General features: G+C 40.1%; 60 protein-coding genes and 1 pseudogene (1 of these 61 cut by a window edge). 22 read left to right on the forward strand and 39 right to left on the reverse strand.

Annotated features, from left to right (window positions below):
* Positions 1–106: 106 nt before the first annotated feature.
* Genes G6Q00_RS02410 through G6Q00_RS02435 form a run of 6 tightly spaced genes read right to left on the reverse strand, consistent with a single transcriptional unit; the run spans position 107 to position 2,333 of the window.
* Positions 107–394 carry a hypothetical protein gene (locus tag G6Q00_RS02410; protein ID WP_163531861.1) on the reverse strand — a complete coding sequence of 96 codons (288 nt, stop codon included), beginning with the start codon at positions 392–394 and terminating at the stop codon, positions 107–109.
* Positions 387–494: a polymorphic toxin type 50 domain-containing protein gene (locus G6Q00_RS02415; RefSeq protein ID WP_163531862.1), complete on the reverse strand. Its 108-nt coding sequence runs from the start codon at positions 492–494 to the stop codon at positions 387–389. The genes G6Q00_RS02410 and G6Q00_RS02415 overlap by 8 nt, the downstream gene beginning before the upstream one ends.
* A gap of 58 nt (positions 495–552) precedes the next feature.
* Entirely contained in the window at positions 553–828 is a 276-nt protein-coding gene (locus tag G6Q00_RS02420) for a hypothetical protein (RefSeq protein WP_163531863.1), read from the reverse strand.
* Positions 821–970, reverse strand: coding sequence for a polymorphic toxin type 50 domain-containing protein (locus G6Q00_RS08805; RefSeq protein WP_430750784.1), 150 nt, complete (start codon positions 968–970; stop codon positions 821–823). The genes G6Q00_RS02420 and G6Q00_RS08805 overlap by 8 nt, the downstream gene beginning before the upstream one ends.
* A gap of 30 nt (positions 971–1,000) precedes the next feature.
* Positions 1,001–1,249 carry a hypothetical protein gene (locus G6Q00_RS02430; RefSeq protein ID WP_163531865.1) on the reverse strand — a complete coding sequence of 83 codons (249 nt, stop codon included), beginning with the start codon at positions 1,247–1,249 and terminating at the stop codon, positions 1,001–1,003.
* Entirely contained in the window at positions 1,230–2,333 is a 1,104-nt protein-coding gene (locus tag G6Q00_RS02435; RefSeq protein WP_163531866.1) for a polymorphic toxin type 50 domain-containing protein, read from the reverse strand. Before G6Q00_RS02435 ends, G6Q00_RS02430 begins: the two co-directional genes overlap by 20 nt.
* Positions 2,334–2,646: 313 nt before the next feature.
* Between G6Q00_RS02435 and G6Q00_RS08715 the strand changes: the two genes are divergently transcribed.
* Positions 2,647–2,775 carry a hypothetical protein gene (locus G6Q00_RS08715; RefSeq protein ID WP_275896760.1) on the forward strand — a complete coding sequence of 43 codons (129 nt, stop codon included), beginning with the start codon at positions 2,647–2,649 and terminating at the stop codon, positions 2,773–2,775.
* 98 nt (positions 2,776–2,873) lie between these two features.
* Here G6Q00_RS08715 and G6Q00_RS08430 read toward each other — a convergent pair whose 3' ends face one another.
* From G6Q00_RS08430 to G6Q00_RS02450, 3 genes are all read right to left on the reverse strand, one after another.
* Complete coding sequence (locus G6Q00_RS08430; RefSeq protein ID WP_205426463.1) at positions 2,874–3,548, reverse strand: hypothetical protein; 675 nt, start codon at positions 3,546–3,548, stop codon at positions 2,874–2,876.
* A 327-nt stretch (positions 3,549–3,875) separates the two neighbouring features.
* Positions 3,876–5,225 (reverse strand): MFS transporter, encoded by a 1,350-nt coding sequence (locus G6Q00_RS02445; RefSeq protein ID WP_163531867.1) that lies wholly within the window; start codon positions 5,223–5,225, stop codon positions 3,876–3,878.
* Between the two features lie 13 nt (positions 5,226–5,238).
* Positions 5,239–5,439: a hypothetical protein gene (locus tag G6Q00_RS02450; protein ID WP_163531860.1), complete on the reverse strand. Its 201-nt coding sequence runs from the start codon at positions 5,437–5,439 to the stop codon at positions 5,239–5,241.
* Positions 5,440–5,517: 78 nt separating this feature from the next.
* Here G6Q00_RS02450 and sppA point away from each other — a divergent pair, with 78 nt between their 5' ends.
* Entirely contained in the window at positions 5,518–6,378 is an 861-nt protein-coding gene (gene sppA, locus G6Q00_RS02455) for a signal peptide peptidase SppA (protein WP_205426464.1), read from the forward strand.
* A 24-nt stretch (positions 6,379–6,402) separates the two neighbouring features.
* Here sppA and G6Q00_RS02460 read toward each other — a convergent pair whose 3' ends face one another.
* The 4 genes from G6Q00_RS02460 to G6Q00_RS02475 form a co-directional block, all read right to left on the reverse strand.
* On the reverse strand, positions 6,403–6,789 hold the full coding sequence (locus G6Q00_RS02460; RefSeq protein ID WP_240330939.1) for a hypothetical protein: 387 nt from the start codon (positions 6,787–6,789) through the stop codon (positions 6,403–6,405).
* Positions 6,790–6,908: 119 nt separating this feature from the next.
* Positions 6,909–7,274 carry a hypothetical protein gene (locus tag G6Q00_RS02465; protein WP_163531868.1) on the reverse strand — a complete coding sequence of 122 codons (366 nt, stop codon included), beginning with the start codon at positions 7,272–7,274 and terminating at the stop codon, positions 6,909–6,911.
* A 186-nt stretch (positions 7,275–7,460) separates the two neighbouring features.
* Positions 7,461–8,570, reverse strand: a complete 1,110-nt coding sequence (gene yedE, locus G6Q00_RS02470) for a selenium metabolism membrane protein YedE/FdhT (protein ID WP_163531869.1) — start codon at positions 8,568–8,570, stop codon at positions 7,461–7,463.
* Between the two features lie 65 nt (positions 8,571–8,635).
* Entirely contained in the window at positions 8,636–9,847 is a 1,212-nt protein-coding gene (locus G6Q00_RS02475) for a saccharopine dehydrogenase family protein (protein WP_163531870.1), read from the reverse strand.
* Positions 9,848–9,926: 79 nt separating this feature from the next.
* On the opposite strand from G6Q00_RS02475, the gene gltS reads away from it, so the two are divergent.
* From gltS to G6Q00_RS02495, 4 genes are read left to right on the forward strand one after another with little or no spacing between them, the layout of a single operon-like run.
* The gene (gene gltS, locus G6Q00_RS02480; protein WP_163531871.1) at positions 9,927–11,168 is read left to right on the forward strand and encodes a sodium/glutamate symporter; all 1,242 of its coding nucleotides are present in this window, start codon (positions 9,927–9,929) and stop codon (positions 11,166–11,168) included.
* A gap of 17 nt (positions 11,169–11,185) precedes the next feature.
* Positions 11,186–12,202: a bifunctional diaminohydroxyphosphoribosylaminopyrimidine deaminase/5-amino-6-(5-phosphoribosylamino)uracil reductase RibD gene (ribD, locus tag G6Q00_RS02485; protein WP_240330940.1), complete on the forward strand. Its 1,017-nt coding sequence runs from the start codon at positions 11,186–11,188 to the stop codon at positions 12,200–12,202.
* On the forward strand, positions 12,172–12,897 hold the full coding sequence (locus G6Q00_RS02490) for a tRNA1(Val) (adenine(37)-N6)-methyltransferase (protein ID WP_240330941.1): 726 nt from the start codon (positions 12,172–12,174) through the stop codon (positions 12,895–12,897). The genes ribD and G6Q00_RS02490 overlap by 31 nt, the downstream gene beginning before the upstream one ends.
* On the forward strand, positions 12,878–15,274 hold the full coding sequence (locus tag G6Q00_RS02495) for a heavy metal translocating P-type ATPase (RefSeq protein ID WP_240330942.1): 2,397 nt from the start codon (positions 12,878–12,880) through the stop codon (positions 15,272–15,274). Before G6Q00_RS02490 ends, G6Q00_RS02495 begins: the two co-directional genes overlap by 20 nt.
* Here G6Q00_RS02495 and pseC read toward each other — a convergent pair.
* The 9 genes from pseC to G6Q00_RS02540 all read right to left on the reverse strand — a co-directional run bounded on the left by pseC (position 15,248) and on the right by G6Q00_RS02540 (position 22,683).
* Positions 15,248–16,363, reverse strand: a complete 1,116-nt coding sequence (gene pseC, locus G6Q00_RS02500; RefSeq protein ID WP_163531872.1) for a UDP-4-amino-4,6-dideoxy-N-acetyl-beta-L-altrosamine transaminase — start codon at positions 16,361–16,363, stop codon at positions 15,248–15,250. The genes G6Q00_RS02495 and pseC overlap by 27 nt on opposite strands.
* 339 nt (positions 16,364–16,702) lie before the next feature.
* Positions 16,703–17,974, reverse strand: coding sequence for an RNA-guided endonuclease InsQ/TnpB family protein (locus G6Q00_RS02505; protein ID WP_163531873.1), 1,272 nt, complete (start codon positions 17,972–17,974; stop codon positions 16,703–16,705).
* Positions 17,934–18,560, reverse strand: coding sequence for an IS607 family transposase (locus G6Q00_RS02510; protein ID WP_163531941.1), 627 nt, complete (start codon positions 18,558–18,560; stop codon positions 17,934–17,936). The genes G6Q00_RS02505 and G6Q00_RS02510 overlap by 41 nt, the downstream gene beginning before the upstream one ends.
* On the reverse strand, positions 18,554–19,264 hold the full coding sequence (locus G6Q00_RS02515) for a type I restriction-modification system subunit M (protein WP_240330943.1): 711 nt from the start codon (positions 19,262–19,264) through the stop codon (positions 18,554–18,556). The genes G6Q00_RS02510 and G6Q00_RS02515 overlap by 7 nt, the downstream gene beginning before the upstream one ends.
* A 3-nt stretch (positions 19,265–19,267) precedes the next feature.
* A complete protein-coding gene (locus G6Q00_RS02520; protein ID WP_163531874.1) occupies positions 19,268–19,726 on the reverse strand; it encodes an S-ribosylhomocysteine lyase in 459 nt (152 codons plus the stop codon).
* Positions 19,727–19,766: 40 nt separating this feature from the next.
* Positions 19,767–20,909 (reverse strand): cystathionine gamma-synthase, encoded by a 1,143-nt coding sequence (locus tag G6Q00_RS02525; RefSeq protein ID WP_163531875.1) that lies wholly within the window; start codon positions 20,907–20,909, stop codon positions 19,767–19,769.
* A 22-nt stretch (positions 20,910–20,931) separates the two neighbouring features.
* Positions 20,932–21,849 carry a PLP-dependent cysteine synthase family protein gene (locus tag G6Q00_RS02530; protein WP_163531876.1) on the reverse strand — a complete coding sequence of 306 codons (918 nt, stop codon included), beginning with the start codon at positions 21,847–21,849 and terminating at the stop codon, positions 20,932–20,934.
* A 104-nt stretch (positions 21,850–21,953) separates the two neighbouring features.
* Complete coding sequence (locus G6Q00_RS02535; protein WP_163531877.1) at positions 21,954–22,460, reverse strand: FkbM family methyltransferase; 507 nt, start codon at positions 22,458–22,460, stop codon at positions 21,954–21,956.
* Entirely contained in the window at positions 22,417–22,683 is a 267-nt protein-coding gene (locus tag G6Q00_RS02540) for a hypothetical protein (RefSeq protein WP_163531878.1), read from the reverse strand. Before G6Q00_RS02540 ends, G6Q00_RS02535 begins: the two co-directional genes overlap by 44 nt.
* A gap of 156 nt (positions 22,684–22,839) precedes the next feature.
* On the opposite strand from G6Q00_RS02540, the gene carB reads away from it, so the two are divergent.
* Positions 22,840–26,082: a carbamoyl-phosphate synthase large subunit gene (gene carB, locus G6Q00_RS02545; protein WP_163531879.1), complete on the forward strand. Its 3,243-nt coding sequence runs from the start codon at positions 22,840–22,842 to the stop codon at positions 26,080–26,082.
* 35 nt (positions 26,083–26,117) lie between these two features.
* Here the strand turns inward: carB and G6Q00_RS02550 are convergent, their stop codons facing one another.
* From G6Q00_RS02550 to G6Q00_RS02560, 3 genes and pseudogenes are all read right to left on the reverse strand, one after another.
* Positions 26,118–27,185, reverse strand: a complete 1,068-nt coding sequence (locus G6Q00_RS02550) for an aliphatic amidase (RefSeq protein ID WP_163531880.1) — start codon at positions 27,183–27,185, stop codon at positions 26,118–26,120.
* A 94-nt stretch (positions 27,186–27,279) separates the two neighbouring features.
* Positions 27,280–27,618 (reverse strand): hypothetical protein, encoded by a 339-nt coding sequence (locus G6Q00_RS02555; RefSeq protein ID WP_430750785.1) that lies wholly within the window; start codon positions 27,616–27,618, stop codon positions 27,280–27,282.
* Positions 27,582–27,818 (reverse strand): annotated as a pseudogene (locus G6Q00_RS02560) (hypothetical protein); the annotation flags it as partial. The pseudogene G6Q00_RS02560 and the gene G6Q00_RS02555, both read right to left, overlap by 37 nt.
* Positions 27,819–28,072: 254 nt before the next feature.
* On the opposite strand from G6Q00_RS02560, the gene G6Q00_RS02565 reads away from it, so the two are divergent.
* From G6Q00_RS02565 to G6Q00_RS02575, 3 genes are read left to right on the forward strand one after another with little or no spacing between them, the layout of a single operon-like run.
* Complete coding sequence (locus G6Q00_RS02565; protein WP_163531883.1) at positions 28,073–29,155, forward strand: aldo/keto reductase; 1,083 nt, start codon at positions 28,073–28,075, stop codon at positions 29,153–29,155.
* Positions 29,156–29,163: 8 nt separating this feature from the next.
* Positions 29,164–29,988, forward strand: coding sequence for a glycosyltransferase family 4 protein (locus G6Q00_RS02570; RefSeq protein ID WP_163531884.1), 825 nt, complete (start codon positions 29,164–29,166; stop codon positions 29,986–29,988).
* On the forward strand, positions 29,981–30,490 hold the full coding sequence (locus tag G6Q00_RS02575) for a glycosyltransferase (protein WP_163531885.1): 510 nt from the start codon (positions 29,981–29,983) through the stop codon (positions 30,488–30,490). Before G6Q00_RS02570 ends, G6Q00_RS02575 begins: the two co-directional genes overlap by 8 nt.
* Positions 30,491–30,496: 6 nt before the next feature.
* Here the strand turns inward: G6Q00_RS02575 and flgG are convergent, their stop codons facing one another.
* The 4 genes from flgG to G6Q00_RS02595 form a co-directional block, all read right to left on the reverse strand.
* Positions 30,497–31,285 carry a flagellar basal-body rod protein FlgG gene (gene flgG / locus G6Q00_RS02580; protein ID WP_040499053.1) on the reverse strand — a complete coding sequence of 263 codons (789 nt, stop codon included), beginning with the start codon at positions 31,283–31,285 and terminating at the stop codon, positions 30,497–30,499.
* A 55-nt stretch (positions 31,286–31,340) separates the two neighbouring features.
* Positions 31,341–33,863: a TonB-dependent receptor family protein gene (locus G6Q00_RS02585; protein ID WP_163531886.1), complete on the reverse strand. Its 2,523-nt coding sequence runs from the start codon at positions 33,861–33,863 to the stop codon at positions 31,341–31,343.
* Positions 33,864–34,019: 156 nt separating this feature from the next.
* Entirely contained in the window at positions 34,020–35,726 is a 1,707-nt protein-coding gene (locus G6Q00_RS02590; RefSeq protein ID WP_163531887.1) for a hypothetical protein, read from the reverse strand.
* A 9-nt stretch (positions 35,727–35,735) separates the two neighbouring features.
* Positions 35,736–38,360: a phosphoenolpyruvate carboxylase gene (locus G6Q00_RS02595; RefSeq protein WP_163531888.1), complete on the reverse strand. Its 2,625-nt coding sequence runs from the start codon at positions 38,358–38,360 to the stop codon at positions 35,736–35,738.
* Between the two features lie 96 nt (positions 38,361–38,456).
* Between G6Q00_RS02595 and ilvC the strand changes: the two genes are divergently transcribed.
* Genes ilvC through ruvX form a run of 5 tightly spaced genes read left to right on the forward strand, consistent with a single transcriptional unit; the run spans position 38,457 to position 41,695 of the window.
* Complete coding sequence (ilvC, locus tag G6Q00_RS02600; protein ID WP_163531942.1) at positions 38,457–39,443, forward strand: ketol-acid reductoisomerase; 987 nt, start codon at positions 38,457–38,459, stop codon at positions 39,441–39,443.
* Positions 39,444–39,451: 8 nt separating this feature from the next.
* Positions 39,452–40,252 carry a septum site-determining protein MinD gene (gene minD / locus G6Q00_RS02605; RefSeq protein ID WP_163531889.1) on the forward strand — a complete coding sequence of 267 codons (801 nt, stop codon included), beginning with the start codon at positions 39,452–39,454 and terminating at the stop codon, positions 40,250–40,252.
* Positions 40,249–40,506 (forward strand): cell division topological specificity factor MinE, encoded by a 258-nt coding sequence (gene minE / locus G6Q00_RS02610; RefSeq protein ID WP_163531890.1) that lies wholly within the window; start codon positions 40,249–40,251, stop codon positions 40,504–40,506. The genes minD and minE overlap by 4 nt, the downstream gene beginning before the upstream one ends.
* The gene (locus G6Q00_RS02615; protein WP_163531891.1) at positions 40,494–41,303 is read left to right on the forward strand and encodes a DNA-processing protein DprA; all 810 of its coding nucleotides are present in this window, start codon (positions 40,494–40,496) and stop codon (positions 41,301–41,303) included. The genes minE and G6Q00_RS02615 overlap by 13 nt, the downstream gene beginning before the upstream one ends.
* The gene (gene ruvX / locus G6Q00_RS02620) at positions 41,300–41,695 is read left to right on the forward strand and encodes a Holliday junction resolvase RuvX (protein WP_163531892.1); all 396 of its coding nucleotides are present in this window, start codon (positions 41,300–41,302) and stop codon (positions 41,693–41,695) included. Before G6Q00_RS02615 ends, ruvX begins: the two co-directional genes overlap by 4 nt.
* Here the strand turns inward: ruvX and G6Q00_RS02625 are convergent.
* The 7 genes from G6Q00_RS02625 to G6Q00_RS02655 all read right to left on the reverse strand — a co-directional run bounded on the left by G6Q00_RS02625 (position 41,677) and on the right by G6Q00_RS02655 (position 47,167).
* On the reverse strand, positions 41,677–42,399 hold the full coding sequence (locus G6Q00_RS02625; protein ID WP_163531893.1) for a YebC/PmpR family DNA-binding transcriptional regulator: 723 nt from the start codon (positions 42,397–42,399) through the stop codon (positions 41,677–41,679). The two genes, ruvX and G6Q00_RS02625, sit on opposite strands and share 19 nt — an antisense overlap.
* A complete protein-coding gene (gene hemB / locus G6Q00_RS02630) occupies positions 42,399–43,370 on the reverse strand; it encodes a porphobilinogen synthase (RefSeq protein WP_163531894.1) in 972 nt (323 codons plus the stop codon). Before hemB ends, G6Q00_RS02625 begins: the two co-directional genes overlap by 1 nt.
* Positions 43,363–44,544: an amidophosphoribosyltransferase gene (locus G6Q00_RS02635; RefSeq protein WP_163531895.1), complete on the reverse strand. Its 1,182-nt coding sequence runs from the start codon at positions 44,542–44,544 to the stop codon at positions 43,363–43,365. The genes hemB and G6Q00_RS02635 overlap by 8 nt, the downstream gene beginning before the upstream one ends.
* A complete protein-coding gene (locus G6Q00_RS02640) occupies positions 44,541–45,821 on the reverse strand; it encodes an ArsS family sensor histidine kinase (protein WP_163498631.1) in 1,281 nt (426 codons plus the stop codon). The genes G6Q00_RS02635 and G6Q00_RS02640 overlap by 4 nt, the downstream gene beginning before the upstream one ends.
* A 1-nt stretch (position 45,822) precedes the next feature.
* Positions 45,823–46,506 carry a response regulator transcription factor gene (locus G6Q00_RS02645; RefSeq protein WP_163498630.1) on the reverse strand — a complete coding sequence of 228 codons (684 nt, stop codon included), beginning with the start codon at positions 46,504–46,506 and terminating at the stop codon, positions 45,823–45,825.
* A 68-nt stretch (positions 46,507–46,574) separates the two neighbouring features.
* On the reverse strand, positions 46,575–46,859 hold the full coding sequence (locus G6Q00_RS02650) for a CiaD-like domain-containing protein (protein ID WP_163498629.1): 285 nt from the start codon (positions 46,857–46,859) through the stop codon (positions 46,575–46,577).
* Complete coding sequence (locus G6Q00_RS02655) at positions 46,850–47,167, reverse strand: hypothetical protein (RefSeq protein ID WP_163531896.1); 318 nt, start codon at positions 47,165–47,167, stop codon at positions 46,850–46,852. The genes G6Q00_RS02650 and G6Q00_RS02655 overlap by 10 nt, the downstream gene beginning before the upstream one ends.
* A 108-nt stretch (positions 47,168–47,275) precedes the next feature.
* Here G6Q00_RS02655 and G6Q00_RS02660 point away from each other — a divergent pair, with 108 nt between their 5' ends.
* From G6Q00_RS02660 to dapB, 6 genes are all read left to right on the forward strand, one after another.
* Positions 47,276–48,532 (forward strand): cation:proton antiporter, encoded by a 1,257-nt coding sequence (locus tag G6Q00_RS02660; RefSeq protein WP_163531897.1) that lies wholly within the window; start codon positions 47,276–47,278, stop codon positions 48,530–48,532.
* Positions 48,533–49,735, forward strand: a complete 1,203-nt coding sequence (locus G6Q00_RS02665; protein WP_163531898.1) for a homoserine dehydrogenase — start codon at positions 48,533–48,535, stop codon at positions 49,733–49,735. It abuts the gene before it with no gap.
* A complete protein-coding gene (locus G6Q00_RS02670; protein WP_163498625.1) occupies positions 49,722–50,060 on the forward strand; it encodes a YraN family protein in 339 nt (112 codons plus the stop codon). Before G6Q00_RS02665 ends, G6Q00_RS02670 begins: the two co-directional genes overlap by 14 nt.
* An 83-nt stretch (positions 50,061–50,143) precedes the next feature.
* Entirely contained in the window at positions 50,144–50,461 is a 318-nt protein-coding gene (trxA, locus tag G6Q00_RS02675; RefSeq protein ID WP_163531899.1) for a thioredoxin, read from the forward strand.
* Positions 50,445–51,410 (forward strand): thioredoxin-disulfide reductase, encoded by a 966-nt coding sequence (trxB, locus tag G6Q00_RS02680; protein WP_163531900.1) that lies wholly within the window; start codon positions 50,445–50,447, stop codon positions 51,408–51,410. Before trxA ends, trxB begins: the two co-directional genes overlap by 17 nt.
* Positions 51,410–52,174: a 4-hydroxy-tetrahydrodipicolinate reductase gene (gene dapB / locus G6Q00_RS02685; RefSeq protein ID WP_163531901.1), complete on the forward strand. Its 765-nt coding sequence runs from the start codon at positions 51,410–51,412 to the stop codon at positions 52,172–52,174. Before trxB ends, dapB begins: the two co-directional genes overlap by 1 nt.
* A gap of 379 nt (positions 52,175–52,553) precedes the next feature.
* Here the strand turns inward: dapB and coaE are convergent, their stop codons facing one another.
* The 3 genes from coaE to ggt are packed head-to-tail and all read right to left on the reverse strand — an operon-like array spanning position 52,554 to position 55,534.
* Entirely contained in the window at positions 52,554–53,135 is a 582-nt protein-coding gene (gene coaE, locus G6Q00_RS02690) for a dephospho-CoA kinase (RefSeq protein WP_163531902.1), read from the reverse strand.
* A complete protein-coding gene (locus G6Q00_RS02695) occupies positions 53,132–53,893 on the reverse strand; it encodes a spermidine synthase (protein WP_163531903.1) in 762 nt (253 codons plus the stop codon). Before G6Q00_RS02695 ends, coaE begins: the two co-directional genes overlap by 4 nt.
* The gene (gene ggt / locus G6Q00_RS02700; RefSeq protein WP_163531943.1) at positions 53,894–55,534 is read right to left on the reverse strand and encodes a gamma-glutamyltransferase; all 1,641 of its coding nucleotides are present in this window, start codon (positions 55,532–55,534) and stop codon (positions 53,894–53,896) included. It lies immediately after the preceding gene.
* A 117-nt stretch (positions 55,535–55,651) separates the two neighbouring features.
* Here ggt and dnaX point away from each other — a divergent pair, with 117 nt between their 5' ends.
* A protein-coding gene (gene dnaX, locus G6Q00_RS02705; protein ID WP_240330945.1) for a DNA polymerase III subunit gamma/tau crosses the window boundary here: on the forward strand, positions 55,652–56,728 show its 5' portion. 321 nt of this gene lie beyond the right edge of the window; the window shows 1,077 of its 1,398 coding nt (coding positions 1–1,077); its start codon is at positions 55,652–55,654; the stop codon falls past the right edge of the window.

The following is a 56,728-nucleotide window of genomic DNA, read 5'->3' on the forward strand; positions in this document are numbered from 1 at the left end:
TTGAGTGTTTAACCTTTTTTGGATTGATCAGAAATGTAGATATTAACTTTTTGAATCGTGATTATGTTAGCCTAGATTTGGAGTGTGAGGAGTTGACTTAATTTAATCAAGTGGCATGGGTAGGGTAGTTAAGTTTAAAATAGGCTTTAAGGGTTTCATTACTAGCCTTATAAAGTGGCTCTATTTTTTCAATATCAGAAACATAGAGATCATACCCCCAGCCGTACATGTCAATTGTTAAACTATCCCCACCTTCATCACCACTACACGCCGCAAAATCATAGCCATCAAAAAGACCTTCAATTACAGGGCCTTCGGGTATTGCTTGATCATCTATTAGGGTAACTCTAACAAACCAATTTAGGTATTTTGTATAATCCTCAAGTTTAATCATGTTCGCCCTTGACAAATGGCACAATATGCATGCCCTTTTTATTGAAGTGTACCTTACTATAATTTGTTTTTGTTTTTTCTTTGATCCCGCCAAAGGGCATAACTATGCCTTCAAAATCTGGGTGATAGATAATTAGTTTTTTAATCCCATGTGTGTTTTTATCCTATATAGCGAGTCAAAAGGTCTTGATATGCCTTATCATCAAGCTTGTACAGCGGTTCTATTTTTTGAATATAAGAAACATACATATCATACCCCCAGCCGCCCATGTTAATTGTTAAGCTATCGCCCCCCTCATCACCGCTACACACTGCATAATCATAACCATCAAAAACGCCTTCAATTACAGGACCTTCGGGTATTGCTTGATCATCTATTAGAGTAACCCTAACAAACCAGCCACAATATTTGGCGTAGTCTTTTAATTCAATCATGCTTACTCCTTAAAAAAGGCACAATATGCAAACCCTTTTTATTGAAGTGCACCTTACTATAATTTGTCTTAACCGCTTCTTGAATGTCTGTTTTTTCATGTGGTACAACCACGCCTTCAAAATCCGGGTGATGAATAATTATTTTTTTCTCGCCTTTGCTTAGCGCATGTAGTTATTCTGACTGGTTTTGTATTTTCTGAATTCTTGAGGCGCGTATTGAGTAGCCTATCCCTTGATAAGTTACTGTTAACTCATCTTCTAAATCTGCCTCGTCCTCTTGGAGGTCAACCGGGGCATAATCATAGCCATCTAGCTTAACATTTTCCCAAACGCGCCCGTCAACAAAGGTAATTTTTAATAATCGGGAGTAATTGTCCATATCGGGTAAGTTTTTCATGTTGTTATCCATTAAAGGGCACAATGTGAAAACCCTTTTTATTGAAGTGTAGTTTACTTTTGTATACCTTAACCGGAGCTTTTGACTTATCAAAGAACGGTACAACTACACCTTCAAAATCAGGGTGGCTAATAATGCCGCGCTTATCCCACTTATCTTGGCTATCTGTTAACTTAACTTCTAAGCTTTCTTTTATCCACCCCCTAACCTGCTCAATTGTGGGGGCTTTTGTGTAATAGCTACGCCCCTTAATATAGTTTGGGCTACCCAAAACATGGCGCTCTTGTTTCTCATCTAAGCTTAATAAAGATAGCGCGCTTTTAATTGTAGCTAGTACTCTTTGGGTAAAAGGGTAGGGCTTTTCAGCTGGGGCGCGTTTGGCTAGCTCATCAAAATCTAATTTCTTAATCTCAAACCCCTCTTTTAACGGAGGCGCCTCCGTGAAGTGCTCTAAACTGACTAACTCTGTGCCTTGAATTTCAAGTTCATAGAAACGCCCTAACTTTTGGCCTACTAGCTTTCTACTATCTTTATGAGTGGCTAGCAAGAGCGGAGAGTCTAAGACCTCCCTAGCTAAATAAAAATCAAAGAGATCATTAGCTGGGTTAGCTTTAAGGGTTTTAGCTTTTAGCTTAATTGGCATTGTTTCTAACACCCCAAAACGCAAACTACCCCCATTTTTAGAAAGCCTAATTAACTCTTTAAATCTTGCTTTTTTAGTGGCGATATTTTGTAACACCCCTTTAAGTAAGCTTGTAGCTTTAGGGTTGTTTGCATAAGTAGCTAGCTTGTTTTTAAAGAAGTTAGCTAAGAATTTATAATTATCCCTTTCAAATCCTCCCGCTTGAGTTCCCCCCTCTTGTGGGATATTTTTAGTAAGGCTTATGCCTTTGGCTTTGATCTGTCTTTCGCTCCACATTTGCAACTCACACCGACAACCCCAATCAAGCGGCGGGGTGTGGGTTTGCCAAAAGGGGTGTTTTCTTGGTAAACACACATTATCAAAGGCTAAATGACGGGCGGCGCTATCATGGCGACTATGGAATACATAGTACCACCCATCGCCATTACTACTATCAACAATTGGCGGGGCACTTTCATAACGCATTAACTTACCCCTAGCATTGGCATAAATTAAATTATATTTAAAGATTCGTTCAAGGCGCTTTTTATTGTACCAAGCACTGCAACCAGCCCCACACCAAACCAAATTAAGCGGGTTCACTGGTATTGTCAAGAGCTAGATTGGAACTTAAAGCAGTTAGAGGCCCTTTTCTGCATGTTTGCAAAAAGTCTACAAGCGCTATAAGTAAAGAAGATACAACTAAGTTAATTATTGGTTTGGGTAAGGCGTATAAGGCCGTAATTGGCAAAGATGACGCGATTAATAATCCAAACTATATCCCCAGCAGGCTACAATGATGCCCGCGCTAGACTTTGAGATTTTTAAGACTTTAAGCCTTGAGGAATTGCGCGCGCTCTATGGCGGGCAAAGGTTGCGTTTGATCTATAGCGCGAGAAAACGCACAAAACCCCGTACACGCCCATAACCTCAGCGTTAAAACCAATTAGCCACTAAGGTGGGTAAGCTGATGTTAGAGTAAATGGCTGTATTTTGCCCCGTTTCTAGCGCAAGAGTGCTAAAAAATTAATTTGGTGTCTTTAGCCACTCCACGCCTTTAGGGGCTAAACTAAAAAAGGGATTATGTTGTGCTTTAGGTGTGTCTAAATTTAGCCCATCATAATAGGCATTTCCTGCCATATGCCTATGGGCGCGGTTATTAATTCTTTCACCTAGCACATTAACAACTTTAGTACCTAGTATGCCCCTCATAGGATTAAAGCTTTCAATGCCCACATAGCTAACACTTCCCGGTGCTCCGTCTTTATAAATGCTGCCTTCTGCTAATACCTCATAAGGGTGATAAATTAGCGCATTGACTCGGGGGTTTGTAGTGTTATTTTGACTCTTAGCTATGTTAGTAGCAATTCCGATATTAGTTGTTGTGCCTTGATAGTATTTAAGCGCATTTTTAGCATTTGCATTTAGCACACCCATAGCAATACTGCCTACAATACCGGTTATTGCACTTGTTACCGCCGCTGTAGTGCTAACTATATGCTGTTGAGCTAGTCCCACTTTGACATGTTCGCGGCGATAGTTAATGAAGCGTTCAAAAGCCTTAAGCTCAACTTGGTTAAGTGCGGAGGTATCAAGGTTAAAGCTACTACTGGCTAAAGTCTGCACATTAGAGAGTTTAGCCACGATATAACTAGACTTGTTGGCTCTAGGGCGTTTAGAAAAAGCTCCTTTAGTGGGCATTGTAGATTTTAATGTTTGTTTAAGTTTAGCGCCGGAGCAAGAGAAGCGATCAGCAGTTGACATAGGATAACCGCTCGAAAATGCCGCGTTTTTAAGAGGGTGAACAAAGGCGACTATTCTTATCTGATTTCATCTAAATTAGATTAATTACACCCCTACAAACATACAAAATCCTATAAAACCCTACAAAATTCTATAAACAAGATGTTAACAGAAATTTTAGGGAATGAGATTTCTTGTCGTGTTTCTGTTTTTACCATACCGACTACTAACTGATAAGTGATAAATTTGCTTTATTTAATCTTAGCTAAATCTTAGATTTTCACCCTACACGGGCGATTTTCTAAAAGCCACTGAAGTTTCTATAATTTGCTCTCTACTAATTTGCAAAGCATCGTATTTGACAATAATGGTATTTTGGGTTTCATTCACATACCACTCTAAAATCCCCGGTGTGTTTTCTAGTGTGCTAAACTTTGCGCGTTCAAAGGCATCTAAGGGGAAATAGACATTTTTTTGTTGGTTGGGGTTACTTAAAAAACAAACCAAGCCAAACCACAACGCACACACACCCACCACAATGAGCGCTAGTTTTTCTACACCCAAGTAGTGATAGCCTATCCCTCCAAGCATGCCGCCTATAAACGATCCTACATAGCCATAGGTTACAAACATGCCAAGCACTAGCCCGCGCTGGTGTGCTTTACAAAACTTACTAGCTAAAGATTGCATAATAGGCTCAAGCGTACCAAATCCAGTAAAAAAGCACATAATCCCAGTGATAAAAAGCCAAGCAACTGGAGAATTAACATGGTAATCAGCAAAGGCTAGGCATAAATAGGCGATTAAAAATAATGTAATGCCCCCTAAAAGTACACCCTTAGCCTTATGGAATTTTTCAGCAATAATGGCTGCTGGTCCCATGCTTATCATTCCAAGCACCGCCCCAGAGGTATAAATTTTCCATAAAACACTTTTATCCATCTTAAATTCATGCACGATAGCCAAAGGTACAACCACAAAAATCAAAGTCATCAAACACTTTTCAAAAAAAGAGCAACTACTGATGATAAAAATATCCTTGTTTTTGAATACATCTTTAAGTTGGGGCTTTTCTTTGAGGCTGTAAAAAATCTTGGGGGGTTCTTGGACTTTAAAAGCCATTAAAAACATGGAAAAAAGGGTTAAAAGTGCGGTGAGAAAAAAAAGCCACTGCACCCCAAAGGCCATGCCAATACTAGGGCCTATTACCATAGCCGCCGTAAAACTCATAAAAATCCCTGCGCCCATAAAGGCCATAGCATGGGTGCGTTTTTCCTCTTCAACCACATCAGCCACCATAGCGCTAAGCACCCCCCCCACAGCTCCCATGCCTTGTACTAATCTACCTGCTACTAGACATGTAATATCATGGGCAAAAAAACAGAGTAAAGACCCTACAGTAAAAACCCCCAAGCACCCAATCACCACCTTTTTACGGCTATAACGATCGCTAAGCGCCCCTATGGGGGTTTGGAAAAGAATTTGGGTAAAATACGCACCCCCTACGGCTAAACCCACCATAGAAGCGCTTGCATGGAAACTAACCGCATAAAGAGAAATCACGGGTAGAACAATAAATAAACCCAAAAAACGCAAAGAAGACACAAATACTAAAGGTAAAATTTTTGCCACCATGTTAACCCCCTATTTAAGGCTCATTTAGATTTAAGGATTCTGGCATGTTTTGGTGTGAATCAGTCTTTTGGATTTTGTGTGGATTTTCTGTGTGTTTCTTTGTAGCTTCTAAGGCTGCTATTTGGTGCGTATAAACCCCATAAAAGGCCCCACCTGCGATCAATATAAACAACAAATCCGTAGATCTGATTTTAGGACAAAACTTACATGCCATGTCTATTTCTTTTTGTCGGTTATAACACACTTTCATTAAAGGTAGTATAATGCAGGCTTTATCATTCTAGGAGTTTTTATGCTTGATAAGTTAGCTAAAGTCATCACCCTTCCTTTAGAATTCATCACCCGTTATTTTAAAGCCCTTGTATTTTTATTAATTGTGGCTGTATTGCTCATTAGCACTAAAAGTACAGCAACACAAAAACCTAATTTAGCAAAACTCTATCTATATGGCCCTATTTTTGAAAGTGAGAGTTTTCAAGATCAAATCAATAAAATATTACAAAAACCCAGTATTAAAGGCGCTCTTTTAATGATTGATTCTCCGGGCGGGACGATTAGTGCGAGTGTAGAATTAGCTGACATGGTGGCTAGTTTGGCTAAAAAAATGCCTGTAGTGGCATATGTGCGCGGTGTAATGGCTAGTGGGAGCTATTATGCGGGCATGATGGCTAGTAAGGTTTATGCCAATAGGGGCGCACTCATTGGCTCTATTGGTGTGATTTTTAGTGGTGTGGATATTGCGCCTTTAATGGATAAATTAGGCATTAAGACACAAGGTATTGCTAAGGGTGCGTATAAAGAAGTGGGCACATTTATGCGGGAGTGGACACCGCAGGAAAAACAATATCTTAATGGCTTACTCAATGAGCAATATGGCATGTTTGTAAGCGATGTGGCTAAGGCTAGACATTTAGACCCCAAAGACGCTCCTGTATTTGCTGAGGGTAAAATTTTTAGCGCTAAGCAAGCCTTGTCTTTAAAGCTCATTGATCAGGTTGGTACTTATGATGAGGCGATTAAAGCGTTACAGCATTTGAGTGCGGTTAAAAATCCAATCTGGCTTCAAAAGGATAAATTAGAAATTTTCATGGATAAGTTTTTTAAATCCAGTAGCCAAGCACTCGCCCAAATCTTGAGTTATCAGATGCGCTAGCTTGTTTAAAGTCTTAAGCTTATTTTACCTCGCCCTAAAAGTAGCTGCTCTCCCTGTAACTTTGATCAAGGTTACACCATAACCACCGGGATGGATAATCTCATAACGGGGTAGAAGAAGGGTGTCGCACTTACATGCAGCAATAGCCTTATCAAGTAATAACTCTGTCATATTAGGATTCTTAGGGTTATAGGGCATTTCTGCACTCACCAAACCACCCACATTAAAATCGCTACTGCTAAATTGCACAAGATACTTTACATTGCGATCAAATTTTGCCGCTATCACCGCAGGATTGGAACAACCACCAAGTAGCAAAGAGAACAATAACCCCCCTAACAAAAACCCACCAATACTTTTACCAAGTAGAGTCATATCTTCCCCCCTTGCAAATCTAAAAAGACTAGACATGAAATGTCCTTATTAAAAAAATAACGGGTATCGTTGTAACATGCGGGTATTGTACCGCAAAAGTGGAAATGGGTAGTACCCATCTCATCAGCTAAAGACGAGTGGGATTTCTGTGATACTTAAATTCCTGTATCTGCAAGATCTAGCAGATCATGAGAAAGAGAAATCAACTCCTCAAATAATGCCCTAAAATCCTCCAGAAGTTCTATGTATATGCCCAATATACCATGGAATAGGGACGGATCTAAGTCTAACTCCAAAGGATACTCTTGTGAATCTGTACTCTCTTTGGTAAGCAGATAAAAATATGCAACGTCGGCTAAAAACTGCCGATGTTTCTCAGACACCCCTGCACCCGGTCGTAAATGCCTACCATCAGCAGGACTCACGCTTTTCAAACACTTTTTTAAGGTCTCTTTTTTAAAAGTTTCTAGTTGGATACGGCTAGAAGTACCCCCCCCCCCCCCCCCGTAGAACAGCGGCAATGGTAGGATTAAACATGAAAAACCTCCAAAAAAAAATTAACAAGAATTTAATAGTAGATTAAGGTAAATGAAAAACCAACAAATTTATCTTTTCCTGATACTCCAAACGGTGTTGTATTTACCTAGATATCCTTAGCTTCACTCCCCACCAGATTTTAGCGCGGGCATTAACTCCTTTAAAACCCTTCAAATACGGCTTCTTACCCTCCTAGCCACTCTTTGGATTATAAAATAGAGCACAAAGAGTAAGATTACCTGTAATACCAACCCCAAATTGCCCATGTCTAATAAGTTAATTTTAGGAAAGCTAGTAAAAAGCGGTGCATAAAAATCCCAGCTTAAGGCCACTAAACTAGCCCCTACAATATTGCCTAGCCCTATAAAAAGCGCGCGCCCCTCCCCTTGCATTGTGCGATACATCCAGCCACACTCACACCCCCCAGCCATGACAATCCCAAATCCAAAGAGTAATCCCCCCACAACAATACCCGGACTAGCCCACATAATCTTAGGCATAACCCCCAATCGGATATAAGTCATCACCCCGATACTCCCCACTAACATAGCCCAAACTAACGCACTAGCCTCTAAACCTTGCCCCCGAGTAAAAAGGCGCGCAAAGGCAGCTGTAAAACAAATCTGTCCTTTAGAGACAATAAAGCCAAAGACATAGCCAAAGAATAGCGCATAGGCTAATTTAGAGGAAAAATACCCACATAGAAGTAACCCCATAAAACCTACCAAAGCAAATAAACCTAAAAATTGGCTTATTTTAAGCGGAATGGATTTTCCTTTAGGCGGGATAAAACAGGTGGTAGGAAAGCATTTAAAGGCAAGATACATACCAAGAAGAGTAGCCAAAGTAAAAAACCACGCATGCAGGCTAAATTGGGGGATACCGGTTAAAAAGCTAGCTAAATTACAACCCAACCCTAAACGCGCCCCTAGTCCGGCTAAAATCCCCCCTAAAAACGCACGCCCTAACTCTTTGATTTTAGGCCAACTCAAACAAATAGAACCGCTTAAACTAGCCGCACAGAACATGCCAATAAACATGCCTAAAATCATCACCCCATCTATGCGCTCTAAGAAATTGCCATGTAGGCCGATGATTTTAAAATACCCTAAGTGATTTGTATTGACATGCAAGGCTTGTAATAAAGCCCCGCCCCAACGGGTAAACTCACCCGTAACCGCCCAATAAGTGCCCAAAAGACCAAAGTAATAAACAGAACCAACGCCTAAAGCTAAACAAGAAGGTACAAAGCCCCATTTGCGTGTTAAAAAGGAGTACATGGAAACTCCAAAGATTAGAGTCCATTCTAAAAAGAGAATGTGTGCCTTAACTAAGGCCTAAAAATCTACCGTTCGATCACTTCGTATTTAAGCCCCTGCTTAACTAGTTCTTCTAAAAAAGGATCGGGATTGAGTTGTTCTAAATTAAACACCCCTTTAGAATTTTCCCCGCCCCAAATGCCTTTACAAATTAAAATCGCCCCTACCACAGCGGGTACACCTGTTGTATAGCTAACAGCTTGGCTACCCACTTCTGCATAACATTTTTGGTGATCGCAGACATTATAGATATAAAGGTATTTTTCTTTCTTATTTTTAGTGCCATGGATATAACAACCAATATTAGTTTTGCCCCTCACTTTGCCGGCTAAACTGGCTGGATCGGGTAAAAGTTGCTTGAGTATTTGGATAGGCACGATTTTACCTATTTGGCCATCAGCTAGGGGTACATCTACAGCCTGAATGCCCAACATCCCCACATTAGCCAAACAGCGCATATGGTTAAGATAATCATCTGAAAAGGTCATGAAAAAGCGAATGCGCTTTAAACCCTGAATATACTTAGCTAGAGATTCTAATTCCTCATGGTAGAGTAAATAAGAAGTGCGCTCGCCAATTTCAGGATAAGCCCAAGTTTGCTTAATTTCTAAAGGTTTTGTTTTAATCCATGCCCCATTTTCATAATAACGCCCCGGGGCACTCACCTCACGCAAATTAATCTCAGGGTTAAAATTAGTCGCAAAAGGATAGGGGTGGGTGCCGGCGTTGCAATCTAAAATATCAATGTTATAGATTTCATCAAAATGGTGTTTTTGGGCATAAGCACAAAAGACATTGGTTACACCCGGATCAAACCCGCTACCTAGCAAAGCAAAAATCTGCGCATCTTTATAGGCTTTATCAAAAGCCCATTGCTCTTTATATTCAAACTTAGCTAAATCGGGGTGTTCATAATTAGCTGTGTCTAAATAATTGGTCTTGGTGAGTAAACATGCCTGCATGATTGCTAAATCTTGATAGGGCAGGGCGATATTAAGCACCACTTTAGGTTTGTATTTTTCAATTAAACTCACCACAGCCTCTATACAATCTGCATCCACTTGCTCACAAATTATCTCCCCTAACCCCTTAGCCTTAATGCTATTAGCAATACTTTGGCATTTACTTAAAGTGCGGCTAGCCAGTACCACCCTTTCAAACAAGTCGCGGTTTTGGCACAATTTGTGCGCCACCACGCTCCCCACGCCCCCGGCTCCAATTTGTAAAACTGTGAGCATTTATTCCCTTCTGTCAATCTTCACAACTATGCTATTATACAAGAGGTATATTACCTTTTGATTAAATGAAAGAGTCTTTATGATGATGATTAGCCTAGATATTTATGCGACTTTAGTTTGTATGGTAGGCGTGTTATTGCTTGGCCGTTTGATTATCCGCCATGTCAAATTCTTAAGAGACTATGATATTCCTGAACCGGTGGTAGGCGGGGTACTGGTTGCTTTTGTGATTACGGTGTTACACCATTTCTATGATTTCAAACTCGTTTTAGACTCTAGCCTTAAAGACCCGCTCATGCTCACTTTTTTTATCACTATTGGTTTAAGCGCAGATTTTGCCTCTTTAAAAAAAGGGGGCAAAATGCTAGGGGTGTTTTTAATCGTGGTGGGGGTTTTTGTGGTGATACAAAATTTAGTAGGTATTGGGGTGGCTAGCCTGATTGGGGTTAATCCTCTCATGGGTTTGTTAGGGGGCTCTATTTCTCTAACCGGAGGGCATGGTACGAGCGTGGCATGGTCTTCTACCTTTTCTCAACCCCCCTATAATTTCCCTGAAAGTTTAGAAGTTTCTATTGTATGCGCTACTTTTGGATTAGTCAGTGGAGGGGTTATTGGTGGGCCTGTAGCTCATTATCTGATTAAAAAATACCACTTAGAACCCACCAGCCAAGAGAAACAACAACGCGAATTAGCCCCTAAACTTGCCTTTGAAACCCCCAAACAAGAAAGACTCATCACCGCTAATAGTTTTATTAATAGTTTGGCTTTAGTCAGTCTTTCTTTATTACTAGGTACATTTATTGCTAAATACGCTAAATTTGCCCATATCGGGAGTTTTACCCTACCCACTTTGCCTACTTTTGTTTGGTGTTTATTTGTAGGCGTGCTTTTAAGAAATTTTCTTTTTTATAGCAAAATCCACCAAGTTTTTGATCGCGAAGTAAGCGTAATTGGCAATGTCAGTTTGAGTTTATTTTTAGCCTTTGCCCTTATGAGCATTAATTTAATGGAATTGATCAATCTTGCTTTACCCATCGCCATTATTCTAACCGTCCAAGTAGCGGTGATGATACTTTATAGCGTCTTTGTAACTTTCCGTGTGTGTGGTAAAAACTACGATGCAGCCGTGCTAAGTGCCGGACATTGTGGCTTTGGACTAGGCGCTACCCCTACAGCAATGGTCAACATGCAAACTATTACCAACCACTATGGCCCTAGCCATGTTGCCTTTATTGTTGTACCTCTAGTGGGGGCGTTTTTTGTAGATATGATCAACGCTCTAGCGATCAAGGGATTTTTAGCCCTACCCTTCCACTACTAATGCTCACTGAAATTTTAATGCGCGCCTGCTTTGATTGTGCCTATAAAAGCCAAACTTTAGCCTTGCCAAATCCTAGCGTGGCCTGTATGATCTTAGATCAACACCATAACATTTTAGCCTTGCAAGATCACAGCCAAGCTAACACCCCCCATGCTGAGGTGCGTGCCCTTAAAGAAGCCTATAATAAGCTAAGCCCCATACCCTTTCCAAAAGAAATTAATAGCAAAGATAGAGAACAAACCTACCAATTTTTAAGCAAGCATCATAATAACCTATTTAAAGATTGCACTCTTTTGGTTACTTTAGAACCCTGTAATCATTTTGGTAAAACCCCCCCTTGTGCTGCCCTTCTAGCCCAAATCAAACCTAAAAAAGTGATCATTAGCTGTTTAGAAACCCATAAAAAAGCTATGGGCGGTTTGGCTTGTTTAAAAGAGGCCGGTATTGAGGTGATTACTGGTGTATTAGAAAAAGAGGGCAGGGCTTTACTTTATCCTTTTAAGCGTTTAGAACAAAAGGGGGTGTTTAATCTCTTTAAAATTGCGCTAAGGCTAAATGGCTCTTTTGAGGGCAGAATTTCAGGAGAATTAAGCCAAATTTTTACCCATACTCAGCGATCTATTGCTAACTACCTCATCATCTCAGGCCAAAGTGTGCGTAGCGATCGCCCCATTTTAGATAGCCGTTTGAGTGCTTATACAAAGCGCCCCCCTAATATAGCCATTCTTACAAGAGACACAACGCCCTTTGATCTTACTATTCCTCTTTTTCAGGTAGAAAAACGCCAAGTACAGATATGCCACCAAGTAGAGGAGTTGCCATTACAACAGGGTTTTAACATCATTGAGGGAGGTTGGGACTTATTTGTCAGTTTGCAAAAACACATAGACATGCTTTTAATACACCAAAATAGCACCCTAGCAGGATCATTACGATCTACTCAAATTCCTTTAACATCTTTGACTTTTTGTGATAGCCAGCTTTTAGGGCATGATTTATTGGAGTGGTTTATTTGCGATTCTACCAACCTCTAAAGGGCTATGCCTACAACAGCACCAGTTTATTTTTAGCAAACTTTGCACTGCCCTTTATTAAAAAAGGTGATTTGCTTTTAGATGTGGGGGCGGGCTGTGGGATTGTGGGGATTTTATGCGCTAAAAAATATTCTAATCCTTTAGATTTAATAGAAATAGATAGCAATCTTGCCTTTTTTGCTAGACTTAATAGCCAAAACCTCCCTAAGGTACAAGTCTATCAGGCTAATTTTTTAGATTATCCTTTAACTCCGGGCTATAATGCCATTCTTTCTAATCCTCCCTACTATCCAGCAGAAAGTCTTAAAAGCCCTTATGATCAAAAAGCCCGCGCCACGAATCAAAGCTTTTTACCCCTGCTAGATTTTTGTACTAAAGCCTCCTTTTTACTCAAGCCAAAGGGCTATTTCATTCTTTGTTACCACGCTAGTTTAGTAGATGCTCTTCTTCATGCCTTACAAAGGGCTAGACTGAAAGCTATTTTACTGCGCTTTGTACACCCCTTTAAAGATCAAAAAGCTAGCTTGATTCTTTGCTGTGCGCGCAAAGATTCTAAAAGTTTATTACAAATTAGCCCCCCGCTTATCACGCATAAGAGTAAAGATCAACGCGCCATTACAGAAGAAGTTGCTAGCATTTATGCGCGCTTTAAAACCCATAGTATCAAGGCTTCCCTTGAAATGTGCGCATTGTAAACTCCCTATCTCCTCTAAACCCCTAAGCTTAGACATGCTTAATGAAAAACCCTTGCAAACCCCGCTTTATTTTTGTTGTAGTGGCTGTAAACAGGTTTTTTTACTCCTACACTCCTTAGAATTAGAAAGTTTTTATACAAAGTTAGGGGATCGCACTTTAGAGCCTATCTCCTCTATAAAAGAACATGAGAACAATTACTACAACTCTGCTTACTTTTTAAAAAACTTCACCACCCCTTTAGAAAATGGCTATTTAGAAATATCCCTTTTATTAGAAAATATCCATTGTGCGGCTTGTGTGTGGCTTATTGAGCGGGTACTTTTAAAACAAGAGGGGATTAAAAAAGTACAGATCAACTACACAGCCCAGCGCGCCACTCTAGCCTTTGATCCACAAAAAACCAACATCGCCACTATTTTAAATACCATTGCCTCTATAGGATATAGGGCACAAATTTATAATCCGCATATCCAAGATAGCCATGCTAGAAAAGAGCAGGAAAAAGCCTTTAGAGCACTTGTGGTGGGGATTTTTACTAGCATGAATGTGATGTGGATAGCCATTGCTAATTACGCAGGCTACTTCTCAGGCATGGATACATCAATGGCCTTTAAACTCAATGTGGCTTCATGGGCGCTAGCAAGTTTAACCCTAGCCATTACAGGGTGGCCTTTTTTAAGAGGCGCGTTTTATGGACTCAAATACAAATTTGTGGGCATGGATTTTAGCGTGAGTGTGGGCGCGCTGGGGGTTTATGGCTACTCTATTTATGCCACTTTTAAGGGGTTAGAACCCTATTTTGAATCGGTATGTATGCTGCTTACCTTTATCTCTACCTCTAAATTTTTAGAACTTAAAAGCAGGCACAAGGCTAATGCGATCTTAGATCAATTACAAAATAGTTTACCCTTGCAGGTACTAGTTTTAGAGCTGGAGAACGGTAAAATCAAACGCGTACTCAAAGAACCCCAAGAGGTAGAAATTGGCGCGCGTGTAGAAGTGATGCCCGGGGAGTGTGTAGCATTAGATGGGATTTTAAAAAGCCCTAGTGCTTGTGTGAGTACGCAAGCGCTTAATGGAGAAATGCTACCCACAACTCTTCAAAGCGGGGATAAACTTTTAGCCGGCTATGTCAACCACGCACAAGCCTTTATTTACCAAGTTACAGAGAGTTTTAAACTCTCCTTTTTAAGCCAAATGGTACAACTCATACAAAAAAGCTTTGCACAAAAACCTTTATTACAACAAAAGGGCGACACTTTAGCTAGGTTTTTTAGCCTTGCTATTTTTCTCATCGCTCTTTTAGGGTTTGTAGTTTGGTATTTTTTAGCAGGCTTATACAAAGCTTTTATGGTGGCTATGGCGGTGGTAGTTGTAGCTTGCCCCTGTGCCTTTGCTTTAGCCGCGCCCATTGCCCTAGTGGTGGGGGTGCATTTAGCCTTTAAAAAAGGGGTTTTATTTAAAAAGACAGAGAGTTTAGAGTATCTAGCTAAAGCCAACACGCTTTTTTTAGATAAAACCGGGACTTTAAGCGCGGGTTTAAGCGTGACAGATTATAAAATCCATGCCCCCTATAATCCTAACTTGCTTTTATCCTTAATTTGGCATAACTCCCACCCCATTTCACAAGCCATTAGTACCTTTTTAAAAAAAGACGCCCGCCCGGATATACCATTAAAATTTATCAAACAAGAGGAAGGCGGTTTAGAAGGGCGTTATCAAAATCAACTTTTACACGCAGGCAGTGTGGCTTATTTAAAAAGCAAGGGTGTAGAGGTGGGCAATTTGTGTGCAGATTTTGCATGCAGCATTAATTTAACATTGGTCTCTAGCTTTGATCTAGATTCTGCGCTTAAACCTAAAGCCATGCAACTTGTACAAACTCTAAAGAAAAAAGGGCTCAATCTAGCCATTTTAAGCGGCGATGCTTCATCTCAGGTGTTTGAGATCGCTAAAAGTTTAGATATTGCTTGTTTTGCGCCCCTCACCCCCCAGCAAAAATTACAACACATAGAAAAAGCCTTAGCCAAAAACCAAATTGTAGTGATGGTAGGCGATGGAATGAATGATACACCAAGCCTAGCTAGAGCACATGTTTCAATTTGCATGCATGAAGGGCATGATTTAAGTTTACTGTATAGCGATGTAATCGTGTTAAACAATAGTTTAGAGGGTGTTTTAGAGGCCTTTAGGATTTCTACTAGGATACAGCGCCTCATCAAGCAAAATCTAGCGCTAAGCTTTTTATATAACGCCCTTTTTATCCCCCTAGCTCTCTGTGGACTCATCACGCCATTAATTGCCGCACTTGGCATGGGTTTAAGCTCTTTATTTGTGGTGGGCAATAGTTTAAGACTTTTGTCTAAGGATTTTTAAAACTTTATAGGCTGTGTCTTTAGCCTCTTTTAAGCTCATTTTTTGATGACAGGGCAAAGAAATTTCGCCTGCGTAAAAATCTTGCGCTCTAGGAAAATGCAAAGACCCTAAGAGATTTTGATACAGTTTAAAAGTATGGATAGGTTTATAGTGTACCTGCACTCCAATTTGTGCTTTTAAAAGTTGCTCTAAAATTTGGGGTTTATGCGCCCATAAAAAGGGTTTGAGCAAAATAGGGTAGAGATGATTAGAGCTTTTAATATCGCTAGGAATTTGTGCATGCAAACAGGTAAAATAGGGATTATCTTTAAAAATTGCATCGTAGAGCTTTGCGATTTTCTCACGCGTGGCAATAAAGCTATCTAATTTTTTAAGCTGGCTTAAACCCAAAGCCGCTTGTAACTCTGTCATTCTAAAATTAAAGCCTAAACTCTCTACTTCTACCTCAAAGCCCTTTTTAACCACCCCGTGAGAAACTAAAAGTTTGAGTTTTTGATACAAATTACTATCATTGGTTGCAACCGCCCCGCCCTCGCCGGTGGTAATAGGTTTAATAGCATGGAAACTAAAAATGCTAGCATCAGCTAAAGTCCCAATTTTAGATCCCCTATAACTACCCCCTAAGCTGTGCGAACTATCTGAAATAAAATAGAGATTGTATTTTTTACAAAATTCTTGAATAGCACTGGCCTCTACACTTTTGCCCCCATAATCCACACTCACCACCGCCTTAATTGATTTATTTTGCGCGTAAGTGCGCTCTAAAAGTTTCTCATCTATGTTTCCATCTTCTTTAATGTCGCAAAAAAGAGGTAGGGCGTGATTGGCTAAAAGCATGCTTGAGGTGGCCACAAAACTTAGCGGGGTGGTAAGGACAATCTGATCTTTTAAGTTTAAAGCCTGATAGGTCATGAAAAGCGCGCTTGTTGCTGAGGTGCACACCACAACATGTTTAACCCCTAAATAGTGCGCTAAAGCCTGCTCAAATTGCTCCACTAAGGGGCCTTGTGTGAGGTGTGTGCGTTGCATGGCCTTTTTAACGGCTAAAATATCCTCAGCGCTAATGCTTTGGGTACTATAAGGGTTCATCTAAAATCCTTGTGTAAACTGATAAATAAATAAGCACCTAGTATTCCGTTTTTAAAAATTTCTAGCTTGGGTCTAAAGAGGATTACCCGCGTTTAAGGGTATAAAGTTTTGTTAGAGTTAGATTTTAACCATTTTGCCAGAAATCCCAAATAAAAGCGTACAAAAAACGCGAGGCATTTGTTGGCTTGAATATAACTTGTTAAATGCAACTGCATGGTATAAACTCCTTTTTCTCATTAAGCTGTAACATTCCCCCATGCAACAAACAATAAGCGATCTTGAAAACTTCCGCTCCTACAAACCTATAAAATCCCATAAAACCCTATAAATTCTATAAATCTATAGACTAAGAGCATGGGATTTTTGTTGTATTCCTGTTTCTACCATGCTAGTTACTAACTGATTTGTTTTTAAATCAACTAATAGAGCCGTCATGTCCGCAGGCGTGAATTCGGTAAGAGCTTTACCTACTAAATGTTTCACTAGATTTAAACTAGCATTATAATCTCTATCAAGAACTAAGCCACAATGAGAGCAAGAATACACACGATCACTCAAGCTTAGATCTGTTTTTAAATGCCCACAATCAGAACACGCCTTAGAGCTTGGATAGAAAGAATCAGCTCTTTTAATCTCTTTGCCAAGATACCTAGCCTTATACTCCAACAAGGTGTTAAACGCAGAAATACTCACATCTGCTAAAGACTTAGCTAATTTATGGTTTTTAAGCATGTTATCCACTCTTAAGTTCTCAAGACAAAAAAGATCAAAATGAGACACTAAGACACTGGTCAATTTGTGTAGAAAATCTAAACGGATATTAGAGATACGCTGGTGTAGCTTGTTTAGTTTTAAAGAAGCTAATAGATAATTCCTAGATTTTCTAGTCTTATCACCTTTGGCTTTCGGGTGTTGCTTCTTAGAAAGTTGTCTAGAAAGTCTTTTAAGCCTCCTTGTGAGCTTAGTTAAGGGTTTGGGGGCTTTAATCTGCAAACCATTAGATAAACTCACAAAAGATTTAATACCGGTATCTATGCCTATGGTTTTAGAATTTTTTAAAGGCTTATGAGTAGAAATAAATTCTTTTTGAGAGACTTCCATAGCAATAGAAACAAAGAAATCAGAGCCTTTTATTGAAATAGTTGCCCCGCTAATCTTGCCAACAAATCTAAGCTTTTCTGTCATTTTGATCTTAGATAAGTTAGGGATTTTTAGATAATCGCGCTTACAGCCCTGAATGATTTTAATCTGATCACCTCCAATATAAAGCTTGCCCTGAAACTCTCTTTTCTTTTTGAAACGCGGATAACTTAGTTTCCCTTGTTTTAAGTCTCTAAAGAATTTAGTAAAAGCTAGACCAAGATGGATAAAGGGCTGTTGTGTGGCATATTTGCTAACTTCATAGACAAAGGGGAATTGTTCCTTTTTGATAGCATTAAACTCTTTTTTAAGGGCGAGGTGATTGGTTTTAATGCCCAAGTTATAATTCTCTTTCCACCTAGCTAGCCCCCAATTATAGGCAAGTCTAGCACACCCGCAAGCTTTTTTAAAGTAAGTTTTAGCCTTGTTGTTAGGGCTTAGTTGGACTTTGTGGGTTATCTGAAAGCTCATTGTCTACCACTGCTTGCATTTGTTCTAATAGCCTCTTATTTTTCTTTGATCTAGAGCCATATAGACGCGCAGAAAAAACCGTGATAATCTCTAAGACATCTTTAACTAATTCCTCTTCAAAACGCACATTTTCATCGCCTTTATTAATCAGAATAACCTCCACTTCTTTAGCCTCACAAATGCTAAACACCAACTCAGCTCCAAAGCGCAGTAATCTATCCTTATGGGTAAGCACCAAGCGTTTAACTTGACCTTCTAAAATCAGATTTAAAAGTTTAGTTAAACCTTTCTTATAGTAATTCATTCCAGAGCCTAAGTCAGTAATCACCTCGTAGTCAAAGCCTAGCTTAGAACAATAGAGTTCTAAAACTTGCACCTGCCTTATTAAGTCATCTTTCTGATCGGAGCTAGAAACACGGGCATAGGCTATTGTCTTTCTATCATCATTATGGAACACAACATTCTTGTTGATATTTTTCAAGCTCTCTAACTTATACCTGCGCTCCCCTCCCTTAGTGTAACTATCAGGTTTAAACAGCCCTCTCTTTTCCCAATTCCTCAAGGTTTCTCTAGTAACACCTAAGATTTTACCACTTGCGCCGTAAAGCCCCTAGCTTTAGCTATGGGGAGTATGTCAATCACCTCTGGAGGGGTAAAAAACTCACCCCCGCTTTTGCCTGCACTGCTAGCATACATGCCCATTAAAAACTCATAGGCATCCCCAAAGACATCAATACCGTTTTTCTGATAATGGCTAATTTGCATGCTAGCCACTCCCTCTAAGAGCCTAGCAATGTTCTCATTTTTCGATCCAACACCATTGCCTAACTTGTCGCTATTCATGTCTAAATCTGCAAACAACCCTTTAAAATTCTGCTGTGCCTCACCTTGCAAACTAGAGGCTTCAATATTTTTAAAAATATCATTGAGGGTTGTATTGAGTTTTCTAGCCTTTAATAACGAATCAAGATTTTTAATCACATTTTCAAAAAGCCCACTAGGAGGAATGAAAAAGCCCTTTTCCTCTAAAAGAATTTCTTTAGCTAAATTGGCTTTTTCATCGTTTAATTTCGCGTAATTAAAATTTGCATCTCTTTTTTGCTCTATCCCATTGATATAGTTAGCTAAATTTTCAGAGAGATAGCGATAAAGAATCATTCCTAAAACAAATTGCTTAAAATCCCACCCATCTACCGCACCTCTGAGTTTGTCGGCAATGTTCCAAATAGCCTTAAAGAGGTGATCGCGGTGTGTGGAAGCTGATGTTTGTAAGTCAAGAGTCTCTGCCATGTTTTAGGCTTCTATGCTAGACCATTCGTTGCGTTTGGCTAAAAATTCACGCGCTAGATTTTGCGCACCCTCTAGTGTATGGTTAGCAGCCCAGCCGCATTGTTTTTCATTGCTAGCGGGTACTTCTTTTGCTTTAAGCACATCTTGCATGGTTTGTTCTAAGATTTCAAGAATACCCTCATAATTTTCATGGTTTAACACAGTCAAATAAAAACCGGTCTGGCATCCCATAGGCGACCAGTCAATAATATAATTTGCATGGTTGCGAATCAGTTCTGCGACCAAGTGTTCTAGCGAATGCAAACTAGGCATGTCCATATGTTCTTTATTGGGCTGTTTAAAGCGTACATCATACTTAACTATAATATCCCCGTGCTCTCCTATTTTGCGATCGGCAACACGGACATAAGGCGCTTTGACCTTTGTATGATCTAAATTAAAACTTTCAACATTCATTTTCATGTATCACTCCTTATTTAATTGGGGCATTCTAGCATATCCCTTATTGGACTAACTCAAAAGCTTGGGCTAAATCCTCTATTAAATCCTCACAATGTTCAATTCCAATAGATAAACGCACTAAACCCTCTTTAATTCCTGCTACTTCGCGTTTTTCTTTAGGAATAGAGGCATGCGTCATAGCGGCCGGGATTTCAACTAAACTCTCCACTCCGCCTAAACTTTCGCCTAGAATGAATAATTTTAAAGCCTGTACAAAAGCAATGGCCTTTTTTTCCTCTTTTAAAGTAAAAGAGAGCACCCCGCTAAACCCGCGCATTTGCGTTTTGGCTAATTGATAGTTAGGGTGTGTAGGCAGGCCGGGGTAATAGACATGTTCAACTTGATTATGGGCTTTTAAAAATTTAGCGATGTGTAGGGCGTTTTTTTGGTGTTCCTCCATGCGCACCCCTAGCGTTTTGATGCCTCGTTGCAATAACCAGCTATCTTGAGGGCTGAGTATCCCCCCAATGGCATTTTGATAAAAACCAATCTCTGTAGCTAGATTCTCTTGATTAGTGCTAACAAGCCCGGCAATAAGATCGCTATGCCCCCCTAAATACTTCGTTGCGCTGTGTACAACAATATCAGCTCCTAGTTGGAGGGGATTTTGAAAATAGGGGGTTGCAAAAGTGTTATCTACAATGGTGAGTAAATTATGATCTTTAGCAAGCTTAGCGCTAGCCTTTATATCTGTGATTTTTAAAAGGGGATTGCTGGGGGATTCTAAATAAAGCGCTTTGCTATTAGGTTTAATGGCCTGTTTGATCTGTGATATATCGCTAGTATCAATAGAGGTATAGCTTAGACCAAATTTTAAAAGGACTTTATCTAAAAGGCGGAAAGTCCCACCATAAACATCATCGCTAATTAAAATGTGATCGCCTGCTTGAAACAACGAAAACACCGCATGAATGCCTGCTAAACCAGAGGCAAAAGCAAAACCTTTAACCCCACCTTCTAAATCAGCAATTAGCTCTTCTAAAGCAAAACGCGTTGGATTTCCCGAACGCGAATATTCATAGCCCTTAGAATGCCCTACCCCATTTTGCCGGTAGGTAGAGGTTTGATAAATGGGCACACTTACAGCCCCTGTTAGCTCATCTTCACTAATGCCCCCGTGGATTAATTGTGTTTGTAAATGCATGTTTTTCCTTTAAGTGATCAAATTATAGATAAATACCCTTAGACAAATAGCGATCGGCTGCATCCGCAAAGATTGTAAGAACACAACTTTTCTCCGGCAAGCGCTCTATTTCGCGTAAAGCCGCTGCAAAAGCAGCACCACTAGAACTACCCACGAGTAAACCACTTTTCCGGGCTAATTCTTTGGTGTAATAAAACCCTTCATCATCTGAAATAGTTTCAAAACGCTCAATAGGCAAATCTGCAAAAAAGGGGGGGATAAATTCCACCCCAATGCCCTCAATTTTATGAGAATAAGCTACACCCCCATTTAAAATCGAACCCTCTGGCTCTACACCAATTAAACGAATAGTGGGAATTTGTTCTTTTAAGTATCTGGCTGTGCCGGCAAAAGTCCCCCCGCTTCCAATTCCAGCAACAAAGCTAGTGAGTTGGTTTCCTAGTTCCTGAATAATTTCTGGTCCTAATGTGTAATAGTAGGTATCTGGATTTTTAGGGTTTTCAAATTGCAAAGGCAGGTAACTATCTGGGATACTTTGGGCTAATTCTTTGCTTTTAGCAATCGCGCCAACAATGCCTTCCTCACTAGGCGTATTGATCACCTCAGCCCCTAAAGCCTTCATAAGCTGTTGTTTTTCCACACTAAATTTTTCCGGAACCACAAAAATGGTTTTTAAGTGGTGGTGCAAGGCTACAAGCGCTAAAGCAATCCCAGTATTACCGGCTGTGGGCTCAATAATAGTTGTCTTTGGCGTGATTTGACCCGTTTTTAAGCCCTCTTCAATGAGATATTTTCCTAAACGATCCTTGATACTACCCCCCGGGTTTAGATGCTCTAATTTAGCATAAATTATCGAATCTTTAGGCAAGGGATAATTTTCTTTACTAAATTTAAAGATAGGGGTTGAGCCGATTGCCTGCGTAGTTGTACCAATAACCATGTTGTCTCCAAAAAATTAAATCTAAACGCGCATTAGTTTATCCCTAGTAAGCTAATTTAAAGTTTTATAAAATTGTGTACACTTAAAGCACATCGCTACAAATATTAATTTTCTTTAACATAAAAATCATCACAACCAAGCCTTAGAATCTTTTTGTACCCTTTAAGCTTTAAAAAATTATAAATATCATCTGTATTGTAATTATTTTCTATCCCTATAAGTCTAATGTCATAGCTATTAAAATCAATGCTTTCTAATATTTTCATCTCACCACCTTCTACATCAATACTTAAATAGTCAATTTTCTTTTGCTCTCCTTGCATAATAGTATCAAAGCGCGCCCCTTGCATTTTTATAATTTGATAATCACCGCCATATTCGGCTACTTCTTTCTCTATACGCTCTAAATGTCGTTTATCATATTCATTTACTATACCGCTTAACATTTGCGCGTATCCTGTAATTTGCATAAAAGAGACTTCACCATCTATATTGCAGAGGGCTACATTATGTTTTTTAATCTTTGGATTTGATCTGTTTTTAAGAAGTAGTGTGTAGACATTAAAATCAGCTTCTATAAGTACCCCCCCCCCATTTATTGCTAGAGTCATTCTCTAATAAATAAGTATTGCTAAGAGATACTCCATCATTTGCACCAATATCTACAAAAAATAGCGGTCCTTTTTCATCTTTATAAAAAAATTGCACAAACAAATCTTGTTTATCTTGGGAATAACTTTTTCTCTCTTTTTCTAACAGCCATTTATTAAAGTTATCTTCTAATGTAGGAAAAAATAAACGCCAAATTTTTTTAATATACTCTTTTAGTTTCATAACACACTCCATTTATAAAATGAGAATTATATCATAGTGTTATTCATATTTTTTAAGTGGTGGGTTAAATCGGGGGCTTAGGCGGTAATTTAATAGGTTAGGGGCATTAAAAAGCCACTTCCTAGTGATCTTTTAAGTTTTTGCTATAATTTCTACATGCAACCTTTTAAAAGAATCTTACTCATTGGCTCGGGTCCTATTGTCATTGGGCAGGCGTGCGAGTTTGACTACTCCTCTAGTATTGCGCTTAAAACGCTTAAAAGTTTAGGCTATGAAGTGGTGCTTTTAAATTCTAACCCCATTACCATCAACACCGATAAAGCCCTAGCCTATAAAACCTACATTGAGCCTATCACTACAGATAATGTCTTAAAAATTGTGGCTTTAGAGAGCATTGAGGCGATTTTGCCCACTATGGGCGGCCAGACAGCTTTAAATATCATCGTAGAATTGCACAAACAAGGGCATTTTGAGGGCGCGCTAAGCGGTGTGAAACTCTTAGGGGCTAGCATTCAGAGTATTTTAAAAGCAGAAGATCGGCGCGCTTTTAAAGAGTGCATGCTCTCTATTGGGTTAGATTTGCCCAAAGGGGGTTATGCTTATAGTGAGGAAGAGGCGCTAAGTGTGGTTAAAGAGGTGGGTTTTCCTTGTATTATTCGCTCTAGTTTCACTCTAGGCGGAGAGGGTAGTTCTGTAGCCTTTAACATTGAGGAATTTAGAGAGCTCGCCCAATTTGCCCTAGAAGCCTCGCCTATCTCAGAAATTTTAATTGAGGAGAGTTTACTAGGCTGTAAAGAATTTGAAATGGAGGTGGTGCGCGATAAAGATGATAATTGTATCGTGGTGTGTTGTATTGAAAATGTTGATCCTATGGGTGTACATACGGGTGATAGCATCACCATTGCCCCCGCCCTCACCCTCACAGATAAAGAATACCAGCGCATGCGCGATGCGAGTTTTGCGGTGTTGCGCGCGGTAGGTGTGGATACTGGCGGGGCTAATGTGCAATTTGCCATTAAGGGGAGGCGTTTATTAGTTATTGAAATGAACCCTCGCGTGAGCCGTAGCTCGGCTTTAGCTAGCAAGGCCACACTTTTTCCTATCGCTAAAATCGCCACACTTCTAGCACTAGGACAGAGCTTAGAGCATATCCAAAATGACATCACGCAAAGTACAAGCTGTTTTGAGCCCACCCTAGATTATGTCATCACCAAAATCCCGCATTTTGACTTTGAAAAATTCCCCCAAGTAGACACCACCTTAGGAACTTCTATGAAAAGCATTGGGGAGGTGATGGGCATTGGAGGGAGTTTTAAAGAAAGTCTGATGAAGGCCTTAGAGAGTGACTATCTTTTAAACAATCTGCGCGCGTTTTTAGAAAGTCCTTTAGATTTAGAATTTTTAAAAAAGGAGTTGCGCCGCCCCAATCCTAAACGGCTTTTTTATGTGATGCACGCCTTTGGCATAGGTTTGAGTATAGAGGAAGTACACCAACTTTGTTGCATTGATGCTTATTTTTTAAATGAGATAAAAGAGATTGTGCATGCCCTTTTAGACCTGCGCGATTTAAAGAATGCCACCACTCTACTAAGCAATAAACCCGCTCTTTTTAAACTCAAAAGCATGGGCTGTAGCGATGCTTTGCTAGCTAGCTTTTTAAACAAGAAGGAGAGTACAATACGCGCTGCGCGTAACCAACTCAATTTACACCCGCAAATGTACCAAGTAGATCTAAGTGCTAATGAATTTAAAAGCCCCACCCCCTATCTTTATAGCACCTATGCCCCTCCCTTTGCTCCACAACCCCCTTTAAAATCCACCCGCTCTAAGGTGATCTTACTAGGCTCTAGCGCGAATAAAATCGGAGTGGGCATGGAGTTTGATTACGCGCTTACCCATGTCAGTTTAGCGCTTAAAAAAAGAGGGCTAAGTCCTATTATCATCAATAACAATCCAGAAACCATTAGTACCGATCATGACACCAGCGACACGCTTTATTTTGAGCCTATTACGCTTGAGTGCGTGCTAGAAATTATTCTCAGAGAAAAAGAACAATTACTAGGCGTAGTGGTGAGCTTTGGGGGACAGACCCCGCTTAAAATTGCCGCTGATTTAGAAAAACTGGGTATCCCTCTACTAGGCACGGCGTTTAAAAATATAAAAATTGCAGAAGAGCGCGATCTATGCCACCAGCTTTTAGATCGCCTCCATGTGGCCTATCCTAAGGGCTTATGTGCACACTCCAAAGAACAAGCTAAGGAGTGCTTAGAAAAACTAGAATTGCCCTTGATTTTGCGCCCTAGTTTTGTGTTGGGTGGAGCAAAGATGCGCATTTTGCACACTAAAGAGCAATGTTTAGAGTATATAGAAAACTATGGCTTTGAAACTAGCCTTTTAATGGATTTCTTCTTAGAGGACGCACTAGAACTTGATGTTGATGCCCTGTGTGATCAAAAAAGTGTGTTTGTGTGTAGCGTACTAGAACATATCGAGCCAGCTGGCATTCACTCAGGCGATAGTACCTGTTTTCTCCCCTCTAGCCTTAGCCCGGATCTGTTAGAGGAAGTGTATTACCAAACCCAAAAAATTGCGCTAGGATTACAAGTTTTAGGCCTACTTAATATCCAATTTGCCTATAAAGATCACCAACTTTTTGTATTAGAAATTAACCCCCGCTGTTCGCGCACGATCCCCTTTGTCTCTAAGGCTTTGGGGTTAGATATTGCAGGGCTAGCTGCAGATGTGCTTATAGGGCAGAGTTTAGAGCAAATTGCTAAGGATTTTGCACTTGTGGCTAAAGAGGAGGGGTTGTTTGTGGCTAGGCCTTTGCATTATGTCTTTGTAAAGGAAAGCGTTTTTCCATTTAATAAGCTTTATGGGGCAGATTTAGTACTAGGCCCTGAGATGAAAAGCACGGGTGAGGTAGCAGGGGTGGGGTATACTCTAGCTGAGGCCTTTTATAAATCCCAGCTAGCTAGCCATAATCCTATCAAACATAAGGGCAGTATTTTTATCTCTCTTAAAGATCGCGACAAACAAAAAGCCATGCCCTTGATGCGCGCTTTAAAGGGTTTGGGTTTTAAACTTTATGCTACCACCGGCACACATAAAGCCTTGCAAGAAGGGGGACTGCAAAGTACTCAGGTGCTTAAAATCTCTGAGGGGCGCCCTAATATCTGTGATTTTATGCTCAACCACCAGATAGATATGGCCATTAATACAAGTGATGTTTTAAACGAAGATTCTAAGATTATCCGTATGCAAGTACTCAAAAACAAGATTTCTTATTTCACCACTTTAAAGGCCGTAGAAAAAGTGCTTTTGAGTTTATTAGAATATTCCAAGTTTAAAGACAACCCCCCCTTGAGTTTGCAGGAGTTACAAAACACGGGGGATTGAATTTAAACCTCCCGCTTAAGAGGGGTGAGTGCTAATTAAGAAACAGATCGTTTCCCAGCTGGAGCGTGATCTTTGTGTTTGTGATCTTCATGGGGTAAATCATAGACCGGACAGGTTTCTACACCAATGCTAGTGCGGGTGAATTTTTCCACATTTTCTTGGGCTTTTTTAGGATCGTTGACCCAAGTTTTATAGAATTCAAAGGGACATTCCATAACACCCTTATCGCCATCGCCACTGGCAAAGACACCGCTATAGCCTCGGTGCAACATTTTAAAGAGATGGTTGGTGCTTTGATCGTATTTTCTAGAATTGCGGATGGCGCTGATAGAGAGTTGTGCGTATTGGACTCCATTTTCCTCCTCGCCACACTCGCCCAAAGTATGCCCATCAAAACCAATAATGCTAGAATGCCCAAAGTAGGTGTAGACACCATCAAAACCTGCCGCATTGGCCACCGCGACATAAGACTGGTTTGCCCATGCCATAGCTTTTACCATGAGAATTTGTTGTTCTTTGGCTGGATACATGTAGCCTTGACAGCGGACAATAAGCTCAGCGCCCCTCATCGCACAATCGCGCCAAATTTCAGGATAGTTCCCATCATCACAGATGATCAAAGAAACTTTCATTCCTTTGGGTCCATCTACTACATAGGTTTTATCCCCTGGATACCACGCTTCAATGGGGCACCAAGGCAGAATTTTGCGGTATTTTTGCACAATCTCACCCTTATCATTGATCAAAACCAGCGTGTTGTAGGGGTTTTTATGGGATTGTTCGTGTTTTTCACCGGTTAAAGAGAACACGCCCCAAACTTTGTTAGCTTTGCAAGCCATAGAAAAAATTTGTGTTTCCTCGCCTGGAATCACAGCTGCGGTGTCAAACATTTCCTGTCTATCATACATGATGCCATGTGTGCTATATTCAGGGAAAATAACCAAATCAAGACCGGGTAGACCTTGTTTCATCCCTTGAATCATTTTTGCGATGTTATGGCAATTTTCTAGCACCTCTGCTTTAGTGTGCAGTCTAGGCATTTTGTAATTTACAACTCCTACACCCACAGTATCAGGGTTACTACAGATATCTCCATGTCTCATGCAATCTCCTTAAGAAGTTTTTTAGGGTTAAACCCTAGAGAGATTTTATAACAAATAGTTAAGCAATTAAACAACAAGAAAAAAAGATAACTCTTTACTCCCTAGATAAACCTATCCTAAAACTTCCATTTTGGTTTTTAAAGTGGATAGTATAAACTCCCGCATTTTCAAGCACATGCCCTTTTGTTACAATCTCTATTAAGCCGTTAATAAGCTTTTCTTGTATATGCGTTCCCTCAAAATCCTTAAAGTCATCAAGGTGTTTTTCTACAATCTTAGATAAACCATAGGGCTTAAGTGGTTTACCCTTAACATCTTTCAAGTCTTTTAAGTCTGTTGCACTTGCCCCCCACACCAAATCTATATCGCCTAAATCCTCTCTATAAAATGCCCCGGCTACTTGTCCCTCTTTAGTCTCTGGTAGTTTAGCAATTGCGCCTTGTGGATCATGGTAAAACTACTCAAAGTTTGTACCAAAGGCTTTATTGTGGGGGATAGCTTGATTTTTAAGGGTTGGATTAAATCATCTAGTTTATCTAATACTTCTGGGTGGTATTTAGCAATTTTAGCCAATCCATAACCATCACTTTTAGCACTCCCTGCTTTCCCCCACACCAAATCTATATCGCCTAAATCTTTTCTATAAGTAGGGGTTAGAGAAGTTAGAGAAGCAAGTAAAACTAGAGAGAGTTACCCCCCCCCCCCCCCCCCCGCACATAATTAGCGAGCATGGTGATCCTTTGGTGAAAAAATAAGAAGGGATTTTAGTGAGATTAAAATAAATGCTAACTTAAAATCTTAGGCATGTGTACGCCTACGCTTTTTAAGCCAACTTTGTTTAGACTCTAAATTTGCAAAAAGTTTTAACCATTTTAAAAAGGATAACCATGCCAACAAAGCAACCGCATGATCCTAAGCGGCGCTCTTTACTTATCAAAGGGGCGCTAGGTCTTTCTTTACTCTCCTCAGGAATGCTTGAGAGTAAGGCTCACAAAAATAAACAGCACAGTACAACTAACAAGCGCTTTTTAGGGAAATTACAGGTTTCTGCTATCGGGCTTGGGGTGCAAAATATGCCACGCAAATACGACACCTCTGTTCCCTACCGCCCGGAAATGATTAATATTATCCGACAGGCTTATGAGGCAGGGGTTACTTTTTTTGATACAGCGGAAGCTTATGGCCCTTTGGAATCTGAAAAAATTTTAGGCGAGGCTGTGGCTCCTTTTAGAAAAAAGATCGTGATTGCGACCAAATTTGGTTTTAACATAGACCCACAAACGGGTAAGCGATCCCCGGGGGTTAATAGCAAACCGGAGCATATTAAACAGGCCGTGCATTACATGCTTAAACGCCTACGCACCGATTATATTGATCTGCTCTACCAGCACCGCGTGGACCCGCAAGTGCCTATTGAAGATGTAGCGGGTGTAATTGCAGATTTAATGAAACAGGGGAAGGTTTTACATTGGGGGTTATCAGAAATGGGACTACAAACCCTAAGACGCGCGCATGCGGCTTTGCCTGTGAGTGCAGTATGTGAGCAATTAGGAATTGGCTTTGTTGCGTGGAGTCCTTTGGGAGTGCAGTTTTTAACTGGTTGGATTGATTCTAAAACCCGCTTTGCCTCTGGGGATTTTCGCGCCACAGAAACGCGCTTTAATCCGGAAAATATAGCCCATAATTTAAAACTTGTTACCTTGCTCAAAACTTGGGCTCAAAGAAAAAATGCTACACCCGCTCAAATTGCCCTTAGTTGGCTTTTGGCTAAAAAATCCTATATTGTGCCTATCCCCGGCACTACAAATAAGAATCATATGCTGCAAAACACCGCCTCTTTAGGAGTGAAACTGAGCGCCTCAGAAATGCAAGAGATCACACAAGCCCTCAATAATATAAAAATTCAGGGTAAGCGGCTACCAGACTTTGTACAAGCCCTCTCGGGTGTAGAAGCTGCACCTAAACATTAGGAATTTTTATGATCATTCTTTTTACCACCGAACAATACCACCCCCTACAAACTGGATTAGCTAGCGCAGATTATGGGTTGACTTTAGCACTTGCTAGATCAGGGCATTTAGTGTATGTGATTACAACGGGCATGTATGGGGAAACAAAAATTAGCAGAGAAGGAAATTTAAGTTCTATCTCTAGTGGTGATTTATCTAAAGAAATAGTAGAAATTGCACCAAATTTATTTGTGCTAGAGTTTAAGATTTATCATAAAGGAGGAGAATGGGAGGGTGAGATTGAGCAGTATCAAAAATTTGTACAAAACTTTAAGTGTGATTTACTCATCAATTCAGCTATTTTGACATGGAATACAGATTTTATTTATGACTACCTTCCTAAGTGCCATGCTAAAAAGAAAATATTAAGAAGCCATGGGGAGTATAGTCTTATGCATGGGTGGGCATTAGGGAATAAAGAGAGGATTAAAGATAGTTTTAGGCGTTTTTATTTTAACTCTAAGCGCTACAAGCAAAAGTACTACATTGCTTGGCTACGGCACAAATTAAAGAAAACTCTTAAATATTACGATTGTGTTTACTTTCTGCACAAAAATAGCCATGCCTACACTTATCTTAAACCTTATTGTTCTGTAGATATTCTGCCAAATGGTGTATTTGAAAAAGATATTTGCCCGCCTAAAACCATTACAAGCGCCCTAACAGAACAACAGAACAACAGAACAACAGAACAACAGAACAACAGAACAACAGAACAACAGAACAACAGAACAACAGAACAACAGAACAACAGAACAACTAGCAGACCTTCTTTTAAAACCCTATGTGCTTAATGTCTCTAATTACTACAAAGAAAAAGGACAGGATTTTGTACTTAGAGCCTACTATTTAAGTCAAGTTAGTATCCCCCTCATTTTTTGTGGAAACCTAGATACAGATAATACTTTAGAAAGTCTTAAGAATATCAAAGAGCAATTAGATTGCCAACATGGGTTTAAGCAAGTGTATTTTTTTTATGGAATTGATAGGAGTCAAGTATTAAATTTATTTAATAAGGCTACCTTGTTTTTACATGGCAGCCATGCAGAGGTTTTTCCTATGGTGATTTTAGAAAGCATGCAATTTGGTATGCCTTTTGTCTGTACCGATGTGGGTAATGTTAAAGAATTGCGTGCAGAGCTTGTTGTTAATACCCCAGAACAAATGGCAGATAAGATCAATGCGCTTTTAGATAATCCAGATTATTACAACAAGATAACACAAGAATTACACGGCGTGATCCAAGAATATAGCTATGAGAAGATTGTTAAGAAGTTAGAAAGAATAGGGGAATAACCCCTCTTAGCGTTTCAAGCTATTAACCGTCTGGAGCATGTTATCTGCGGTTTGGATAGTCTTTGAGTTGGCTTCATAAGCCCTTTGGGCTGTGATTAGATCGGTCATCTCCTCTACTAGGCGTACATTACTTAACTCTAAAAAACCCTGCCGTAATTGCCCATAGCCATCGCTATTAGCATTACCTACAATAGCTGGTCCGCTAGCTGAAGTTACTGCTAAAAGATTATCCCCTAAAGCATGCAAACCAGCCGGGTTAATAAAATTAGCTAAAGTGATTTGGCCTATCACATTAGAAGTACTTGCATTGCCCTGTGTAACACTAACTGTGCCATCTACCCCGATACTAATCTGGGTAGTGTCTTGGGGGAAGGTGATTTGTGGAATGAGTAAATACCCCTCTGTTGTAACCATATTCCCTTGATCATCAATTTTAAAATTACCTGCACGGGTATAAGCAGTAGAGCCATCAGGCATTTGAATCTGAAAAAAGCCCTTACCGGTAATGGCGATGTCTAAGTTATTTTCTGTCTCTTTAGGGCTACCCTGAGAAAACATCTTAGTTACACTAGCAGCGCGCACCCCTAAGCCTACTTCAATACCATTTGGCGATCTAGTGGTATCAGAAGTAGAGGTACCGGCATACTGCAGAGCTTGGTAAAACAGATCGTTAAAATCTGCCCGTTGCCGTTTAAAACCCACCGTATTAACATTGGCAATGTTGTTAGAAGTGGTGTCAATATGGGTTTGTTGTCCTAACATGCCTGTTGTCGCACTGTAAAGAGATCGCAACATCGCTAACCTTTTAATGAAAATGTTAGCATTATACCCTATCTCTTTAAATTTGCCTTTAGAATTGATAACTCAAATACGCCGTAACCGAGCGCCCGGGAGCAGATTGTAACCCTGCTGGACTAGAGCCAATACCGGTAAAGAAATATTTCATGTTAAAGATATTATTCACCTGTAAACTCCCCATAATTTTATGTCTCCCACTTTCCCAAAATATCTGGCTTATTTCAATATTCCACACCCAATACCAAGGCAAGAGCCCTTCATGTTGGGTCATACACCACTGCGCACATTGATAGCCGCTATTATTTACACTTTCAAAATTATTCCCTCCGCTATAATACTGCGTTCCATAATAACCCCCTGCTGCGCTATTGCTAATCCCACTGTAAGCACGGCTATAAAAATAGCTAGAGAGCCCAAAGGTGGTTTTAGCATAGGTGTAGCGCGCATCAAAAATAAACTGGTAGGGGCTTACAAAGGGGAAATGTTTATTATAACTTGTGCCGGGGAGTACATCGCCGTTTAAATCTGTTAAAGGACTATGGCTTGTAACGCGGGTATCAATGTAGTTAAAGGCCGCATGGAATTGTAATCCTTTAATTGGTCTATAATACATCTCTAGCTCTACGCCTTGAGAATAACCATCAACCGGGCGTACATTGCCCTTCATCGGGCCACTGGTGTAAACAGAATACTGACCCGTTGCAAAATCGCGTGCCCAAATGCGAAAGTAGTCCGCATTAAAACTAAAACTCTCTTTATAAGTGTAGCGCGCGCCGGCCTCTACCTCATCAAAGTGTTGGGTGAAATACTCCGCCCCACCATAACTTAAAACATCTAATTGGGGGGGGACATAGCTGCGCTGGAAGTTAAAATAAGTAAGCACGGTGTGATCGCCTTGTACCGGAATGAAGCCAATATTAGCTGAGGGCATCCAGTTATTCATGTGCTTGATCTTTTTTAAATCATTTTCAGGGATAGAAACCCAATTAGAGGCGTTTTCATTGTTATATTGTACTAAAGCATAGCGCAAACCGGGTACGACAAAAAAGCGCCCATTGCTCGTTTCAATGCGATCGCTTAAATAGATCGCGGTGTAGTTATTGCGCCAATCATTCCAGTTATGATACAATCCGTGTTTGATATGGGGTTGCCAACCACTCATTACATTTGCCCCCGCACATAAAAAACCTTTCCCCTCACCGCTAGTTTGTGTGGCGCATTCATTGGTGTTCATATACTGTCGTTGCAGAAAGGTAGTTGTCATGAAGCGCAAACCCATAATAAAAGTTTGTTTAATCTTGCCACTCTTAACCACTAAATTAACTTTGGGTTCAAAGGCATTATTAATAGATCGCACGGGGTTTTCCACCTCTGCCCAGCCATTATAATTAGTCGCATAATAGGGCATGGCTAAGTTATAGCCAGCAAGACCTTGAGCCGCACAGCTTGCCGCATTAAAACACTCAACCATATTAGCGCTGTTATAACTAGAACTCACTTGAAAGTCTCTTGTCATGAACTGCCCGTAATAGGTAAAACTAAAAGTCCCACCTATCTTATCTAAATCGCCAAAGTGGTTTTCATACACAATCCCAAAGCGCTGCGATCGCCCACCTTTGGCGTTAAAGGGGCGTTGATTCATAAAACGATTTTGTTGGTAGTTTTGGCTACTTAGGCTTCCGGGCTGGGCGATGTTAAACTTATAGTATTGGTAGTAGGCTTTAATCCCATTCTTCTCATTAATATCATAGACTCCATCAAGCCAGTAGTTTTGGATATTAGTTGGGCTATTATCTCTAAAGCCTTGCCCATTAACCCAGTTAGCCTGTGCCTGCACACCAAAGTGTTTATTAATCATGCCCCCACTTCTTACATAGGTGTTATAAAGCATATTATTACTTAAAGACTTTAGAAAAGAGGAATCGCCTGTATTTGAAGGTGGGCTAGCAAAACCGGCATTTCTAGCCTTAGCCCAATAGGTAACTCTCTCTGCTACTTGGCTTTCCCAGTGCTTAGGAATGGGTTTAGTGATGATATTAACAATCCCCCCATAAGTATTAGGCCCATACTGCACACTTCCCCCGCCTTTAATCACATCAATGCGATCTACAGCCTGAAAAGTAACCGGGAAAATATCTAATTCAATATGAGAGTAGGGGGCCATGTAAACGGGGATACCATTAACTAACATTAGCGTCGCATCGCTATGCCCTGAGCCACCCGCGCCAAAGCCTCTAATTTGAATGGAGGGCATCGCGCCTACGCCTGTTGTGTTTCTAACCTGCATTCCCGGGACATTTTGTAAAACCTCTTCAATGCTTTGGTTAGCAGTTTGTGTGAGCTGTTTATTAGAGATCACCGTGCGGCTACCGGTGTATTTTTTAACCTCCTCATCTTGCCAACTCTTAGGGGCTGTAATCCCGCTATAGCCTAGATTGACATGGCCGGAGTAATCTGTTTGATCTTTTTGACCCGATGTAGAGACTTTACCTAAAGTGTAGGTTTTATCCTTAGCCACTAGAGCTGCTTGGGTAACCAAACTAGCCATTAAAGCCCAGTATAATTTTTTATGCAACTAAAACTCCTTGTTCTGAAAATTTTAGAAGGCAGGAAAGATCATTGAAACTTAAGGCGATGGATTTAGTAATAAAAATCCGTTTTTTTTAATAAAACATGGGGATATTACAACAATATAATTAAAATTTTCTGAAACAAAACGCGCTGTATCAATCTAGGGCGTATTTTGATCTAGCAGATAATCCCCACTTTTTACACACACAATTTTAGTATTGTGGATACTGGGCAGTACATTTTTACTACGGCTAAGCTCTTCAATTTCATACTGGCTACATGTACCTTGATTAGGGCGTACCACTTTTTCTTTCCAAGCTAAATATTCTGGTAAATTAGCAATATGGCTATCTAAATATTGCCCCTCATATACTTCTACAAACTCCATAAATTGCGGGCTTAAATGCAACCCATTCTCATTAATAACCGTGCTGCGCTCTGCCCTATTTTCATCTAAAGTTTGTATATACTCTGTGGGGGTATCACTCCCTACTTGGGGCGGGCGTTTATAGGTTTTGGTGGTTCTAATAGTGGTGGTTAAGTAAGTGCTTGTCCATTCTTGCACACTATTAGGCTCAATATACAAACATTGGCGGGTTCTAGCGCGATAGCATAATTTTTCTGAGTAATTGGCTTTGCTAAGTGTAAAGGTGTGCGTGGTTTTAATGGGGGCAAATTCTTGAATCTGATCGGGTAGTTGTGTGTAGGCTAAAATGATTTTACCGCTTTTACCATGCGTGTTATCAAAATTACAAGGGCTAATGTCTAAATACTGCCCGCTAGCTCTATCTAAACGGCGCATTAAAGTAGGGCGGATAGCTTGTAATTTATCATCTTCATAAGTCCAATAACCACATGCCACTTCTTGGGTATCCTCGTTAGTAAAATCTAAATTTGTTGGGGTATTTTGCGTTTCTAATTGAGAGGATTGTTTGGGGGTAGGAGCATTAGAGAGGGTGGCTGTTATTTGATCTTGAATCGGGCTAGTAGTGGGCATAGGAAGTAAGATACTATCATCAGGATAAATATCACTTGGTTGGCTAGAAGTATCAGAAGGATACAAGGCTAAATCTTGGCTATTGCTAAGATTAGAGGTATTGCGTTGTAAGTCTTGTGGCATAGCAGGGGGGATATTTTGATTAGAAGAAGTTCTAGTAGAGCGGCTAGAAGTTTTACTGGTGCGTTTGGTTGTACTTGCGCGTGTTGTACGCGTTGTACGCGGAGTGGTACCGGTGCGGCTAGAGCGTGCGCGCGTACTAGAAGCTTTTGATACGCTAGAAGTTCTTGTACGCCTGCTTGTAGGCGTACTTGTAGTACTTAGAGTAGATAAAGTACTAGGTTTGGAAAAACGCGTATTAGATTCTGTGGTTTGGGTTTGTGGGCTTTGTTGGTTGCGTGTTATTTTTGTAGGGTCTGTGCTAAATCTTGTTACTGGGTGGGTAGATGAGGTAAAATGGGTTGTTTTAGGCTTAGAGTGTGAATTATTTAAATCACCCATACCCAAAATATTTGACACTTTTTGCGTACCTAGTTCTTTAAAATAAACATGCGTACCCTTGCTAATTTTAGAGGGTAAAATGCTGCCTAGTTGTTCAGAGGCTTGTACTTGTGAGAGGGGATAAATCTGAGATTTGGAATATTTTTTAAGGGGCAATTTTTTAAGTTGGGTGGCTTTTAAAGTAAGTGTATTGCCTGCAATGTTATAAGTCCCCTCTACTATTAAATGTTTTTGGGGGGTGTTTTTGTAAAGAACCATACCGCTAAAATGCCCTGATTTTTGCTTTCTTAAAAAAATATCTGTGGTGGTTTCAATAGCCAAAGCCTGTAACCAAGAAGCCATAACTACACATGCTAAAATCCAGATCATTTAAAACTCCTAACCGGTATTGCGTAGCCCTTGGGCAATGCCTATTAAAGTACTTTCTATAGCTAGCTTTAATTTAGCCTGTTTTAAGCTATCTGCTTGATCAAAGACCTTAATAAGCTCAATTTGTAAGCAATTTAGAGCATTGATATAAGGTTTTCTAAATAAAATACCTTGTTGTATCAGCGGGTCTTTTTCTAAAAGTTTTGTTTCTAAGCGTACCGCTAATACTAAGCGCAAGGTTATTTGATACTCTTTCTCAATGCATTCCCAAATCTTGGTAGCATTTTGAGTGTGGAGGGCAAAGCAGTGGTATTGTTTAGCAATGTCTAGATCAACCTTTAAAAGCACCTGAGCGATGTTATCTAACACAACCTTAAAAAACCCTCCCTCTTGGTAATGATCGCGTAAGTGTTCTAAGGGCACACTTTGCAAAGCACTGCCCACCCCATACCAAGCGGGTAAAATACTGCGGTTTTGAGTCCAAGCAAAGACCCAAGGGATTGCCCGTAAATCCTCAATACGGTTACTTTGCTTGCGCTTGGCTGGGCGAGAGCCAAGATTAAGTTCTTGGATAAAGGCAATGGGTGTAGCGCATTTAAAGTAGTCTAAAAAGCCGGGCATGGTGTATAGCTGGCGGTAGGTTTGATAAGAAAGAGTAGAGAGGGTTTGCATGGTTTGTGTGGCTAAACTTTTAGGTGGAGAAATGCCATGTGTATCGTAGATAGATTTTTTCAACAAAGCGCCCATGATGTTAGAGAGGTTTTTATGTGCGCTAGTGGCATTAAGATACCTAGAACTAATCACTTCGCCTTGTTCGGTGATTTTTAAGCTATCTTGCACGCTATAAAGAGGCGCGCTTAAAAGGGCGTCTTCTAAACTCCCACCCCCACGACTCACACTCCCCCCGCGTCCATGGAATAAAATAAACTGGATACCTAATTCTTTGCCTAAAGCCATAAGCTCACTAATGGCGATGTAAAGGTTATAATTACTGGCAAATATCCCCCCATCTTTACTAGAATCTGAATAGCCAATCATGATTTCTTGTTTGTTATCCATGCTTTCTAAATAGGCTTTATAGTGAGGATTAGCATATAAGGTTTGTAAAATTTGTGGGGCTTGGTTTAGATCGTTAATGGTTTCAAAAAGCGGCGTGATGTAAATTTGGTGGGGGTGGTTTAACCTAGCCTGTTTAGCCAGCCATAACACGCAAAGTAAATCGCTAGCCTGAGTGGTCATTGAGACAATAATAGAGGCAAAGGTAGGCTTAGCAATTTTAATCTTTGCCCATATAATTGTTAAAAAAGCCTCTAAGAGGCGTTTACACTCCTCACTCACTTTAGGCAAAAGCGTACAAAGAGCCAGAGGTTCTAAACTAAGGGCGTGATCTAAAATCTCTAATTTTTGATCTTCTTCTAGTTGGTAAAAACCAGAGCACAAACCAAGCAAGCTAAAAACCTCACTCACAGCATAAAGAAAAACCTCTCTATGTTCTCTAAAATCTAGGCGCAATAAGTGAAAGCCACCTAAGAGTACCAAATGTTTGAAATGCAATAAAGAGCGCTGTAAACTTGGTTTGAGATTTTTAAGTAGTAGCGTAATATCTGCAAGTAATTCTTGAGCGTCTTGGTAAGCAAAATCTATAGGTAGGGGGGAATTTAAAGCAATGAGGCGATTTTTAAGCTTTAACTCCATTAAAACGAGCTTAGCTCTAAAGGGCTCTTTAATGTGTAATCTAGCACTTGTCAAATCTAGTTTAGAAGAATGTGCCTCTAAATCTGCCTTTAAATCCTCTGAAATGGAGCAAAGATCAGCAGAAATAGAAAGCTCACGGCGTAACTTTTTAATCTGTTTTAAATACAGATTGATGATTAAATCATGCTGGATTAAGATCACTTGGCGCACTAGATCATTGCTCACCGTAGGATTGCCATCGCGATCGCCCCCTATCCAACTACCTAATTGAATTGGGGCATGTTCTAAGGGTTGTTCTAACTTCTCTTGGATTTCTTGAAACAACTCTAAACAACTGGGCAAAAGCGAGTTTTCCAAAATATAAAGTAAGTTATCTAACTCAAAGAGTACTTCTAGTTTTTCTTGGCGTACAAGGTGGCTATTCCATAAAAGACGCAAACGATAAGCTAGGCGCTCTTTAGCATGTCTAGTTATTTGAGGACTACAAGGGTTATCAAAGAGGATAGAGAGGTCTTGATACATTTCATAAATGGCCTCTAAAAAGGTACGGCGCATAGACTGGGTGGGGTGGGCGGTAAAAACGGGGTAAAAAGTAATTTGGCTAAACTTCTCTTGCAGGGTTTTTTCAATAAATCCTTCTTGTTTAAGAGAATTATAGGCCTGTGTAATCCCTAATAAAGAGGGTTGTTTATTCTGGTAGCGCTCCTCAATTATGTTAGCTAAAATGTTGTAAAGAGAAAAGGCCTTAATCACATCTAAAATCTGTTCAGAGGCAATACTAGCCTGTAGTTGTTTGATCAACATTTCTTGAGGGGCGGAGCTACTAAATAACTCTTTAAGTGCTAAAAAGTGATTGATACTAGCCGGGCTAAATTCTTGTAAAATTTCTAATAATAAGTCTTGGAGAAAGTTTAGCTCTAACTGGGTGTTTTGTTGCACAACTCCTCCTATAAAACAAAGCTTAAGTTGTTTTTTCCTACAATACGGGGCTATTATAGTGCAAAAAGGTAATTCGTGTCCACTCCTTTTAAGACTTTGCCTATCTATACAGATCAAGGTGTCAATTTAAACACGCTTTTATCTCAAAAGGTCGCTATTTTAGGCTATGGATCGCATGGCCGCGCCCACGCCCTTAATCTTAAAGATAGCGGAATAAATGTAAAAATTGGGCTATACCCTTCAAGTCCTAGCATTGCACGCGCTAAGAGTGATGGATTTGAAGTTTTAAGTGTTAGTACATGTGTACAAGAGTGCGACATACTAGTTTTACTTTTACCCGATGAAATACATGGAGATATTTATCACCAAGAAATTGCGCCCCATATTAAGCCCGGACAAACTCTCATTTTTGCACATGGGTTTAGTATTTGTTTTGGGCAAGTTAAAGTACCTATCGGGGTGGGGGTGGTGTTAGTTTCGCCTAAGGGCACGGGTAAAGCAGTACGCGAGACTTATAAACAAGGTAGCGGGGTTTTTGCTCTCATGGCCATAGAACAAGAAAATAGCGCGCAAAATGCTAAAGAACTTGCTTTGGGCTATGCTTGTGCTCTTGGGTGTGGGCGTGTGGGGATTTTACAAACCACCTTTAAAGATGAAACCCATGGCGATCTCTTTGGCGAACAGGCGGTATTATGTGGCGGGCTGGTGGTTTTATTAAAAAAGGCATTTGAAACCTTAGTAGAAGCGGGTTATCCAATGGAGGTTGCTTATTTTGAGTGTATCCATGAAATTAAAGTGATTGCGGATTTGATTTATACTAAGGGTGTGGCTGGCATGCAAGAGCATATTTCTAATACGGCTGAATATGGCGGGCTTGTGAGTGGGGATAAAATTATAGGTACTGGTGTTAAAGCGCGCATGCAAGAGGTGTTAAAGAGTATTCAAAATGGCGCGTTTACACGGCAATTTTTAGAGGAAAAAGAAAGGGGTTATGCGCAAATAAAAGCCCATAAGAAAACTTTTAAAACCCACCCCTTAGAGCAAATCGGGGCGCATTTGCGCGGGTATTTATTTAAGAATTAAGGGAACTTGTGGTTATTACAATTACATCGGGCAAAGGGGGAGTGGGTAAGAGCACCACTACGGCTAATTTAGCCATTGGGCTAGCCATGCAAGAAAAGAAAGTTTTAGCAATTGATTTTGATATTGGGCTACGCAATTTAGACATGATTTTAGGCTTAGAAAACCGCATTGTTTATGATGTTGTAGATGTGATGGAGGGCAACTGCAAGTTAGCCCAAGCCTTGATTAATGATAAAAAGAACAAAAACCTTTATTTCCTACCCGCCTCACAGAGCAAGGATAAAAATATTTTAGACAAATCTAAAGTACAGGCTTTAATTAATGAGGTTAGACCCCAATTTGACTTTATCTTATTAGATTCTCCTGCTGGGATTGAAAGCGGGTTTGAACATGCCATGCTCTTTGCCGATCGCGCTATTATCGTGGTAACACCAGAGGTTAGTAGTGTTAGAGATAGCGATCGCGTGATTGGAATTATTGATGCTAAGAGTCAAAAGGTTAAAGAAGGGCAAGAAATGATCAAAGATATTTTAATTAACCGTATCAAGCCTGAGTTAGTAGAAAAGCAAGAAATGCTTTCTAATGAAGATGTGTTGAAAATTCTAGCCTTGCCCCTCATTGGTTTAGTACCCGAAGATGATAAGATCATTTCAGCGACTAATACAGGAGAGCCCATTATTTATAGCTCAAGCCCTAGCGCTTTAGCTTTTAAGCGAATCACACAGCGCCTTTTGGGTCAAGAAGTCGCCTTTCCTGAGTTTAAAGCCAAAAAAGGTCTAGTTGGGGCTATTAAGGGGTGGTTTGCATGAACTTACTTACCAGATGGTCTAAAGGGTCTAATAGCGCTGGTGTGGCTAAGGATCGCTTAAGACTTGTTTTAGCCTGTGATCGTAGCATGCGCTTGCCCTATATTGAGGAAATGAAAAAAGAAATTTTAGCTGTGGTGCAAAAATACACCCAAACAAGTAAGATTGATGTACGGGCTAATTCTAACCATGACATTGATACTTTAGAAGTTGAAATTGTGCTAGAAAAGAATAAGGCTCAAACTTGCCCGTATTAAGCCATCTTAACTACACCTTACTTAATGCCCTGCCCACAGTCTTAGGGCATCTTAAAAATCCACCACAAAATTTATACTATACGGGTCGCTTAGAACTTCTCAATGCTCCTTTTAAAGTTGCGCTAGTGGGTACGCGCAAACCCAGTGTCTACACCCAACAACTCACGGCTAAATTAGCAAAGGGCATTGTACAAATAGGGGGAGTGGTGGTTAGTGGTGGGGCTTTAGGGGTAGATATTATTGCTCAAAAAAATGCACTGCCCCATACAATCATGATCTCCCCTTGTAGTTTAGATTTAATCTATCCTCCAAGTAATCATTTAACTATTATGGATATTGCCAAAGAAGGCTTACTAATAAGCGAGTACAAAGAGAAATTTCAACCTTATCGTTTTTCATTTTTAGAACGAAACCGTTTAGTGGTGGCCTTAAGCGATTTAGTGATTATTCCAGAAGCAAGCCATAATAGCGGCTCTATGGCAAGCGCTCATTTAACCCTAGCCCAAAAAAAACCTCTCTTTGTATTGCCCCAGCGGCTTTATGAGAGTGAGGGAACTCTCTTTCTTTTAGCACAAAATAATGCCCGAGCAATTTATGATATAGATGCCTTTTTAGATCAATTAGCCCAAAAATTTAACACAAATCTCCCCAAAGAAAAAGCACAAAACGCTTTTTTAAAATTCTGCCAGAGTGCGCCTAGTTTTGAGGAAGCGTACGCTAAATTTGGGGATTTTCTCTTAGAACAAGAACTGTTAGGGGTGATTAAACGAGAAAACGGGCGGGTTGTGCTGTTATGATTTTGGCATGTGATATTGGGCTTAAACGAATCGGTCTTGCCATTTATACACAAAAAATTATTCTGCCCCTTGATCCTATTAAGCGCATTAACCGTAAACAAGCTAGTTTAGAACTACTCCATTTTTTAGAAACTAAAAAGGCCACCAAACTCATCGTCGGGTTGCCCCATGCCTGCTACACCACGCGCCAACGCATCTTACATTTTATAAATTTACTTAACTTTGCACCTATTGTTTATGTAGAAGAAGATAATAGTAGTATAGAGGCGCTTAAGAATCTTTGGCATTTATCCAGTAAAAAGCGCCAAAAAGCCCGTAAAGACGGCACACTAGATAGTTTAGCTGCCTGTGAGATTTTAAGGCGCTATCTAGCTCAAGAAATGTTAGTATAAAGCGCGACGACATCATCATCTTCTTCTATTCTATCTAAAAGCTTTCTACTCTCTGCTAGCGCTTCTTCACTTAAATCAATAGGGGTATTGGGAATGCGTTGTAAAGAGGCTTTTAAAATGGGGATTTTTAAAGCATCAAATCCTTCATGGAGTTCTTTAAAACTTGTATAATCACCTATGGCCACTAATACATCTTCAATAATTTCTAAAGACTCTAAACCATAATCAATTAAAGCCAACTCCACATCTTCGCTTGAAAACCCTAAAGAATTTAGATCAGAAAGGGCGCATTCAAAGACACTTTTTTTAGAAAACATAAACTCCAAAGAACCATTGCTTAGAATACTGGCCCCGGGTGTTTTATTAAAATAGCTTTTAAGATTAGCAATGGTGCGGGTGGGGTTATCTGTCATGCACTCAATAAAGAGCAAAACACCATAATTAGCCCGCCCCTCATAGCTAATTTCTATCAAATTCCCCTCATTACTGCTTGCCCGCTTGATTGCTGCCTCAATATTATCCTTTGGCATATTTTGGGCTTTGGCATTTAAAATAGCTGTGCGTAATTTAGCATTGCTAGCTGGATCGCCCCCGCCCTCTTTAGCTGCTAGAGTAATAGCCTTAGCTAGTTTAGGAAAAATTTTACTCATTTTATCCCAGCGTTTTTCCTTAGCCGCTCTTCTGTATTCAAAAGCTCTTCCCATTAAACCTCCCTTTGTAAAATTTCTGCAATCTCTTTAGCGTGATAACTAATGATTATATCTGCCCCCGCTCGTTTAAAAGCTATCATGGTTTCAAATAAAAGCGCTGGATAATCCATAAGATTTTGTGCCTGTGCAAGTTTAAACATAGCATATTCCCCGCTTACATTATAAAGCGCCAAAGGTAAAAGCGTGCGTTCACGGACATCGCGCAAAATGTCTAAATACGCTAAGGCCGGCTTGATCATTAAAATATCTGCCCCCTGCACTTCATCTTCTAAGCTTTCTAAAATGGCTTCTCTGCGGTTGGCATAATCCATTTGATAACTCTTACGATCCCCAAAACTAGGGGCTGAGTTAGCCGCATCTCTAAAAGGACCATAATAGCTACTAGCAAATTTAGTTGAATAACTCATGATTGGAATATGATGAAAATTAACCTTATCTAAAGCCTTGCGTAAACTAGCTACCATGCCATCAAGCATAGCGCTAGGGGCAATCATATCCACCCCGCTTTCTACTAAGATCAAAGCCTGCTTTTCTAAAATTTCTAAGCTGGCATCGTTGTCTAAAACCCCCTCTTTTAAAATCCCACAATGCCCGTGATCAGTATATTCACAAAAACACAAATCAGCGATCACACATAAATTAGGAAAATGCTTTTTGATGGCTTTTGTTGCCTGAGCTACAGGGTGATTAGAATCAAGAGCTGCTGAGCCTATGGCGTCTTTATGCTTAGGGATACCAAAGAGTAAAACCGCTTGAATGCCTAAATTTTGCAAAAGCGCACATTCCTCTAGCAAAGCCTTTAAACCCATTTGATAGACCCCGGGCATGGAGGCAATGGGGGTTTTGTCTTCTAAACCTTGCGCAATAAAAAGAGGGGCGATAAAATCTTGTATACAAAGCTTGGTTTGGCGCACAAGCGTACGCATGGTTTGTGTGGTTCTAAGGCGTCTAAAGCGTTTAAACATGATCTCTCCTTTTAAAGCAGTTTTCACAAAAGTGCATTTTAATAGCTTCTCTAAGCCCCTCTAGGGATAAAAACCCCACAAAATCCGCCCCAATTTTTAAGGCTTCCTCTCCTGCTACACTTAAAAGCTCGCTCTCCTCTGGAATGTCTATCCCCCAAAAGCAAGCAGAGAGAAGAGGGGGGGCGCTTAAAAGTAAACTAATGTGTTTAGCCCCTGCCTCTTTTAACATTTCAATCACAACTAAACTTGTCGTACCGCGTACTAAAGAGTCATCTATCAGAATGAGGCTTTTATTTTTAACGCTATTTGGTACAAGCATGAATTTTTGTTTTGCTTTAAGTAGGCGCTCTTCTTGGGTGGGTTCTATAAAAGAGCGGCCTACATAGGGATTAAGGCTAAGAAGGGGGGCAAAGGGTAAATTAAGGCTTTTAGCGTAAAAAAGGGCTGCTAGCGTGCCACTATTAGGGATTGGCACCACTAAATCTGCTTTAAGGGGGTGTTCTTTGGCTAGAATTTTACCCAGATCCTCACGCAAGGTGTAGACGCTTTGGTTAAAAAGCTGGCTAGCAGGGTGGCTAAAATAAATCGCCTCAAACACGCAGGGGCTAGGGTTGTTTGTGGGCTGTTTAAAAGTTTGCATGCCCTCTTTTGAAAAAATTAACATTTCCCCCGCTTCTACTTCTCTAATCTTTGTTGCCCTTAGAGCCTGCAGAGCACAAGTTTCACTAGCTAGCATAAACCCTTTATTTAGAAAGCCTACACTTAAGGGTCTAAAACCCTTTATATCTCGCATAGCAATTAAAATCTCTGCACTCAAGAGTAAAAAACTATAGCCCCCTTGTAGCTGAGGTAAAATCTCTTGAATCTTATTTACTAAACTTTTAGCTTGGCTTTTTTCTAAGAGATTGAGAATAAAAGAGGCGGGGGAATTTGAGTTAGATAAGCGCCCACAAAAGGCAAGGGCTAAAGAGTGGTTGCTTTGAAAATCTTGATATGTACCTAAATTTTGACCGATGGCATGCTTACTTTCTAAAGTTGTGGTTTCTAAACTGGGAGGATTAATAAGATTTTTACCATTTGAGAGGGTAAAACGCATGCCTTGTTGGCCACGGTGTTGTAAAGCCAATAAAGCTTGTTGGAGTGGGGGCTTAGAGGCGTGATAAAAACCAATCATGAAGTTTTAAGAGATTTTTGGGGGTCTGGAAATTTAAGAAAGGAGGGGGTTAATTCTTGTAAAACACAACCATGGATTGTAAAAAAATTTTTGCCTTCATGGTGGGTATAACTTAGATGAAATCCCAAAGTGTCCAAAGCGCTTTTAATGATATACATACCAAGCCCAAACCCGTGCGCATCGCTGGGTTTTTCATGCTGGAAATAAGGTTTAAAGTAATGAATCAAATCTTCTTTAAGCGCTTGGCCTTGATTAGAAAGCCGTATATCCTTACCCACTACCTCAAGGCGTACTTGTCGGTTAGGACTGTATTTAAGCCCATTATCTAAAAGATTTTTAATCACTAAACTAAAGAGTTCAAAATCGGTTTCAAAAACACAATTGGGTACATCAGCCTGAATACAAGTACTCCCATGTTCAAGCAAGAGCATATTTTTAGCATGCTCAAGCAAGTGATCCATTAAAAAAACCTCTTTAGTGATTTTGTAGTTCTTAGAGGATAATTGTTCAATGCGTGCAAATTGTTCAATCAAAGCATTGAGTCGTTTAAAAGTGGCTAAAAGGCGTTCTTTTTGGAGGGTATCATCTACCATTTCTGCTACAATCATGCCCTTTGTAATGGGGGTACGCAATTCATGCATAATGGCACGCAAGAATAAAATGCGCGATTCATTCATGCCCTTGATTTTCTTAATAGCATTATCAAAGGCTAAAGCTAAATCGCCGATCTCATCTTGTTGATCGATTTTACATTCAATGTTCATCTCGCCTTTAGAAAATAAATGTACTTTTTTGCGTAATTCATTAATAGGCATGAAACCCTGTAACATAAACATGAAAATTAAAATGATTAAAAGCGCCCCACATAAAATAGCAAAGTAGTAATTACGATAAGAAGTTTTATGTATCTCTTTATATAGCACGGTATTACCCTGACTTTTAAGAGAGATAAATATTTTATTGCCTACTTTAATGATTTGGGCTAGAGGGTTTTCATTATCCTCAACTTTATCTTTCTGGTTAGCTAAGATTTCATGGAGCTCTTGCGGGGTGATTTCTTGAAAACCTAGTTCATGCAAATACACCTCAGCAGAGTAGCGGTTACTCCGATCGGCTAGTACTTGGTTAATCGTGGTGATGAATTGCTGGTGGCGAATCTGGGCTTGGAAATCCTCATGATCGATTTGGGAGCGGATAAAATAATAAGAAAAGGCCGCAAAACTAGCAATTGAGACAACAAATAAAAAGACGATCTTACTAAAGATTGAAGATGGCAATTTAAAACTCTAGTTTGTAGCCGACTCCTCGCACCGAAATGATGTGCTTTGGTTTTTTAGGATCTTTTTCAATTTTAGATCGCAAACGCCCAATGATCACATCAATGCTCTTATTAGAACTTTCTGGGTTGATTGACTCAGATTCAATAGCAATCGATTCGCGAGAAAACACATGGCCTTTTTTACTGATCAAAAGGGTAAGGATTTCATACTCCGCACGGGTGAGCTCTAACTTTTTATTGTGCATAAACACTTCGCGCGCATCTGAATCGATGCGAAAGAGCGAACTTCTTTGTTGCAAACTACCCTCTTGAAGTGGCTTTTTATGGTAGCGGCGTAAGAGAGACTGGATACGAATAAGGAGTTCTTTAGGATCGTAGGGTTTGGGGATATAATCATCTGCGCCACACTCAAAAGCTTGTACCTTATCGTCTAAATCGTTTCTGGCTGAGGAAATAATAATGGGAATGTCTTTTTGTTTAGAGATTTTTTTGCACACCTCTAAGCCATCTAAATTAGGCAAAGTCAAGTCTAAAAGCAATAAATCATACTGGTGGGTGATGGCTGCACTAATACCGGTATAGGGTTCATCGCAATTAACAACCTCAATGCCATGGCGATTTAAGAACTCACTTAAAATTTCGGCTAATTCTGCATCATCTTCTATCATGAGTATCCTGATCATTTTTACCTCACAAGAATTAATCAACAAGCTTTTTAATTCTAACACAAATTAAATTAAAAATAAAATTATCAATCCTCATAGGCCTTCAGCCTCTCTTCAATCATATAAAGCTGGTATTGTAAATAGTTAATCACCAAGTCTAATTTCATGGATATATTTTTTGTTTGCGGGGATTTGAGCCCCTCAAACAATAATAGGGTTTTTTGTTCTAAATCAATTAAAAATTGTTTCTCCTCTTGTAAGAGTTTAGGCGTAGGGGGTTTGGAAGGCGCAGCTTTAAGGGCGGGTTTTGTTTCATTGCGTACTTGATTAATTTCATTAAGGGTTTGGGAGATAATATTTTTTAATTCCATCGGATTAGCCATTCCTCTATGGTTTGTAATTCTGTTTGAGTTGTCGCCTGAATAAAGAGAGTTTGCATATTTTGGGTTTGGAAATGTTGCAAGGGCGCATATTGGCTTAAAGAAAGGGGGGTGGGCTTTTTCTTGGAAGGAGTGGTGGCTACTTTAGAGTGGGGTTTTAAAGCACTCAAGCGCTTATACATCTGTAAAGCCTGTTGGTTATGTGGATCATTTCTAAGAATACTTTTACAAACCTCTAAAGCCTCCGGGATTAAACCTTGCAACTCATACACACCCACTAGCGCAATTGCCCGTTCCACGCATAACACCTTTTTTGTTTATCCAACCTATTATATAATGGGCGCTTTTAATAATTGCTTTCAAAAACCCAATGTTTTTAAAACAAGCAGAATTAAGGGCATAGAATTATGGAAACACATGCGCTGTATGTGATTGTAGCGGGGTTGGGGTTGAGTGTGGTTAGTGGTTTGTTATTAAAGAAAATAGAAATGCCCGTAATCATTGGTTATATCCTAACTGGATTAGTGATTGCTGCGTTATTTCGCATTGCAGATTTTGAATCGCTTTCAGATATTGCAGATTTTGGGATTGTCTTTTTGATGTTCATGATTGGCCTAGAATTTAACCTTGACAAACTTAAGAGCATGAAACAAGAAGTTTTGTTATTTGGAGGGTTGCAGGTGGTGCTTACTTCCATTGTTCTTGTGGTCTTTGGCTATTATGTGATGGGATCGTCCTGGGGATTTTCTTTAGTAGTGGCAATGGGTTTTTCTTTATCCTCCACGGCTATTGTACTAAAATCTTTTGAAGAGAGTAAGCAACTAAATACGCCTGTGGGTAAAATTGTGGTGGGGATTTTAATCTTCCAAGACATCGCAGCAATCCCGATTTTACTCATTTTAATGCTCATGGGAGGGGGGGGTGATCATTTATTAAAACTTATCATTAAAACCGTTGTATCCTCAGCCATTATTTTAGCCCTTTTACTCTTACCGGGCAGATTAACAGCCACCAAGATTTTAAATCTAGCAGCAGAGAGTCGCCTACCTGAGCTTTTTATGGGTACAATTTTACTCATCATTCTAGGCGCAGCAAGCCTAAGCCACTTTTTTGGTTTTTCTATGTCTTTAGGGGCTTTTGTGGCCGGTATTGCTATTTCTAAATCGCGCTACCGTATCCGTGTACAAGAAGAATTTGAATCTTTGAAAAATATTTTCTTAGGTCTCTTTTTTGTTACAGTGGGCATGCAAATCCATTTAGACTTTTTATTTGAAAATATCTTTGCTGTGATTCTTTTAATCAGTCTAGCCATGTGCTTAAAAATTTTAGTCCTTTTTTTAATCTTGCGTGTTTTTAGAGATGCGCAAAGTGCGATCAAAACAGCGCTTTCACTTGCCCAAATTGGGGAGTTTGCTTTAGTCGTGTTTTTAAGTGCGAGTAAACTCAATTTGTTAACCTTACAAAAACATCAAGGCGTTTTAGCTTTCTTGCGCGATCATGATATTATCCGTGTGGGTGCAGGTGATATCCAGCAATTTTTGGTTTTAATGATCATCTTTTCTATGCTCATCACTCCCTTTATTCTTAAATACCTAGACTCTTTAGTGGATTTTTTCACCCACAAATTCCACAGCCAAAGCGAACTTAAGAAAGATGTCAAATAAATGGCAGCTGTGTATATTGGGATTGTAGGGCTTGGTTGTGTGGGGTTGAGTGTTGTTAAAATTCTAAACAAACACCAAGACTTGCTAGCTAGGCGGTGTGGGCATTCTTTAGTGATTAAAAGGGGGGTTGTTAAAGACTTATCTAAAACACGGGAGATCAATTTTCCCCTTAGTACTTGTTTGGAGGATATTTTAGAAGATCCGGATATTCAAATTGTACTAGAACTTACAGGCGTAGTAGAATTAGCCTACCAAATAGCTAAGCAAGCTTTAAAACGCCATAAAGGTTTTATCACGGCTAATAAGGCGATGTTGGCTAAATACCCCCATCTTTTGCATGCTAATATTGGTTTTGAGGCAAGTGTGGGGGGGGGAATTCCTATTATTAGGGCATTAAAAGAGGGTTTAGTGGCCAATGAAATCACGGCCATACAAGGAATTTTTAATGGTACAAGTAATTTTATTTTAAGCCAAATGGCTTTGGGGAAGAATTTTCAAGAGGCGCTTAAAAAAGCCCAGAGTTTAGGGTATGCAGAAGCTAATGCCCATTTAGATGTAAGCGGGCAAGATAGCGCGCATAAGCTTTTAATCCTAGCTTTCTTAGCCTTTAATAGCCTAATTGATCTAAACACTATCCATGTAGAAGGGATTGAACAGATCCAACCCTCTGATTTGCATTATGCCAAACAATTAGGTTATCACATTAAACTAGTGGCCTATGCCCACAAATACAAAGAGGGCATCACATTGGGAGTAGAACCCATGTTATTACCTAAGCGGAGTTTATTAGCGCAAATAGAGGGAGTGATGAATGGGATGAGTCTTGTTGGGGATTGTGTGGGGGAGACTTTTTATTGTGGGCCTGGAGCGGGGGGAATGGCAAGTGCAAGTGCGGTTATTAGCGATCTAGTAGAGATGTCTAAAAATTTAAAACAAAAGAGTAAGCCTTTAAAATTGCCCATCACCCCCTATCCAATCTGTGCGCACCCTAAGAGGTCTCGCTATATCCGCTTAGAATTTATTAAAAATGCCCCTAATCTAGTAGATATTTTAGAGGCTAAATTAGTCATTCAAGATCAAAACACACACATTTATACAACCCCCCCCATTGATGATCAAAGCTTAGAGCAGTGTTTAAAACCCTTAAAAACTTCTAAAGATATACGCCAAATACAAGTACTGTGTCTTTATGAGTTTTACTAAGGGGAGATTAGCCGAACAATTTGCATGCCAGTATTTAATCACTAGGGGATATTGTATTTTAGCGCAAAACTTTACTTGTCGCTTTGGTGAAATTGATATTATTGCCCTTTATGATCAAGTGTTACACTTCATAGAAGTTAAGAGTCGTAAAAATACAGACCCTGTTTATGCAATCACCCCCTCCAAGCTTGAAAAAATTAAAAAGAGCATTGGTATTTATCTACAACAAAGCCAAGTAGATTATGATTTTTGCATTGATGCAATCATACTTAAAGGCACTCCCCCCCACTGCCAGATTGAATGGATTAAAAATATTACCCTTTAATGAAGATAAGACCCTAAAGGTAGGCTTTATATTCTATGTTATACAATGCTGGGCTAAATTTAAAAAACAAAAGGAGTAAGAAAATGGCAGAATATGTTGAACTGACCAGTGAAAATTTTGATGCAGAAACCGGTAATGGTGCGGTGATGGTGGATTTTTGGGCTCCATGGTGTGGGCCTTGTAAAATGCTTGCCCCTATCATTGATGAATTAGCCGCTGAATATGCCGGTAAGGCTAAAATTTGTAAGGTCAATACAGATGAACAAGAAGAGCTATCCTCTCGCTATGGTATCCGCAGTATCCCCACTTTGCTTTACATGAAAGATGGCAAGGTAATGAATCAGACTGTGGGCGCGCTCTCCAAACAATCTTTAAAGGATAACATTGACAAACTCCTCTAACAACTCATCTCTACTAGACCTTGCCATTATTGGAGGAGGCCCTGCGGGCTTAAGTGCGGGGTTGTACGCAACAAGGGGGGGTGTAAAAGAGGTGGTTTTATTTGAAAAAGGAGCCCCGGGAGGGCAGATCACCTTTAGTAGCGAGATTGAAAATTACCCGGGCGTGCGCGAGGTAGTAAGTGGCTTAGATTTCATGCAACCATGGCAAGAACAATGCTTTCGCTTTGGGCTAAAGCAGGAAATGACTCTTGTTACTCAGGTTAGTTTTCAAGAGGATCATTTTGTGATCTATACAGATGAGGGTAAGAGTGTTGAAGCTAAAAGCGTGATTTTAGCCACCGGCGGGCGGCCTAAAAGAGCAGGGATTAAAGGCGAGTTAGAGTTTTGGGGCAATGGGGTGAGTACCTGTGCTACATGCGATGGATTCTTTTATAAAAATAAAGAAGTGGCTGTTTTAGGAGGCGGGGATACGGCTTTAGAAGAGGCGCTTTATCTAGCTAAAATGTGTAGTAAAGTCCATTTGATTCATCGCCGCGATCAATTCCGCGCCGCACCTATTACCCTTGAGCGCGCTAAAAATGAACCTAAGATTGAGTTTTTAACCCCCGCCGTGATTGAAGAGATTAAAGGGAATGCTTCTGGAGTGAATGCGGTTGTTTTAAAAAACACCCAGACAGGCGCTATAGAAGAACTAGCCGTACCCGGTATCTTTATCTTTGTAGGCTATGAGATCAATAATGAAGTGTTAAAACAAGAAAATGGGAGCATGCTATGTGCTTGCGATTCTTATGGCGCTGTTATGGTGGATTTATCCATGAAAACTAGTATTAAAGGTCTCTTTGCAGCAGGTGATGTGCGCACTAGCGCGGCTAAACAAGTGGTGTGTGCAGCAGGCGATGGAGCTACGGCTGCTCTTTCTGCAATTGCTTATTTGGATTCTCATAGCTGATGTTACAAGTTGGTATTTTTGGAGCTAGTGGTAAGGTGGGTAGTTTGCTAGTCAGAGAGGTACAAAAACACCCCCATTTAAATCTCTCTAGCGTCTTTGTGCGCCAAAATCTAAGTTTAAATCTAGCCCAAATTCTCCCGCAAGATACTTTTGTAACCAATGATATTGAGCAGTTTGTTAGCCATTGTGAGATCGTGGTTGATTTTTCCTCTGCTAAGGCTTTAGATCAATTAATCCAAGTCTTACTTAAACGCCCCCTCCCCTTAGTTTCCGGTACTACTGGTTTAAAAGAATGGCAAGCTTTGCTAGATTTAAGCCAAAAAGTCCCTGTTTTGCATGCCTCTAACATGTCTTTAGGGATGGCTGTATTGAATAAAATTGTAGGTTTAGTGGCTAAAGACTTAGTCCATGCGGATATTGAAATTAGCGAAATCCACCACCGCTACAAAAAAGACGCACCCAGTGGAAGCGCGCTTACTTTAGGACAAACCTGTGCGCAGGCTAGAGGAATAGATTTTAAACAAGCATGCCAACAAAACAGAGAAGGGCTACGCAAAGAGGGTGAAATTGGCTTTTCTAGTTTGCGCGGGGGCGATTTGGTGGGTAGCCATGTTGTGGGTTTTTATTTAGACGGCGAATACTTAGAATTTAACCACACCGCTACTGATCGTACTATCTTTGCAAAGGGTGCTTTAGAGGCGGCTAAGTGGCTAGTCTTACAAAAACCCGGACTTTATCATATCCAAGATTTATACCGCTCTTAAATTAGTTGTAGACACAATTTTTACCACTAGCGCTATAGGTAGACTAAAGAGTTTGCTAAGGGTTAAAACATAGTAAAAATTTTTAGAAAAAAACGCAAAATAACCTCTAATCTTATAATTCTATGCCAACCTACTATAACCTAGTAGAGCAATACAGAACGCGGGGACACACAAGAGGATTTAGTGTTGAGCTAGAAAATCCCAATCTATCTAATCTACTTGAGGCTTTCAAAAAACATATCAAGGGGGATAAAACAAACCTATCTATTACCTTATTTTAGTCATTATGATTTCTTAGCCTCTTAAAGGAAAAGTCAGCCCTAGCAAGCTTTGATAATTCTAATCAATGCTTTTAAGTGCAGGGAGTGTATCAAAAGCACTAGCTCACCAGATTTTTTTGGATAAATATCTCTACTTGCTCTTGTAAATGTTTTAGATCTTTAGAATTATCTAGTACAAAGGGAGCTAAGGATTTTTTAAACTCTATATCTAATTGGGCACTTAAGCGCTTTTCTATCTGCTCTAAATCTAAATGACTATCTCGCTTTTGTAGTCGTTTTATTTGTAAGGCTCTGGGTGCATAAACAAGCACGATCTGAGAAATCCCATAATTTTTAACCCCCTCAATTTCATAATAAAGCGGAATATCTAAAAAATAAGGTTTTTTGTGTTTTTCTAATTCTTGCGCGTTTTTAAGCATTTGCTCACGGATTTTAGGGTGCAAAAAGGCCTCTAATTTGGCGCGGGCTTCTTGGTTACTAAAGATAAGCGGGGCGAGCTCTTGACGGCTAATACTTTGCTTATCTACAAACATCTTTGCAATTTCTTGGTTATGCGCTTCAAAGAGTCCATGCGCAATTTTATCTGCATCTAGCACACTAAAGCCATGCAAACTTAAAAGATTGCCTGCTGTGCTCTTGCCTGTGGCTATCCCTCCGGTGAGTACAAAGGCATGTTTCAATTCTTTAAAAGCCCTTTATAGGTTGGATAAAACCAGTTAGGCTGGGCAAAGGCGGCTTGGTGTAGCGTGGCATTATAGTGCCTGAGATCTTTAAGCATGTCTATTTTTTGTAAGATCATATCTGCTTCTGGGTGGAAATGTTTGGAGGCAAAGAGAAAGTAAGCAGGTGTTAAAGAATAGGGGTTAAAAAAGGGCATGATCACTGTAAAAAAAGGCGCTAATGCTTCTAAAGTGCTTTTAAAATCTGGCTGTTTTAAGAGTGGGTGGTAAGAGGCACAGATTAAAATCCCTTGCATGCTTAGCATGCGTTGCAAGCCATCTATTTGGTGGGCATTAAGAGGACTTAAGGCGATGATCAGATCGTACTTTTTAACCTCTAAATCTAAAATCTGGCTGAAGTGTTTAAAATGGGGGTGATCGCGACTTTCTTGGAAATGTGTAAAAAAGGGCGCGAGGGCTTCTAAAATTCTATACTCCTCTTGTACAAAATCCACCTGCAAATCATGCTTAAAAAGTTCAAAGGCAATTTCTAAATCAAACCCCCCCACTACAAGTACATTTTTCCCCTCAACAAGCACACAAGCCCCCACATGGGCAAGTAACTCGCTTTGCATGAAAGAATCTTTTTGTATAAATAACGCCTCTTGTGATCCACTAACCTGCCCTACTAGCCCTAGCTCTTTATTTTCAAGTACCTGTAAAACACAAGCCTTACCCCTAACTTCTTCTAAAAGAGAACCTTCTAAATAGTTTTGCATTTAAAATTCCTTGCGCGGATCTTGAGCCCCATACATGATGTGGCTTTTAGAATCAATGACAATAGCATTTACATCTCCCATCACCGGTTTAACCACAACCTTATAACCCATCTTCTTTAAATTATCCTCTACATCTTTTACCATTCCAAAGGGTTCAGTTCGGATTTCATCAGGTAGCCACTGCATATGAAAACGCGCAGCCCCCACAGCCTGCGAGATATTCATGCCATGATCAATGACATTACTAATCACCTGTAGTACTGTAGTGATGATACGCGCCCCGCCCGGACTGCCCACTACCATAAAGACTTTATTATTTTTAAGCACAATAGTTGGCGACATAGAACTAAGAGGGCGCTTATTAGGCTCTATGGCATTGGCATCTCCGCCTATAACCCCGTAGAGATTTGGCGTACCTGCCTTGATAGAAAAATCATCCATTTCATCGTTGAGTAAAAAGCCTGCTTTATTAATGGCTGCTGCACTCCCATAAGAGGCATTAATCGTGTAGGTAACACTCACCGCATTTCCCCATTTATCAGCTACTGAATAGTGGGTGGTGTTTTGCCCTTCATGGAGTTGGCCTAAACCCGGGTGGACTTGTGTACTAGGTGTGGCCTTATTAGGTTTGATATTTTCATAGATTTTTTTAGCATAGGCTTTACTGGTGAGCTTTTCAAGCGGGATATTCATAAAGTCTGGATCGCCCATGTAAACTGATCGATCCGCATAAGCTTGGCGCTCAGCCTCAGCCATGATATGAATTGTCTGACTCGAACCAAAGCCTAAATCATGGATATTGGCATTTTCCATTGTGTTTAAAATTTCAATTAGATGTGTGCCCCCCGAACTAGGCGGTCCCATAGAGATGATTTTATAACCCCTATAAGTACCCACTACCGGTTTGCGCCATATCACTTTATAGCTAGCTAAATCTTTCTTAGTGATGATCCCCCCATTTTTGCGCATATCCTCTACAATGAGATCGGCTATTTTCCCGCGATAAAAGGCAGAGGGACCTTGATCTTTAATAAGGGTGAGGGTTTTAGCTAAATCTTTTTGTATCAGTAAATCCCCAGCCTTATAAGACACCATTCCTTTTTTTAAAAAGTATTTACGGCTACTAGCATACTTAGAGAGACGCGGCTTTGCCTCTAAAATCGTCTGCCCTTGTCTTTCTGTAAGCCTAAAACCATTTTGGGCTAGCTCTATTGCTGGTTCTATCAAAGTTGCTAGTTTACGCGTGCCATATTTCTCAAGCATCGCACTTAAACCTGCCACAGTACCCGGTACCCCTGCGGATAAATAGCCATCTGTGCTTAGATTAGGAATCACTTTTCCGTTTTTATCTAAATACATGTTTTTACTAGCCTTCATAGGCGCTTTTTCGCGAAAATCTAGGCTGATATTTTCCCCATTAGCCAAATGAATTAGCGCAAACCCACCCCCGCCGATATTGCCTGCTGCTGGGTGTACTACTGCTAAAGCATAACCAATAGCCACCGCCGCATCAATGGCATTACCGCCCTCATCTAAGACTTTTTGCCCAATTTTATCTGCTAAAGGATGGCTAGTTAGCGCTAAAGCCCTACCTTTAATAGGGGGCAAAGCAGCTGCAAAAGTAAGCTGCACACCTAGCATCACCGCTAAAAATAAATAACCCACCTGATCTCCTTAAATTTTAAAAAATACGCTGATTTTAGCATAACTTGTTTGAGAAACCCGTTTAGGCTATAATGTTGCATTAATCCTAAAGGTGTGCCCTTGACTCTTGCGCTTAAATACCGCCCTAAGCATTTTAAGGATTTAATCGGACAAGAAAGTGTTTCTCACACTTTAAGCCTAGCTCTTGATCACGCGCGCTTAGCCCATGCTTATTTATTTAGCGGTTTGCGCGGGAGTGGTAAAACCAGTACAGCACGCATTTTTGCGCGGGCTTTGCAATGTGAAAAGGGACCTAGTAGCATGCCTTGTGATAGCTGTTTAAATTGCTTAGATGCTCTTAAAGATCGCCATTTAGATATTATAGAAATAGATGGCGCGTCTAACCGGCGCATTGAAGATGTACGCAATATTATTGAACAAACCAAGTATAAGCCTAGTTTGGGTCGTTTTAAGATTTTTATGATTGATGAAGCCCATATGCTTACTAAAGAGGCATTTAATGCGCTATTAAAAACCTTAGAAGAACCCCCCGCCCATGTCAAATTTATTTTAGCCACCACCGATCCGCATAAATTACCCGCCACTATTTTAAGCCGTACCCAACATTTTCATTTCAAAAAAATTGCCCCTAAAGCCATTGTACAACGCCTTAAATCTATTTTAGATCAAGAGGGGATCTCTTATGAGCCAGATGCTTTAGAGATTTTGGCTAGAAGTGGGGGGGGGAGTTTACGAGACACTTTAACATTAAGCGATCAGGCCATTAGTTATACCAACCAGCATATTAGTACGCAGGGTGTAAGCCAAATGCTTGGCATGGTAGATACACAGATTTTAGAGGATTTTTTTAAGGCTATAGTGGAGTGTAAAGAAGATATTGTAAAAGACATGTTAAAAGCGTTAGAAGAGTATGAAATTTCTATGGTCTTAGAAGAAATGGGGGTTTTTTTAAAAGAGGCGGTTTTGCAGGGTCGTTTTTCTTTAAAATTATCCGGCCTCTTTATTGAGATTTTAGCTAAGGCTAGAGAGCTTTTATACTGGGGAGCAGATGGCGGATTTGTACTAGCACTTAGCGCCCTTAAAATGCAATCTAGTATGCAAGAGATCAACATATCTTTAACAACACCACCCCCCCAACCTAGCCCACAAGAATTATTTGTACAACTCACT

The sequence above is a fragment of the Helicobacter suis genome, from assembly GCF_902196125.1.
Classification (GTDB): domain Bacteria; phylum Campylobacterota; class Campylobacteria; order Campylobacterales; family Helicobacteraceae; genus Helicobacter; species Helicobacter suis_B.

Excerpts from the sequence above, each read along its gene's own strand:
- G6Q00_RS02410 (WP_163531861.1), bottom strand. The coding sequence starts at position 394 with ATGATTAAACTTGAGGATTATACAAAATACCTAAATTGGTTTGTTAGA.
- G6Q00_RS02415 (WP_163531862.1), bottom strand. The coding sequence starts at position 494 with ATGCCCTTTGGCGGGATCAAAGAAAAAACAAAAACAAATTATAGTAAG.
- G6Q00_RS02420 (WP_163531863.1), bottom strand. The coding sequence starts at position 828 with ATGATTGAATTAAAAGACTACGCCAAATATTGTGGCTGGTTTGTTAGG.
- G6Q00_RS02435 (WP_163531866.1), bottom strand. The coding sequence starts at position 2,333 with ATGCGTTATGAAAGTGCCCCGCCAATTGTTGATAGTAGTAATGGCGAT.
- G6Q00_RS08715 (WP_275896760.1), top strand. The coding sequence starts at position 2,647 with ATGCCCGCGCTAGACTTTGAGATTTTTAAGACTTTAAGCCTTGAGGAA.
- G6Q00_RS08430 (WP_205426463.1), bottom strand. The coding sequence starts at position 3,548 with ATGCCCACTAAAGGAGCTTTTTCTAAACGCCCTAGAGCCAACAAGTCT.
- G6Q00_RS02445 (WP_163531867.1), bottom strand. The coding sequence starts at position 5,225 with ATGGTGGCAAAAATTTTACCTTTAGTATTTGTGTCTTCTTTGCGTTTT.
- G6Q00_RS02450 (WP_163531860.1), bottom strand. The coding sequence starts at position 5,439 with ATGGCATGTAAGTTTTGTCCTAAAATCAGATCTACGGATTTGTTGTTT.
- sppA (WP_205426464.1), top strand. The coding sequence starts at position 5,518 with ATGCTTGATAAGTTAGCTAAAGTCATCACCCTTCCTTTAGAATTCATC.
- G6Q00_RS02460 (WP_240330939.1), bottom strand. The coding sequence starts at position 6,789 with ATGTCTAGTCTTTTTAGATTTGCAAGGGGGGAAGATATGACTCTACTT.
- yedE (WP_163531869.1), bottom strand. The coding sequence starts at position 8,570 with ATGTACTCCTTTTTAACACGCAAATGGGGCTTTGTACCTTCTTGTTTA.
- G6Q00_RS02475 (WP_163531870.1), bottom strand. The coding sequence starts at position 9,847 with ATGCTCACAGTTTTACAAATTGGAGCCGGGGGCGTGGGGAGCGTGGTG.
- gltS (WP_163531871.1), top strand. The coding sequence starts at position 9,927 with ATGATGATGATTAGCCTAGATATTTATGCGACTTTAGTTTGTATGGTA.
- ribD (WP_240330940.1), top strand. The coding sequence starts at position 11,186 with ATGCGCGCCTGCTTTGATTGTGCCTATAAAAGCCAAACTTTAGCCTTG.
- pseC (WP_163531872.1), bottom strand. The coding sequence starts at position 16,363 with ATGAACCCTTATAGTACCCAAAGCATTAGCGCTGAGGATATTTTAGCC.
- G6Q00_RS02505 (WP_163531873.1), bottom strand. The coding sequence starts at position 17,974 with ATGAGCTTTCAGATAACCCACAAAGTCCAACTAAGCCCTAACAACAAG.
- G6Q00_RS02515 (WP_240330943.1), bottom strand. The coding sequence starts at position 19,264 with ATGGCAGAGACTCTTGACTTACAAACATCAGCTTCCACACACCGCGAT.
- G6Q00_RS02520 (WP_163531874.1), bottom strand. The coding sequence starts at position 19,726 with ATGAAAATGAATGTTGAAAGTTTTAATTTAGATCATACAAAGGTCAAA.
- G6Q00_RS02525 (WP_163531875.1), bottom strand. The coding sequence starts at position 20,909 with ATGCATTTACAAACACAATTAATCCACGGGGGCATTAGTGAAGATGAG.
- G6Q00_RS02530 (WP_163531876.1), bottom strand. The coding sequence starts at position 21,849 with ATGGTTATTGGTACAACTACGCAGGCAATCGGCTCAACCCCTATCTTT.
- G6Q00_RS02535 (WP_163531877.1), bottom strand. The coding sequence starts at position 22,460 with ATGACTCTAGCAATAAATGGGGGGGGGGTACTTATAGAAGCTGATTTT.
- G6Q00_RS02540 (WP_163531878.1), bottom strand. The coding sequence starts at position 22,683 with ATGAAACTAAAAGAGTATATTAAAAAAATTTGGCGTTTATTTTTTCCT.
- carB (WP_163531879.1), top strand. The coding sequence starts at position 22,840 with ATGCAACCTTTTAAAAGAATCTTACTCATTGGCTCGGGTCCTATTGTC.
- G6Q00_RS02550 (WP_163531880.1), bottom strand. The coding sequence starts at position 27,185 with ATGAGACATGGAGATATCTGTAGTAACCCTGATACTGTGGGTGTAGGA.
- G6Q00_RS02565 (WP_163531883.1), top strand. The coding sequence starts at position 28,073 with ATGCCAACAAAGCAACCGCATGATCCTAAGCGGCGCTCTTTACTTATC.
- G6Q00_RS02570 (WP_163531884.1), top strand. The coding sequence starts at position 29,164 with ATGATCATTCTTTTTACCACCGAACAATACCACCCCCTACAAACTGGA.
- flgG (WP_040499053.1), bottom strand. The coding sequence starts at position 31,285 with ATGTTGCGATCTCTTTACAGTGCGACAACAGGCATGTTAGGACAACAA.
- G6Q00_RS02590 (WP_163531887.1), bottom strand. The coding sequence starts at position 35,726 with ATGATCTGGATTTTAGCATGTGTAGTTATGGCTTCTTGGTTACAGGCT.
- minE (WP_163531890.1), top strand. The coding sequence starts at position 40,249 with ATGAACTTACTTACCAGATGGTCTAAAGGGTCTAATAGCGCTGGTGTG.
- ruvX (WP_163531892.1), top strand. The coding sequence starts at position 41,300 with ATGATTTTGGCATGTGATATTGGGCTTAAACGAATCGGTCTTGCCATT.
- G6Q00_RS02625 (WP_163531893.1), bottom strand. The coding sequence starts at position 42,399 with ATGGGAAGAGCTTTTGAATACAGAAGAGCGGCTAAGGAAAAACGCTGG.
- hemB (WP_163531894.1), bottom strand. The coding sequence starts at position 43,370 with ATGTTTAAACGCTTTAGACGCCTTAGAACCACACAAACCATGCGTACG.
- G6Q00_RS02635 (WP_163531895.1), bottom strand. The coding sequence starts at position 44,544 with ATGATTGGTTTTTATCACGCCTCTAAGCCCCCACTCCAACAAGCTTTA.
- G6Q00_RS02645 (WP_163498630.1), bottom strand. The coding sequence starts at position 46,506 with ATGATCAGGATACTCATGATAGAAGATGATGCAGAATTAGCCGAAATT.
- G6Q00_RS02650 (WP_163498629.1), bottom strand. The coding sequence starts at position 46,859 with ATGGAATTAAAAAATATTATCTCCCAAACCCTTAATGAAATTAATCAA.
- G6Q00_RS02660 (WP_163531897.1), top strand. The coding sequence starts at position 47,276 with ATGGAAACACATGCGCTGTATGTGATTGTAGCGGGGTTGGGGTTGAGT.
- G6Q00_RS02665 (WP_163531898.1), top strand. The coding sequence starts at position 48,533 with ATGGCAGCTGTGTATATTGGGATTGTAGGGCTTGGTTGTGTGGGGTTG.
- G6Q00_RS02670 (WP_163498625.1), top strand. The coding sequence starts at position 49,722 with ATGAGTTTTACTAAGGGGAGATTAGCCGAACAATTTGCATGCCAGTAT.
- trxA (WP_163531899.1), top strand. The coding sequence starts at position 50,144 with ATGGCAGAATATGTTGAACTGACCAGTGAAAATTTTGATGCAGAAACC.
- dapB (WP_163531901.1), top strand. The coding sequence starts at position 51,410 with ATGTTACAAGTTGGTATTTTTGGAGCTAGTGGTAAGGTGGGTAGTTTG.
- G6Q00_RS02695 (WP_163531903.1), bottom strand. The coding sequence starts at position 53,893 with ATGCAAAACTATTTAGAAGGTTCTCTTTTAGAAGAAGTTAGGGGTAAG.
- ggt (WP_163531943.1), bottom strand. The coding sequence starts at position 55,534 with ATGCTAGGTGTGCAGCTTACTTTTGCAGCTGCTTTGCCCCCTATTAAA.